Annotated in this window: 58 protein-coding genes (2 of these 58 cut by a window edge); 26 read left to right on the plus strand and 32 right to left on the minus strand. The window is 68.0% G+C overall.

What is annotated here, in order from left to right; translation table 11 throughout:
- A protein-coding gene (locus EV647_RS16640) for a glycoside hydrolase (protein ID WP_134003662.1) crosses the window boundary here: on the minus strand, positions 1-643 show its 5' end (the start). It extends 1,076 nt beyond the left edge of the window; only the first 643 of its 1,719 coding nucleotides appear in the window; it begins with the start codon at positions 641-643; its stop codon lies off the left edge, out of view.
- 157 nt (positions 644-800) lie between these two features.
- On the opposite strand from EV647_RS16640, the gene EV647_RS16645 reads away from it, so the two are divergent.
- The 5 genes from EV647_RS16645 (at position 801) to EV647_RS16665 (ending at position 4,192) form a co-directional block, all read left to right on the plus strand.
- Positions 801-1,481, plus strand: coding sequence for a GntR family transcriptional regulator (locus EV647_RS16645; RefSeq protein ID WP_202871085.1), 681 nt, complete (start codon positions 801-803; stop codon positions 1,479-1,481).
- Positions 1,482-1,515: 34 nt separating this feature from the next.
- The gene (locus EV647_RS16650) at positions 1,516-2,133 is read left to right on the plus strand and encodes a TetR/AcrR family transcriptional regulator (protein WP_202876187.1); all 618 of its coding nucleotides are present in this window, start codon (positions 1,516-1,518) and stop codon (positions 2,131-2,133) included.
- Positions 2,134-2,208: 75 nt separating this feature from the next.
- Positions 2,209-3,078 carry an alpha/beta fold hydrolase gene (locus EV647_RS16655; protein WP_134003663.1) on the plus strand — a complete coding sequence of 290 codons (870 nt, stop codon included), beginning with the start codon at positions 2,209-2,211 and terminating at the stop codon, positions 3,076-3,078.
- Entirely contained in the window at positions 3,066-3,812 is a 747-nt protein-coding gene (locus EV647_RS16660; RefSeq protein WP_134003665.1) for an HD domain-containing protein, read from the plus strand. Before EV647_RS16655 ends, EV647_RS16660 begins: the two co-directional genes overlap by 13 nt.
- Before the next feature lie 50 nt (positions 3,813-3,862).
- Complete coding sequence (locus EV647_RS16665) at positions 3,863-4,192, plus strand: cupin domain-containing protein (protein ID WP_166679986.1); 330 nt, start codon at positions 3,863-3,865, stop codon at positions 4,190-4,192.
- Positions 4,193-4,208: 16 nt separating this feature from the next.
- Here EV647_RS16665 and EV647_RS16670 read toward each other — a convergent pair whose 3' ends face one another.
- Complete coding sequence (locus tag EV647_RS16670; RefSeq protein ID WP_134003669.1) at positions 4,209-4,661, minus strand: hypothetical protein; 453 nt, start codon at positions 4,659-4,661, stop codon at positions 4,209-4,211.
- 182 nt (positions 4,662-4,843) lie between these two features.
- On the opposite strand from EV647_RS16670, the gene EV647_RS16675 reads away from it, so the two are divergent.
- The gene (locus tag EV647_RS16675; protein ID WP_134003671.1) at positions 4,844-7,042 is read left to right on the plus strand and encodes a carbohydrate-binding protein; all 2,199 of its coding nucleotides are present in this window, start codon (positions 4,844-4,846) and stop codon (positions 7,040-7,042) included.
- 104 nt (positions 7,043-7,146) lie between these two features.
- Positions 7,147-7,785, plus strand: a complete 639-nt coding sequence (locus tag EV647_RS16680) for an aspartate/glutamate racemase family protein (RefSeq protein ID WP_134003672.1) — start codon at positions 7,147-7,149, stop codon at positions 7,783-7,785.
- A gap of 36 nt (positions 7,786-7,821) precedes the next feature.
- Here the strand turns inward: EV647_RS16680 and EV647_RS42070 are convergent, their stop codons facing one another.
- On the minus strand, positions 7,822-8,031 hold the full coding sequence (locus tag EV647_RS42070; RefSeq protein WP_166679987.1) for a hypothetical protein: 210 nt from the start codon (positions 8,029-8,031) through the stop codon (positions 7,822-7,824).
- A gap of 82 nt (positions 8,032-8,113) precedes the next feature.
- Here EV647_RS42070 and EV647_RS16685 point away from each other — a divergent pair, with 82 nt between their 5' ends.
- From EV647_RS16685 to EV647_RS16725, 9 genes are all read left to right on the plus strand, one after another.
- Complete coding sequence (locus tag EV647_RS16685) at positions 8,114-10,636, plus strand: adenylate/guanylate cyclase domain-containing protein (RefSeq protein WP_166680352.1); 2,523 nt, start codon at positions 8,114-8,116, stop codon at positions 10,634-10,636.
- A gap of 136 nt (positions 10,637-10,772) precedes the next feature.
- Positions 10,773-11,615: a DUF11 domain-containing protein gene (locus tag EV647_RS16690; protein WP_202871089.1), complete on the plus strand. Its 843-nt coding sequence runs from the start codon at positions 10,773-10,775 to the stop codon at positions 11,613-11,615.
- A 164-nt stretch (positions 11,616-11,779) separates the two neighbouring features.
- Entirely contained in the window at positions 11,780-13,402 is a 1,623-nt protein-coding gene (locus EV647_RS16695; RefSeq protein WP_134003678.1) for an extracellular solute-binding protein, read from the plus strand.
- A 3-nt stretch (positions 13,403-13,405) separates the two neighbouring features.
- Positions 13,406-14,359: a sugar ABC transporter permease gene (locus tag EV647_RS16700; protein WP_238177245.1), complete on the plus strand. Its 954-nt coding sequence runs from the start codon at positions 13,406-13,408 to the stop codon at positions 14,357-14,359.
- On the plus strand, positions 14,356-15,231 hold the full coding sequence (locus EV647_RS16705) for a carbohydrate ABC transporter permease (protein ID WP_134003680.1): 876 nt from the start codon (positions 14,356-14,358) through the stop codon (positions 15,229-15,231). Before EV647_RS16700 ends, EV647_RS16705 begins: the two co-directional genes overlap by 4 nt.
- A gap of 17 nt (positions 15,232-15,248) precedes the next feature.
- Positions 15,249-16,241 (plus strand): LacI family DNA-binding transcriptional regulator, encoded by a 993-nt coding sequence (locus EV647_RS16710; protein WP_202870279.1) that lies wholly within the window; start codon positions 15,249-15,251, stop codon positions 16,239-16,241.
- 45 nt (positions 16,242-16,286) lie between these two features.
- Positions 16,287-17,069 (plus strand): aminoglycoside 3'-phosphotransferase, encoded by a 783-nt coding sequence (locus tag EV647_RS16715; protein ID WP_134003682.1) that lies wholly within the window; start codon positions 16,287-16,289, stop codon positions 17,067-17,069.
- A gap of 2 nt (positions 17,070-17,071) precedes the next feature.
- The gene (locus tag EV647_RS16720) at positions 17,072-17,596 is read left to right on the plus strand and encodes an MOSC domain-containing protein (RefSeq protein ID WP_134003684.1); all 525 of its coding nucleotides are present in this window, start codon (positions 17,072-17,074) and stop codon (positions 17,594-17,596) included.
- Between the two features lie 242 nt (positions 17,597-17,838).
- Positions 17,839-18,327: a class E sortase gene (locus EV647_RS16725; RefSeq protein ID WP_134004418.1), complete on the plus strand. Its 489-nt coding sequence runs from the start codon at positions 17,839-17,841 to the stop codon at positions 18,325-18,327.
- A 4-nt stretch (positions 18,328-18,331) separates the two neighbouring features.
- Here the strand turns inward: EV647_RS16725 and EV647_RS16730 are convergent, their stop codons facing one another.
- From EV647_RS16730 to EV647_RS16740, 3 genes are all read right to left on the minus strand, one after another.
- Complete coding sequence (locus EV647_RS16730) at positions 18,332-19,504, minus strand: FAD-dependent monooxygenase (RefSeq protein ID WP_134003685.1); 1,173 nt, start codon at positions 19,502-19,504, stop codon at positions 18,332-18,334.
- A 1-nt stretch (position 19,505) separates the two neighbouring features.
- On the minus strand, positions 19,506-20,057 hold the full coding sequence (locus EV647_RS16735; protein ID WP_134003687.1) for a TetR/AcrR family transcriptional regulator: 552 nt from the start codon (positions 20,055-20,057) through the stop codon (positions 19,506-19,508).
- 81 nt (positions 20,058-20,138) lie between these two features.
- Positions 20,139-20,561, minus strand: coding sequence for a hypothetical protein (locus EV647_RS16740; RefSeq protein WP_133784832.1), 423 nt, complete (start codon positions 20,559-20,561; stop codon positions 20,139-20,141).
- Positions 20,562-20,664: 103 nt separating this feature from the next.
- Here EV647_RS16740 and EV647_RS16745 point away from each other — a divergent pair, with 103 nt between their 5' ends.
- From EV647_RS16745 to EV647_RS16765, 5 genes are all read left to right on the plus strand, one after another.
- A complete protein-coding gene (locus EV647_RS16745) occupies positions 20,665-21,456 on the plus strand; it encodes a bifunctional 2-polyprenyl-6-hydroxyphenol methylase/3-demethylubiquinol 3-O-methyltransferase UbiG (protein ID WP_134003689.1) in 792 nt (263 codons plus the stop codon).
- A gap of 184 nt (positions 21,457-21,640) precedes the next feature.
- Positions 21,641-22,870: a neutral zinc metallopeptidase gene (locus EV647_RS16750; protein WP_134003691.1), complete on the plus strand. Its 1,230-nt coding sequence runs from the start codon at positions 21,641-21,643 to the stop codon at positions 22,868-22,870.
- An 18-nt stretch (positions 22,871-22,888) separates the two neighbouring features.
- A complete protein-coding gene (locus tag EV647_RS16755; RefSeq protein WP_134003693.1) occupies positions 22,889-24,160 on the plus strand; it encodes a neutral zinc metallopeptidase in 1,272 nt (423 codons plus the stop codon).
- A 272-nt stretch (positions 24,161-24,432) separates the two neighbouring features.
- Positions 24,433-25,128, plus strand: coding sequence for a neutral zinc metallopeptidase (locus tag EV647_RS16760; protein ID WP_166680353.1), 696 nt, complete (start codon positions 24,433-24,435; stop codon positions 25,126-25,128).
- Between the two features lies 1 nt (position 25,129).
- Complete coding sequence (locus EV647_RS16765) at positions 25,130-25,993, plus strand: neutral zinc metallopeptidase (RefSeq protein ID WP_134003696.1); 864 nt, start codon at positions 25,130-25,132, stop codon at positions 25,991-25,993.
- Here EV647_RS16765 and EV647_RS16770 read toward each other — a convergent pair.
- On the minus strand, positions 25,980-26,435 hold the full coding sequence (locus EV647_RS16770) for a GNAT family N-acetyltransferase (RefSeq protein ID WP_134003698.1): 456 nt from the start codon (positions 26,433-26,435) through the stop codon (positions 25,980-25,982). The two genes, EV647_RS16765 and EV647_RS16770, sit on opposite strands and share 14 nt — an antisense overlap.
- A gap of 233 nt (positions 26,436-26,668) precedes the next feature.
- Here EV647_RS16770 and EV647_RS16775 point away from each other — a divergent pair, with 233 nt between their 5' ends.
- Positions 26,669-27,559, plus strand: a complete 891-nt coding sequence (locus tag EV647_RS16775; protein ID WP_134003700.1) for a hypothetical protein — start codon at positions 26,669-26,671, stop codon at positions 27,557-27,559.
- Between the two features lie 284 nt (positions 27,560-27,843).
- On the opposite strand, the gene EV647_RS16780 is transcribed toward EV647_RS16775, so the two are convergent.
- The 13 genes from EV647_RS16780 to EV647_RS43725 all read right to left on the minus strand — a co-directional run bounded on the left by EV647_RS16780 (position 27,844) and on the right by EV647_RS43725 (position 39,003).
- Positions 27,844-28,368 (minus strand): hypothetical protein, encoded by a 525-nt coding sequence (locus tag EV647_RS16780; protein WP_134003702.1) that lies wholly within the window; start codon positions 28,366-28,368, stop codon positions 27,844-27,846.
- Between the two features lie 39 nt (positions 28,369-28,407).
- Entirely contained in the window at positions 28,408-29,121 is a 714-nt protein-coding gene (locus EV647_RS16785) for a hypothetical protein (RefSeq protein ID WP_134003704.1), read from the minus strand.
- Between the two features lie 90 nt (positions 29,122-29,211).
- Complete coding sequence (locus EV647_RS16790; RefSeq protein WP_134003706.1) at positions 29,212-30,216, minus strand: N-acetylglucosamine kinase; 1,005 nt, start codon at positions 30,214-30,216, stop codon at positions 29,212-29,214.
- Positions 30,204-31,460: a 6-phospho-beta-glucosidase gene (locus tag EV647_RS16795; RefSeq protein ID WP_134003708.1), complete on the minus strand. Its 1,257-nt coding sequence runs from the start codon at positions 31,458-31,460 to the stop codon at positions 30,204-30,206. Before EV647_RS16795 ends, EV647_RS16790 begins: the two co-directional genes overlap by 13 nt.
- 10 nt (positions 31,461-31,470) lie before the next feature.
- Entirely contained in the window at positions 31,471-32,658 is a 1,188-nt protein-coding gene (locus EV647_RS16800; protein ID WP_134003710.1) for an ROK family transcriptional regulator, read from the minus strand.
- Between the two features lie 138 nt (positions 32,659-32,796).
- Positions 32,797-33,762, minus strand: a complete 966-nt coding sequence (locus EV647_RS16805) for a DUF2891 domain-containing protein (protein ID WP_134003712.1) — start codon at positions 33,760-33,762, stop codon at positions 32,797-32,799.
- A gap of 8 nt (positions 33,763-33,770) precedes the next feature.
- Positions 33,771-34,742 carry a DUF979 domain-containing protein gene (locus EV647_RS16810; protein ID WP_134003714.1) on the minus strand — a complete coding sequence of 324 codons (972 nt, stop codon included), beginning with the start codon at positions 34,740-34,742 and terminating at the stop codon, positions 33,771-33,773.
- Positions 34,739-35,440: a DUF969 domain-containing protein gene (locus EV647_RS16815; RefSeq protein ID WP_134003716.1), complete on the minus strand. Its 702-nt coding sequence runs from the start codon at positions 35,438-35,440 to the stop codon at positions 34,739-34,741. The genes EV647_RS16810 and EV647_RS16815 overlap by 4 nt, the downstream gene beginning before the upstream one ends.
- Positions 35,441-35,592: 152 nt before the next feature.
- Entirely contained in the window at positions 35,593-36,270 is a 678-nt protein-coding gene (locus EV647_RS16820; RefSeq protein ID WP_134003718.1) for a uracil-DNA glycosylase, read from the minus strand.
- Between the two features lie 146 nt (positions 36,271-36,416).
- The gene (locus EV647_RS16825; protein WP_202876189.1) at positions 36,417-36,968 is read right to left on the minus strand and encodes a DUF1990 family protein; all 552 of its coding nucleotides are present in this window, start codon (positions 36,966-36,968) and stop codon (positions 36,417-36,419) included.
- Entirely contained in the window at positions 36,965-37,744 is a 780-nt protein-coding gene (locus EV647_RS16830; protein ID WP_134003720.1) for a YndJ family protein, read from the minus strand. Before EV647_RS16830 ends, EV647_RS16825 begins: the two co-directional genes overlap by 4 nt.
- Positions 37,741-38,757, minus strand: coding sequence for an LCP family protein (locus EV647_RS16835; RefSeq protein ID WP_134003722.1), 1,017 nt, complete (start codon positions 38,755-38,757; stop codon positions 37,741-37,743). The genes EV647_RS16830 and EV647_RS16835 overlap by 4 nt, the downstream gene beginning before the upstream one ends.
- Positions 38,758-38,841: 84 nt before the next feature.
- On the minus strand, positions 38,842-39,003 hold the full coding sequence (locus EV647_RS43725) for an AraC family transcriptional regulator (protein ID WP_370343252.1): 162 nt from the start codon (positions 39,001-39,003) through the stop codon (positions 38,842-38,844).
- A gap of 63 nt (positions 39,004-39,066) precedes the next feature.
- Here EV647_RS43725 and EV647_RS16845 point away from each other — a divergent pair, with 63 nt between their 5' ends.
- A complete protein-coding gene (locus EV647_RS16845; RefSeq protein WP_134003724.1) occupies positions 39,067-39,852 on the plus strand; it encodes a phytanoyl-CoA dioxygenase family protein in 786 nt (261 codons plus the stop codon).
- A gap of 78 nt (positions 39,853-39,930) precedes the next feature.
- Entirely contained in the window at positions 39,931-40,224 is a 294-nt protein-coding gene (locus EV647_RS16850) for an HU family DNA-binding protein (protein ID WP_134003726.1), read from the plus strand.
- Between the two features lie 3 nt (positions 40,225-40,227).
- Here the strand turns inward: EV647_RS16850 and EV647_RS16855 are convergent, their stop codons facing one another.
- Together EV647_RS16855 and EV647_RS16860 are read right to left on the minus strand one after the other, a co-directional pair.
- Positions 40,228-41,247 (minus strand): SMP-30/gluconolactonase/LRE family protein, encoded by a 1,020-nt coding sequence (locus EV647_RS16855; RefSeq protein WP_134003728.1) that lies wholly within the window; start codon positions 41,245-41,247, stop codon positions 40,228-40,230.
- Positions 41,248-41,299: 52 nt separating this feature from the next.
- A complete protein-coding gene (locus EV647_RS16860; RefSeq protein WP_134003730.1) occupies positions 41,300-42,208 on the minus strand; it encodes an SMP-30/gluconolactonase/LRE family protein in 909 nt (302 codons plus the stop codon).
- 130 nt (positions 42,209-42,338) lie between these two features.
- Here EV647_RS16860 and EV647_RS16865 point away from each other — a divergent pair, with 130 nt between their 5' ends.
- Positions 42,339-44,282, plus strand: coding sequence for a M13 family metallopeptidase (locus EV647_RS16865; RefSeq protein WP_134003732.1), 1,944 nt, complete (start codon positions 42,339-42,341; stop codon positions 44,280-44,282).
- Between the two features lie 43 nt (positions 44,283-44,325).
- Here the strand turns inward: EV647_RS16865 and EV647_RS16870 are convergent, their stop codons facing one another.
- Together EV647_RS16870 and EV647_RS16875 are read right to left on the minus strand one after the other, a co-directional pair.
- Complete coding sequence (locus EV647_RS16870; protein WP_134003734.1) at positions 44,326-45,135, minus strand: class I SAM-dependent methyltransferase; 810 nt, start codon at positions 45,133-45,135, stop codon at positions 44,326-44,328.
- Positions 45,132-46,178: an alpha/beta fold hydrolase gene (locus EV647_RS16875; protein ID WP_134003736.1), complete on the minus strand. Its 1,047-nt coding sequence runs from the start codon at positions 46,176-46,178 to the stop codon at positions 45,132-45,134. The genes EV647_RS16870 and EV647_RS16875 overlap by 4 nt, the downstream gene beginning before the upstream one ends.
- An 87-nt stretch (positions 46,179-46,265) precedes the next feature.
- On the opposite strand from EV647_RS16875, the gene EV647_RS16880 reads away from it, so the two are divergent.
- Positions 46,266-46,907 (plus strand): TetR/AcrR family transcriptional regulator, encoded by a 642-nt coding sequence (locus EV647_RS16880; protein WP_134003738.1) that lies wholly within the window; start codon positions 46,266-46,268, stop codon positions 46,905-46,907.
- A gap of 9 nt (positions 46,908-46,916) precedes the next feature.
- Here the strand turns inward: EV647_RS16880 and EV647_RS16885 are convergent, their stop codons facing one another.
- From EV647_RS16885 to EV647_RS16920, 8 genes are all read right to left on the minus strand, one after another.
- Positions 46,917-48,362: an aminopeptidase P family protein gene (locus EV647_RS16885; protein ID WP_134003740.1), complete on the minus strand. Its 1,446-nt coding sequence runs from the start codon at positions 48,360-48,362 to the stop codon at positions 46,917-46,919.
- A 48-nt stretch (positions 48,363-48,410) separates the two neighbouring features.
- Positions 48,411-48,815, minus strand: coding sequence for an aspartate 1-decarboxylase (gene panD / locus EV647_RS16890; protein WP_370343373.1), 405 nt, complete (start codon positions 48,813-48,815; stop codon positions 48,411-48,413).
- Between the two features lie 77 nt (positions 48,816-48,892).
- The gene (locus EV647_RS16895; RefSeq protein ID WP_134003744.1) at positions 48,893-51,067 is read right to left on the minus strand and encodes an MMPL family transporter; all 2,175 of its coding nucleotides are present in this window, start codon (positions 51,065-51,067) and stop codon (positions 48,893-48,895) included.
- Positions 51,068-51,148: 81 nt separating this feature from the next.
- Positions 51,149-51,829 carry a response regulator transcription factor gene (locus EV647_RS16900; RefSeq protein ID WP_134003746.1) on the minus strand — a complete coding sequence of 227 codons (681 nt, stop codon included), beginning with the start codon at positions 51,827-51,829 and terminating at the stop codon, positions 51,149-51,151.
- A complete protein-coding gene (locus tag EV647_RS43030; RefSeq protein WP_134003748.1) occupies positions 51,732-53,000 on the minus strand; it encodes a sensor histidine kinase in 1,269 nt (422 codons plus the stop codon). Before EV647_RS43030 ends, EV647_RS16900 begins: the two co-directional genes overlap by 98 nt.
- A 75-nt stretch (positions 53,001-53,075) precedes the next feature.
- On the minus strand, positions 53,076-54,497 hold the full coding sequence (locus EV647_RS16910) for an FGGY family carbohydrate kinase (protein ID WP_134003750.1): 1,422 nt from the start codon (positions 54,495-54,497) through the stop codon (positions 53,076-53,078).
- A complete protein-coding gene (locus EV647_RS16915) occupies positions 54,484-55,881 on the minus strand; it encodes a trehalose-6-phosphate synthase (protein ID WP_134003752.1) in 1,398 nt (465 codons plus the stop codon). The genes EV647_RS16910 and EV647_RS16915 overlap by 14 nt, the downstream gene beginning before the upstream one ends.
- A gap of 7 nt (positions 55,882-55,888) precedes the next feature.
- Positions 55,889-56,185, minus strand: the 3' portion of a protein-coding gene (locus EV647_RS16920; protein ID WP_134003754.1) for a Gfo/Idh/MocA family protein. The gene runs 705 nt beyond the window's last position; the window shows 297 of its 1,002 coding nt (coding positions 706-1,002); its start codon lies off the right edge, out of view; its stop codon occupies positions 55,889-55,891.

Genomic DNA, 56,185 nt, shown 5'->3' on the forward strand with positions numbered 1-56,185 from the left:
CGATGTCCGGCTCGTTCCACAGCTCCCAGAGCCAGGTCTTCACCTCGGCCTCGCCGTAGCGATCGATGCAGTGCCGAACCGTGGCGCTGATCAGGCCCGCCCACTTCTCGTAGTCCTTGGGCGGATATCCCCAGGCGCCCGCCTCGTAGTTCGTGTAGGCCGTCGGGCTCGGTACGACGGTCAGCTCGGCGGCCTCGGGTGGCAACAGGTCGCGCGGGGTGAAGCCGAGCTCCACCAGCAGGTGGTGTCCGGCGCCGACAATCGCGTCGTACGCCTGATCCAGCAGGGTGAAGTCGTAGTACGGGTTGCCGTCGGCGTCCTCGTGGTAGACGTTGCCGGAGCTCCAGTGCGGGATGCCGAATCCGCTGCCGGAGCAGTACATGTAGTGCGGCCGGACGAAGTAGCCGGCGCCGGAGAAGTCGGCGAAGGTCTGCAGCAGGCGCTTTCCGGTGGGCATGTACGTCCAGTTGAACTCGTCGTACCCGAAGCTCTCCCAGATGCGCGCCAGCGGGCCCTCGATCTCCGCGGCGTCGACCTCGATCGTCGCCGCGGTGACGTGCGGAGCGTCGGGGTTCCGGGGAGCGGCGGGCGGGAAGGGGCCGAGTGCCCTGCGTCCGGTGTGAACCGCTGTGTCTGTGGTCATCGGCGTCGTGACCTCTCTCTGCCTGAGCGGGAGCTTCAGAGTCTGCTCGGCACTTCGTTTACTGTCAATGGGTAACTGTTTACAATCTACAGTGACGCTCGGGAGGGGTTAGAGTGCATCGGATACTGGCGGTAACTGGCTTGAGGAGGTGGTCGGCTTGATCCCCGACGATGTCGTGTCCCCGCTGCCGTCGCAGCGCGCTCTCGGTGATCTGGTGACCGACGTGCTCCGGGAAATGATCACGGGCGGCCGGTTCCAGCCGGGCCAGCATCTCAAGGAGACCGAGCTGGCCGAGGCGCTCAAGGTCAGCCGCGGGCCGATCCGGCAGGCGCTGGCCCGGCTCGAGGAAGAGGGGCACGTCGAGCTCCGGCGGCACCGCGGGGCGTTCGTCAGCACCTTGACCAGGACCGATGTCGAGGAGGTGCACACCCTTCGCGGCGCGATCGAACGACTGGCCGCCGGCCGTGCGTGCACACGGATGCAGGGCGCGGGCTTCGCCGAGATGGACGAGGTCCTGGAGCAGATGAAGAGCGTCGACACCAAGATCGATCCGGAGGACGCCGTACGGCTGGACCTCCAGTTCCACGACATCATCTACGCGTATTGCGACCACTCGCGCGTGCAGCGCGTCTGGGAATCCATCCGCGGGCAGGTGACCGTTTTCCTGCGCGCCCGGAACGCGAGTTTCCCGGATTTCCTGGAGGTCGGCTACAGCGAGCACAAGGAGCTGCGCGACGCGCTCGCTCTGGGGGATCCGCAAGCTGCGCAGGACGGAATCGACAAGCACATCCTCGGCGCGTACGAGCGACTGAAGCGACTCAACCTGCCTGACCGCTGACCTGCTCGAGTGTGGTTTGTGGAATGGTTGCAGGATGGTGGATCCACGGGCGCAGCGGACGATCGATGCGTTGCTGAGCGCTGCGGAAGAGCTCTTCGCGGCTCGGTCCGTCGCTGACGTCACGGTCGAAGAGATAGCGTCCACTGCTGGTGTCGCGGTCGGGTCGGTTTACAACCATTTCGGATCGAAGGCCGGGCTGTACGCCGCCCTGGTCGAGCGGGCCGTTGTCGTGGATCGGCAGTTCATGGATCTCGCGTACGTCGAGGGCCGCGGGCCGGTCGAGGAGTTGTACGCCGCGGCCGATGAGTATCTCGCGTTCTATCTGGCGAATCCGGAGTACTTCCGGATGCTGGCGTTTCCGGCGGAGCCGGGGAGTTACGCCGCGGGACAGGAACTCGCGGACCGGTTGGCGGACTCGGTGGACGAGCAGAACCGGCGGATGGTCGACGCGATCAAGCGCGGTATCAAGGCCGGCACGATCCGTAAGGTCAACGCGGCGGACATGGCAACGGTGCTGTGGTCCTCGTGGAACGGGATCATCAGCCTGGGCTGGCGGCAGGATCGCCTGCAACGTAACCCGAGACAGCTGAAGCGCCTGCTCCGCGCGGCGACGGACGCCTTCGCCCGCGGTCTGCTGGTCGAACGCGACTGAGATTGCGGCCGGCAACGGCCGGTGCTAGGGTCCGGACACTTCTTGCAATGATTACAAGAAGGAGGTCGCGGCGTGATGACGGACTCGCGCGATGCGCGGTTGGGTACGGCGTACGAGGTCGAGCTGCCGGCCGGGACGTTGCGGTACCACGCAGCCGGGGACGGTCCGCCGATCGTCTTTGTGCATGGGTATCTGGTGAACGCGAACCTGTGGCGGAAGGTCGTGCCGCTGTTGTCGGGGCAGTTCCGGTGCATCACGCCGGACTGGCCGTTGGGGTCTCATCTGGTGCCGATGCACCGCGACGCCGATCTGTCGCCGCCCGGAATCGCGACGTTGATCGCGGATTTCCTGGTCGCACTCGATCTGCGGGATGTGATCCTGTTCGGCAACGACTCGGGCGGCGCCTACAGTCAGCTCGCTGCGGCGACGTACCCGGAGCGCATCGGAAGGCTGGTGCTGGCCTCGTGCGAGACGCCGGACTGCACGTGGCCGCCGACGCCGGGCGGCTTTCCGCTGCTCAAGCGGACGGCGGTGCATCCGTTGACGTACCGCGCGCTGTATCAGGTGCTGCGATGGCCGCGGAGTTGGCGATGGCGGAACACATACGGCTGGCTGGCCAAGTATCCGATCGACGAGGTCACGATGCGCAGCTACATCGATCCGGTGCTGAACGATTCGGCGATTCGGTACGACGGGCGGAAGGCGATCGGGTCGGTCGACGAGCGGTACAGCCGGGCTGCCGCCGCTACGCTCGTCGAGGAGTTCGGTAAGCCGGTCGACTTCCTCTGGGCTGGGGAGGATCACGTGTTCCCGACGGCGCACGCGACGGCGTACGCCGAGCGGCTCGGGACCCGGGTGCAACTGATCCCGGACTCCTTCACGTACGTCGCCGAGGATCAGCCTGAGCTTGTCGCGCGGGAAGGGTTGGCGCGATGGCAGCGATAGGTTCGCCGGACTGGGTGGCTGAGACCAACGGTGCGCTGGGGTTGCGAGATCAGGTGCGGTTCGTCGCTCAGGCGATCGTTCGGGAGCTTGCGCCGCGGCGTGGGGGTGGAGCAGTGCTCGCGGCCGATCGAACTCCGCCGAGCACTGCTATCGCGCAGCACGTCACCGACTTCGCTCGAACCGTCCTGCCTGCGCCCTTGCTGCACCACAGCATGCGCTCGTGGCTGTGGGCGTGCATGCTGGCCGACCTCGATCGGATCGAGTACGACGATGAGCGCCTGTACGTCGCTGCGCTGTTGCATGATGTCGCGCTTTCCGACTCGCATCGTCCCGGTCCGGTGGCTGCTTGCTTCGCCGTACATGGGGCGACGGTCGCGCGTGATGTCGTGATCGGGGCGGGTGGAGGTGCTGCGTTCGCTGACGATGTGGCTGATGCGATCGCGGCGCACTTCAATGTCGCCGTACCGCTGTCGTGGGGTGCCGAGGCGCACCTGCTGCACGCGGGCACGCATCTTGATGTGGTCGGGTTGCGGCGGTTGGAGATCGCCCGGAGCAGCGTCGACGAGGTTCACGCGCGAGAGCCTCGGGCTGGGTTCGCCGGCCATTTCCTCGCTGCGATGCGTGAGGAGGGGCGGCTTCGGAAGTCGTCCCGAGCCGGGTTGCTGTGGCGCCTCGGGATGGAGCGCTCGGTCCGCCGGGCCGAGCGGGCAGTTGCATGCGAGGACCAGCCGTAACCGGGAGGAGGGGTGGAGTCTTCGTCGGCTCGGTGTGCGACCATCGGCTGATGGAGGTCTTGCGTGTCGAGGAGTTGGCGGCCGTTCACCTGGAGTTGGCTGGGGAGAGTGACAGCGGACGTAGTGCGACGACGTTGTACACCCGGCCAGGGGCCCGGTTGCGGCAGACGTTGATCGCGCTGGATGCCGGTCAGACTCTTGGCGAACATCAGAGCCCCGGTGACGCATCGCTGATGTGCCTGCAAGGGGACGTCGTCCTGCGGGCAGGTGACGCCGAGGTCGAACTGCGGGCGGGAGATCTCGTGGCGGTACCTCCACAGCGCCACGACGTACACGCTCGTACTGCGTCTGTTCTGCTGTTGTCAGTTGCGCTGCACTGAGGGCTTCGCGGACCGGTCAGGACACCGAATCGATGCGGTGTTCGGTGGCGGCGAAGGTGAAGGTGTCGCCGGGGTGGAGGTCCTTGAGGGCAGCGTAGAGGGGTGCGTCGGTCGTCATGCCTTCGTACGTGACGCCGTCGCACTCGAACGGTGAGCTGACCACGCCGACGACATAGTGGTTGTCGTCGAGTACGACGATCGCACCCGGCCGGATCTCGCTGGTCGGGGCGAAGTCGATGCTCTCGGCCTGCGCCACGGTGCTGTGCTGACGTTCCGCGACGTCCTCGTAGAGTCCGCCCAGGTCGCCGGCTTCGTCGGACTGCGACTGGTCGTCGACGGAGAACGAGGAGTCGGGGTCGAGTCTGGCCGCCGAGTCCTCGCGGCCCACGGCGGCGTCGGTCGCGCGGAGGTGTGCCTCGAGATGCGCGACCAGAGCCTCCTTGACCCGCAGTTTCGCCTTGCCGTCCATCGCGCACCCTCTCCTTGCCGTCGCGAGCTCGTACCGCACCAAGTGTCTCGCACGACATCACGTCTGCTGGGTGACGGAAAGTTCCGGAACCAGTTCCGGAACCGGCAGGGGGTGTTGGCGGGCGGATTCCGACCTTAGAGTCAGCGTTCCTGTAAGGGCTTTCCCAGGTGGTTGGAGGGTTTGTGAGGCGGACTCTTGGGCTGGCGGTCGTGGTCGGCGTAGTGGCGGCCGGGCTGGCGGCGGGTGGCGGACCTGCGGTGGCGCAGCACGGGGCGGTGGTCAGTGGGTCGTACTCGAGCGGCGCGGCACACGTCTGGCAGCCGTTGCCGACGACGTACGTCGGGAATGACGCCGGTCCTGCGGACGCGACGGTCGTGATCGATCCGAGTGTGAGCAGGCAGAAGTACACCGGCGTGGGTTTCTCCCTGGACGAGACGAGCGTGTCGAACCTGTGGAAGCTGACGCCGCAGGAGCGGGAGCGCGCGGTCCGGCTGCTCGTGGATCCGAAGACCGGCGCCGGGTTCGACCGGTTCCGGTTGACGATCGGGAGCCCGGACCTGATCGAGCATCTGCCGTTCTGGTCGTACGACGAGCTGCCGGCCGTTGTCACCGAGGATCGGAACCTGAAGTATTTCTCGATCAAGCGGGACGTGGACGCACACATCGTCGACACGGTGAAACTGATCCAGAAGTACAACCCGCGGGCCACGTTCTTCGCGTCGGCGTGGAGTGCGCCGGCGTGGATGAAGACCAACAACCGGTTCACCGGAGAGGTCGCGCTGAAGCCGGGCAGTACGACGTCGTACTACCAGGTCGGCAAGCTGCGCGACGACTGCATCGACGTGTTCGCGCAGTACTACGTGAAGTACCTGCAGGCGTACGCGCAGCGCGGCATCAAGGTCGACGCGCTGACGCTGCTCAACGAGCCGGGGATCGACGTGGTGTACCCGGCGATGGACATCAGTGTCGAGCAGCAGCAGAAGCTCGCCGTCGCGATCAAACGCGAGGTGCGGCGCGCCGGGCTCCGCACGCAGCTCTACGTGCACGATTTCAACTTCTGGGACTGGCGCGACCCGAACAGCACGGAAACCAAGAACTACTACCGGATCTTCAACGATCCGGAAACCCGGAAAGCGTCGGACGCGATCGCCTTCCACCCGTACTGGGGCGACCCGACGGTGATGCGCGACGCGTACGAGGAGTTCGGAAAACCCGTGCACATGACGGAAACGAGCGACCTGAATCCGGAAACGATTCTGAACTATTTCCGCCTCGACGCGTCGTCGTACGTCCTGTGGGCGCAGACCACCGACCAGGACGGCGGCACGCTGCACTGGACGCCGGCGCGCGACAACAACATCGACTGGGAAGAGGTCGGCCGGACGACGAAGTGGCCGAACCGGCTCGTGAAGGTCGACACGAAGACGAAAACGTTCTCCGTGCGGGACGAGCTGTACGCGATGGGGCAGTTCGCGAGGTACCTCGGGCCGGAGCACACCCGGGTCGAATCGAGCGCCACCGCGAACGGCATCAGCAACGTGGTGTTCAAGGACCGCGGGGACAACTTCGTCGCGATCGTGGGGAACGCCAACGCTGCGCCGAGCACGGTCCGCGTCACGCTGGCGGGCAAGTCGTTCACCGTGACGGTGCCGGCCAACGCGTACGCGACGTACCGGTGGCACGGCGATGTCCCGTCGTCGCACCACAACCGGGCGCCGCAGTTCACCGACGTTCCGAACGTCACCGCCGACCAGTACCAGACCACGCAGCTCCAGTTGCAGGCGACCGATCGCGACCAGGATCGGCTCGCCTACTACGCGACGGATCTGCCGACCGGGGTCAGCCTCGACGCGAGCACCGGTCTGGTGCGCATCCACCCGACCGTCGCCGGCGAGCAGGATCTGAAGTTCCGCGTGACGGACGGCGTGGCGCATGACGAGGTCACGGTGCACCTCACCGTGAACCCACGCGGCGCGCCGGTGGGTGAGAAGGTCGAAGCGGAGTCGTACGTCGCTCAGCACGGCTGGACCGATGGCGGCGCCAACTTCGTCGAGAGCAACCCGGCCGTGAGCGGCGGCAAGAACGTCGGCTGGACTGCGGCCGGCAAGTGGTTGCAGTACCGGGTCGACATCGCGCAGGCGGGCATGTACGACCTCGAGTTCCGGGTCGCGAACGGGACGGGCGCTGTTGCTGCGGACGCGATATCCGTGCGCGACGCGGCCGGGACTGTGCTGGCGAAGGTCTCGGTCCCGGACACCGGGGGATGGGCCAGTTATCAGTCCGTTCAGACGCAGGTGACCCTGCCGGCTGGGGATCAGGTGATCACCGTGTACTGCGAGACGGGCGGCTTCAACCTGGACTACCTGCGTCTGGCAGGCTGACAGCGCGACACCTCGCCGTCGCGCAAACGATTGCACAACCCGCCGGAAACGTGTCACCCTTGGTGCCCAGAATCGCTGCACATTGCATCGTGAGGAGCGCCAGGGTGACACGTATCGCCTTTCTGCATACCGGGGCCGTGGTCATTCCGACGTTCGCGGCGCTTGCTGCCGAGCATCTGCCTGGCGTGGAGGTGCAGAACCTGCTCGACGACAAGATCGTCGCCGATCTGGGTCGGGGTGCTGCGGCTGAGCAGGTCGCCCAGCGGCTCGCTGACCTTGGTGATGCCGCGGTTGCGGCCGGCGCGGAGGCGGTGATGTTCACCTGTTCGTCGATCTCGCAGTACGCCGGTCCGCTTGCCGATCGTCTTGGCGTTCCGGTGTATCGCGTCGACGAGGCAATGGCGGACGAGGCCGTTCGTGCTGGTGACCGCGTGAGTGTGATCGCGACGCTTCCCACGACCGTGCAGCCGACGGCAACACTTCTGCGTGAGCGGGCCGAGTTCCAAGGACGCGACGTCGAGATCGACGAGGTCGTCGTACCGGGTGCGTTCGAGGCGGCCGTCGCGGGAGATCGCGGTCGTCACGACTCGCTGGTGGCGGAGGCGATCAAGGCGGCGTCCGGAGACGTGGTCGTCCTCGCGCAGGCGTCGATGGCCTCGGCGGCCGAAGGGCTCGACCTCGCCGTCCCGGTCCTCACCAGCCCCGAACGCGGCATCCGCCGCCTGGCCGAACAGCTCAAGTAAGCCGCCGTCCGGCCGTGGGGCTCAACTAGCCGCAGCTCAGTCGGCGGGGCGGGATCGCTTGCGGCCGCCGATTGTGCGGTCGAGGACGCCGTAGCCGGCCAGGCCCAGCACCGAGACGGCCACCAGGAACAGCACGACCGCGACCGTGATGTTCGCCGGCCGCGCGATCAGCCCGGCGACGGCCAGGACCACGCCGATCACTGCGAACGAAACAACCAGTCGTCGGCTCATCGGCTCGTACATCACGACGCCGATGCTATCCGGCGCACAGCTCCGCGAGTCACCCCATGCACTGGCGCATGGCCGGCGCGCAACCCAGACTGGCGGCATGGGTGGGGGAATGGTGGCGATGCTGTTCTCGGACATCGAAGGGTCGACGCTGCTGCTGCACCGGTTGGGAGACCGGTATCTGGAGGCGCTGGAAGATCATCGGCGGATCCTGCGCGCGGTCTGGACGGCGTACGGCGGGACCGAGATGGGGACCGAGGGCGACAGCTTCTTCGTCGTGTTCGGGACGGCCGACGCGGCGGTCCGGGCAGCCGTCGACGGGCAGCGGCGACTGGAAGAGCATCGGTGGCCCGACGACGAGCAGTTGCGGGTGCGGATGGGGATTCATACCGGTACGCCGGGTGTGTACGACGGCGACTACTGGGGCATGGACGTCCATCTCGCTGCACGGATCGGGGCCGCCGCACACGGCGGGCAGATCGTGGTCTCCGCCATCACCGGTGAGCTGACGCAACTGCCCGACGGGGTCACCCTGCGCGATCTCGGCACGCACCACCTCAAGGACATCCCGGAGCCCGAGCACCTGCTCCAAGTCACCGTCGACGGGCTAAAGGCCGAGTTCCCGCCACCACGCACTCTCGGTACGTCGAGCAGCCTGCCGGCACCTGCGACACCGCTACTAGGGCGCGAACAGGATCTCGACCGCGTCACCGGTCTGCTCGACCGCCCCGACGTACGCCTCGTCACCCTGACCGGACCGGGCGGGTCGGGCAAGACCCGCCTGGCGATCGGCGTCGCCGCGGAGTCGACCACGAAGTTCCCGGGCGGGGTGTACTTCGTTCCGCTCGCGGCGGTCACGTCCGCGCGGGTGCTGTGGACGACGATCGCCGAAGTCCTCGACATCCCGCCGCGGGAGCGCGGCCGGATCGTCGCCTACCTCGCGCAGCGGACCCTGCTGCTCGTCCTCGACAACCTCGAGCAGCTCCCCGACGCCGGCAAGGTTGTCGCCGAGATCATCGAAGGCGCGCCGCACGTCAAGCTGGTCGCCACCTCCAGACGAGCGCTCGGCCTCACCGGCGAGCACCTGCACCCGGTGCTACCACTCACAGATGCCGCCGTAGAACTTTTCGTGCAGCGCGCCCAGGCCGTCCGGCCGACGTTCACGCTGACCGACGAGAACTCGGCCGACGTGGTCGCGATCTGCCGCCGGCTCGACGGGCTCCCGCTCGCGATCGAGCTGTGCGCGCCGCGGGTGCGGCTGCTCAGCGTCAAGGAGTTGCTCTCCCGGATCGATCAGGCCCTCGACATCGCGTCCACGAGTACGGTGACCCCGGAACGTCAGCGGACGCTGCGGGACACGATCGCCTGGTCGTACGAACTGCTCGGCCCCGAACACCGCCGTACCTTCCGTTGCCTCGCCGTCTTCGCCGGCGGCGCCGACCTGGCCGCGGTCGAGAAGGTTGCTACCGGCATCGATCCGGTCGACGCCCTTGCCGAGCTGCACGACGCCAACCTGATCACGCTGTCCGACGGACCGAACGGCACCCGCGTCCGGATGCTGGAGACCATCCGCCGGTACGCCGCCGACGAGCTGCAGCCGACCGCCGAAGCCGAGGCGGTCCACCGCGAACACGCGACGTACTACGCCGACCTCGCCGACCACCTCGAGGCGATCAAGAAGACGATGTCCGATCCGCCTGTCGAGCGGGCCGAGGCTGACCTCGACAACTTCCGCGCCGCGCTGACCTGGGCGACCGAAAACGACGTCAGGACAGGTCTGCGCCTGTGCTCGGCGCTCGGCTGGGTCTGGCTGTTCGGCGGCTACATCGCCGAGAGCCGTGCCTGGCACGAGCAGGTGATCGCGGCCGCCGGTACGACGTCGTCGCCGGAACTGGCCGCCTGCCTGCGCGGGTTGAGCAACCTCCTGCTCATGCAGGGCGAGACGGACCGCGCCGACCACCTGACAACCCGCAGCCTGGAGATCGCCCGGGAGCTGGACGACCCGGCCGGTATCGCGTTCGGAATGACCGTGCTCGGGTCGGTGCAACGTCAGCAGGGCGATCTCGACGCTGCGCGGGCGACGCTCACCGAGGCGGTCGAACGACTCCGCACCCTCGACGACGACTGGCGCCTGGCGCGGGCGCTCAGCCACCTCGGCGGCATCGAGGAGGATCTCGGGAACCTGGAGCATGCCGAGGACCTGCTTCGCGAGTCCCTCACGATCACCGAGTCGATCGGGGACGCCCACGAGATCGCAGCACAGGGACAGAACCTCGCGTATCTGCTGATCCTCGCGGGCCGGCTCGACGAGGCCGCCGAGCTCGCCCGCGGGCTGCTGCCGACCGTGCTGGCGCTCGGCAGCCCGAGTCTCACGATGGCGTTCTCGAACACCGTCATGAACCTGCTGATCCGGCGCGGCGACCCGGTCGGCGCCGCACGCCTGTTCGGCGCGGAGGAGGCGATGGGCGAACGGCTCGAGATCCCCAACCCGTACCTGGAGGAAGAACTCGCGGAAGCCCTCGAACTCGTCGGCGACACGCTGTCCCGCGAGGCCTGGGAACGTCACCGTCACACGGGCCGCACCGAACGCGTCGAGGAGCTCCTCGACCGATTGTCACTCTGAACGTATCCAATGGGTGTTTCAAGTGGTTGACCATGGACGGGGCCAACTACATACTGCTTGCACCGCCGTCGGCGGGCTGTGGGGGCAGCTGGGGTGTTCATGGGGACATGGGGGGCAAGTTATGCAGGTTTTGAGGTTGATTCGTGCTGCGCTGATCACGGGGATCGTCGGGGGGACGCTCGCCGTCCCGGTGGCGGCCTCGGCCGAGGATCTGCCGAGCACCAGTGTTGCGGTCAGTTCGGTCATGCCCAGTCCTGGGGAGACGATCACGGCGACCCAGACGGTCACCAACATCGGGGGCTTCACGCTCGTCAACGCCCAGGCGGCGATGTACGCCTTGGACCAGTCGCTGACAGACTGGTTCCAGCTGGTCAGCTGTAGTGGGGCGACGACGAACTGCTTCGTCGCCGACGGGCAGAACTTCCGGGCCGCGCTCGGCGATCTTCCGGCGGGCGAGAGCCGGACCGTGGTCTGGACGCTGCGGGTGCGGGACGACACGAGGACCGATCCGTTCAGAATGCGCATCCAGCTCCGGGCCGACAACTATGCGTTCGACATCCTGGACGGCCCGAGAGTCGACATCGTGCCCGGCGCGGCCGACATCGCGGTGACGCTGAACGCCTCGGTGCGGTCCGGGCTGGTGCCCCGGATCACGTACACGGTCACGATCAAGAACAACGGGCCGGGCGCCGCGACCGGTGTGCGTGTGCTCGGCACCGTCCCGAGCAACCTCACGTACGCCGCCGGCGGGACCTGCACACGGGTGGGGACGACCCGGACCGCGAACTGCGATGTCGCGTCGCTGGACAGTGGCGCGAGCACGACCCGGACGTTCGCGGGTGATGCCGGTGTGCTGACGATCGGCACGCTGCAGGCGACGGCCGCGCGTACGGCGAGTTCGCCGGACGATCCGGTGGCGACGAACGACAAGGCGACGCGGACCTGCACAGCGCTCACCGGGCTGATCGTGCGCTGCTGACAAGTCACTGAAGTACCTACGACGGCCGGCGGCCGCGGGCTCAAGTCCCGCGGCCGCCGGTTTTTGTGTGTCGGCGCCTTGCATCGAGGGGCTGGTCAGGTTTACGGTCCGGGTTAACGTTTAAGTGAGTGTTAGTGAGCACTTCTTCGAAACTTGGAGCAACTATGATCAGTCGGCGACGGTTCCTGCAGGTGACCGGTGCGGCGATTGCCACCTCCACGCTGGCGGCCTGCGGCGACGGCGGGGCGGCAGGAGGAGGCGCCAAGGCGTCGGGCGACCTCAAGCTGCCGACGTACAAACCGTTCGAGGGTCTGCACCCGGACTTCCCGGGGGCCGAGTCCGGCCTCGAGCCCGGGTTCCTGAGGTTCCCGGCGGACGCGGTGGCGAGCGTGAAGGCGCCGCCGCTGAAGAGTGCGGTGACCGCGCTGACCGAGACGTTCGCGACGCCTCCGCCGCCGATGGGCAGCAACCCGATGTGGCAGGCGCTGAACTCCGCGCTCGGCGGTGAGCTCCGGCTGACCATCGGCACCGATCCGGGCTACCCGGAGAAGTTCGCGACGCTGCTGGCCAGCGACTCGCTGCCGGACCTGATGTGGCTGCCGCCGAACCAGGGCATCCCGAACATCGGCCCGATGCTCGAGGCGAAGTTCCAGGACCTCACCAAGTACCTGTCCGGCGACGCCGTCCTGGAGTACCCGAACCTGGCCGCGCTGAAGCCGGCCTCCTGGCGGACCGCCGTGGTGAACGGGAAGATCTGGGGCGCCCCGATCCCGTCGACGCCGTTCGGCCAGGTGATGATGGGCAACCCGAAGACCTGGGCGAAGGTCGGCGGCCTGCAGTGCACCACCGCGGACGAGTTCTTCGCCAAGTGCAAGGAGCTGACCAACGGCACGAACTACGCGCTCGAGCCGGCGATCATCAACATGCTGCACATGTTCGGCGAGTGGTTCGGCGCCCCGAACGCCTGGCGCGTGAACCAGGACCGGTCGCTGACGCACCTGTACGAGACCGACAACTACAAGGCCGCTGTCGAGTACGCCGCCAAGCTCTGGGCGGCCAAGGTGTTCTACCCGGACCTCAACCTGGCCGACGCGACGCCGAAGACCGTGAACGGCCAGATCGCCGCGCAGGTCGTGGTCGGTCCGCGGGCGACCGCCGATTTCCGGAACCTGGACCCGACGCTGTTCGTGGACACGATGATCCCGTTCGGCCACGACGGCAAGGCGAAGCCGGTCTACGACATGGGCTACGGCACGGTCGGGTTCACGCCGTTCAAGAAGACCGACGAGGGCCGGATCCGCGAGCTGCTCGCGCTGATGGACTATCTGTCGGCGCCGTTCGGCACCAAGGAGTACCTGGTCAAGAACTTCGGCGTGGAGGGGCAGCAGTACCAGCTGGACGCGAACAAGAACCCCGTGCTGACGAAGGCCGGTCAGCAGCAGGCGCCCGGTCTGGTCAGTGCGCTGCAGATCATGAACTCCCCGGAGAGCGTGATCTTCAACCCGGCGTACCCGGACGACACCAAGAAGATCTACGCGACCGAGCAGCAGCTGCTGAAGTTCGCGATGCGGAACCCGACGGCCGGCACGTACTCCGACACGTCGAGCAAGGTCGGCCCGAAGCTGACCGCGGCGTTCCGGGACACGATCGTCGACATCGTCACCGGCCGGCAGAAGCTCGACGCGTACGACGAGGCGCTCAAGCGCTGGAAGTCCGGCGGCGGTGACAAGATGCGTGACGAGTTCGCGGCCGTGCTCCCGGCGAGCGTTCCGGTCACCGGGTCCTGATCGATGCTGAAGGCGAACTCGGACAAGCGGCGGGCCAAGAACGGCCTGCCGCTGAAGGCGAAGTGGCGCCGGGACTGGCAGATGGTCCTGCTGATGATTCCCGGCGTCGTCTTCCTGCTGGTGTTCTTCTACCTGCCGGTGATCGGCAACGTGGTCGCGTTCCAGGACTTCCAGCCGTACCTCGGCATCATGCACAGCGAGTGGAACGGTCTGCAGAACTTCGTCAACCTGTACGCCAACCCCGACTTCTGGGACGCGTTGCGGAACACGTTGCTGCTGGCCGCAGTCCAGTTGCTGCTGTTCTTCCCGGTGCCGATCGGGCTGGCACTGATCGTCGACTCGCTGGTCAGCAACCGCTTCCGGCGCTGGTTCCAGACGATCGCGTACCTGCCGCACTTCCTGTCCTGGGTGCTGGTCGTGACGCTGTTCCAGCAGTCGCTCGGCGGAGCGGGGTTCGTCAACAACCTGCTCCGGCAGGCGGGACTGGACCCGATCCCGTTCATGACGAATCCGGACACCTTCCCGCTGCTCGTCGTCGCGCAGCTGATCTGGAAGGACGCCGGCTGGGCGATGATCATCTTCCTCGCGGCGCTGACCACCGTGGACGTCTCGCTCTACGAGGCGGCCGCGGCGGACGGCGCCGGGCGCTGGCGGCGGCTGTGGCACATCACGCTGCCGGCGCTGCGGACGGTCATCGTGCTGCTGCTGATCCTGCGGATCGGCGACATCCTCAGCGTCGGGTTCGAGCAGTTCATCCTGCAACGCGACTCGGTCGGTCCAGGTGCTGCCGAAGTACTGGACACGTTCACGTACTACGCCGGCGTGGTCGGCGGGGACTGGAGCAGCGGGGCCGCAGCCGGCCTCGCCAAGGGCGTGTTCGGTGCGTTGCTGCTGTGGGGTGCCAACTCACTCGCTCACCGGCTCGGCGAGCCGGGAATCTTCCAGAGGCGCACATGAGACCTGTGTGGAAAGAGAATCCGTCACCGGGCTACCAGGCGATCAAGGCGGTGATCCTGGGTGGGTTCGCGCTGGTGATCGTCGTACCGATCCTGGTCGTGATCTCGACGTCGCTGGCCAGTGACAAGGACATCATCGACGCGGGCGGGTATGTGCTGTGGCCGTCGCATCCGACGGTGAAGGCGTACCAGACGCTGTTCGGCGGCGGCCTGATGGGCCGGGCGATCCTGGTCAGCGTGTTCGTGACGATCGTCGGTACGGCGATTGCGCTGGCGGTCACCATCGCGCTCGCGTACGCGACGTCGCGACCGGTGCTGTTCGGGCGGCCGGTGCTGTTGATGGTGTTGTTCACGTTGCTGTTCGCGCCGGGCATCATCCCGATGTTCCTGGTGGTGAAGCAGCTCGGGCTGCTCGACAGCCTGTGGTCGCTGATCCTGCCCGGCGCGTTGGGGGCCTTCAACTTCGTCGTACTGCGCACGTTCTTCATGAACGTGCCGGGCGAGTTGCTGGAGAGCGCCCGGATCGACGGCGCGAGCGACTTCACCATCCTGCGGCGGATCATCATGCCGCTGTCGAAGGCGGTGATCGCGGTCGTCGGGCTGTTCTACGCGGTCGGCTTCTGGAACGCGTTCTTCAACGCGCTGCTGTACCTGAACGACACGTCGAAGTGGCCGGTCCAGGTGATCCTGCGGACCTACGTCCTGCAGGGCAAGTCGCTGTCCGCCGACCAGCTCGGCGTCCACCCGCCGCCGCAACCCCAGTCCCTGCAGATGGCGGTCGTGGTGGTCGCCCTGGTGCCGATCGCCATGGTGTACCCGTTCCTCCAACGGCACTTCACCAAAGGCGTTATTACCGGTGCGGTCAAAGGCTGATCTGCAAGAATCGATATATGTCCTCACCTTTGGCTGAGCGGCCGACGCTGCGGATGGTGGCGAAGGAGGCCGGTGTCTCGGTCGCGACCGTGTCCTACGTGCTGTCCGGACGGCACCGCAGTCACACGATCAAGGACTCGACCGCGGACCGGGTCCGCGAGGCCGCGTCGCGCCTGGGGTACCGGCGCAACGACGCGGCCCGCGCGATCCGGACCGGCAAGTCCGATCTCGTCCTGCTGTCGCTGAACGTCCTCGCGGACCCGTGGTCGCAGGCCGTTGCGGCCACGGTCAGTACGGCGGTGTCGCCGCTCGGGAAGACCGCGCTGATCGTCGCGGACGGCGACTGGCGGACCGTGCTGTCCAACCGGACACCGGACGTGATCTTCATCGACAGCATCAAGCCGGACCCGGAGCAGATCGCCGAGCTCGAGGCGTTCGCGGCGCAGGGCGTGCAGATCGTGGCGTTCAGCGAAACCCTGGAACCGCAGGGGTTCGACGTGATCCGGTCCGGCGCCGAGCCGCGTTGCCACCTCGCGGTGGAGCACCTGCTGGAGCACCACGACCGGGTCGGCGCGCTCACCTCGCGGACCACCGGGTTCGCGCGCTTCGATGCGTACGTCAACACGCTGCGCGCGGCCGGCAAGCCGATCAGCAGCGACGACATCGAGGTCTTCGAGCAGCATCCGGAGGGTGCGTACCGGGCCGCGATGGCGCTGCTGTCCAAGCCCGATCGGCCGACCGGGCTCTACTGCACCACCGATTTCGCCGCGATCGCCGCCGTCCGGGCGGCGCACCGGCTGCGCATCGACGTACCGGGGGATCTGGCGATCGTGGGTGTCGGGAACACGCCCGAGGGCGAGCACCTGGACCCGTCGCTGTCGACCGTCGGACCGGTCGGGTTCAACGAGGCGCTCGCCCGGATCATCGTGAGCAGACTGACCGACCGGGAGGGCGCACCCGGCGAAGTGTTCGATTTCCCCTGGCAACTCATCGTCCGGGAGTCTTCTTGAGTCAACGCCCGGTGACCGCGATCCTCAACCGCACCGGGGAACGCGTTGCACGCGCCGCCGTCTGACGACTGGGAGCCGGTCGACATCGGCGAGTCCGACACGTCCGTCTATCGCCGAGGTAACACCTTCGCCAAGTGCTGTGGCCCGTCCGGCATCGCCGAGCTGACAGCCGAACGCGACCGCATCACCTGGCTCGCTTCAACGGGCTTCCCCGGCGCGACGGTGGTGGACTGGCTCGAGCCGACCTCGCCCCAGCCTGACGGTCTCGGGTCGTCCTCGGGTGGGGCATGTCTGGTGACCTCTGCGGTGCCGGGGGTTCCCGGCGACACCCTTCCGCCGGCGTCGCACGATCGTGCCATGCGGCGGCTCGGGGCGACTCTTCGTGAGCTGCATTCGCTGACCGACTGCCCGTTCGAGCGGCCGCTGGCGGAGGTGATCGCGAGGGCGACCGACGTCGTACGGCGTGATGCCGTGAACCCGGCGTACCTCACCGACGAATGGCGGCGCCTGCGGCCGTCGGAGCTGCTCGCCCAAGTGGTTGCTGAGCGCCCCTATATCGAGAGCGTCCTGGAGCCGGTCGTCTGTCACGGCGACGCCTGCCTGCCGAACATCTTCTTCGACCCCGAGACCCTCGAAGTCACCGGCCTCATCGACCTCGGACGGCTCGGAGTCGCCGACCGGTACTCCGACCTCGCCCTCACCACGATCCAGCTCCACGACGAGTGGTCCGCCGACCCGGCGCCGTTCCTCGAGGCGTACGGCGTACCGGACCCGGACGCGCGCCGCCTGTACTTCTTCCGTCTCCTCGACCCGCTCACCTGGGGATGAACATGAGAGTCGAACTCGTTGCCTTCGTCGTGTCCCGCGAGCACGCCTTCGAAGGACGCCCGCAGGACGGCCCGCGCCCCGACCCCGAACGGGTCGCGCGCACCGAGATCGAGGTCCGCGCCGATCTCGGCATCGTCGGCGACCGCTACTACGCCCAGGCAATCCACAAGAACGCGGCCGTGACGCTCATCGACGCCGCCTCCCTCGACGAGGTCGAGTGCGTCCTCAACCTGGACGCACCCCTCGACCCGCACCTCACCCGGCGCAACATCACCCTGCGTGGCTTCCCGATCGACGAACTCGCCGCCCACCGCACCGCGGACGGCACCCGCGTACCCGGCCGTCGCTTCACGCTGGGCTCGATCACCTTCCAGGCGAACCGCCCGGCCAACCCGTGCGCGTGGATGGACGAGGTCCTCGCACCCGGCGCGATGAAGGCGCTGCGCGGCCACGGCGGCATCCGCGCAACCCCACTCACCTCCGGCACCCTCCGCCTCGGCCCAACAGACCTCACCGTCCTGGACTGAGAGGCTTTCGCTCGACTTTTGGTCACGCGGCTTACCGTCGGAGTGTGAGGCTGGTGGGTGTGCTCGTCGCGCTGGCGGCGCTGGCCGGATGCAGCGACACGGCTCCGGCCAATGACTCGGTCCTGCCAACCAACCGAACCACCCCGACCACCAGCCCAAACCCACCCACAGAACCCGCCACGACACCCTCGCCCACGCGCACCACGCCCCGCCCGACCCCCACTGTGTCCGGCCCGGTGAGCATGTCGATCCCCGCGATCGGCGTACGGAACCTGCGGGTCGTCGGGTACACCGGCACCGCGGACGACCGGCCAGGCACCCGGATCCAGAACCGCGGTGTCGCCGCCAGCCCACGCGGCCGCGCCGGCGGCGTCGGACCTGGCGAGATCGGGAACTTCATCGTGACCGGCCACCGCGTCAGCCACGGACGACCGCTGGAGCGGGCGCCGGAGCTACAGAACGGCGACCACGTCGTCATCACTGCAGGCGGAACGGTGTACGACTACGTCATCACCCGGACGATGACGATCTCGTTCCGCCGGCCCGTCGAGAAGGCTCAACAGAATGCCGCCGTACCGGGCAACCCCGGCGCGGAACCGACGAAAGCGATGCTCACGATCTCCACCTGCGCCACTCCCGAGGACCACGCAGCAGGCAACTACTGGCACGACGAACTGGGCAACCCCGAACACCGCATCAACAAAATAGGCACCCTGGTCGCCACCCGCTGATCGTTCAGTGGGTCGGCTGCAGGTCGCGGATCAGCGTCGTGGGCTTGCCGGCGAGCGCGGCCGGGAGGAGCTTGCGGAGAACCGGCAGGCGGAGGAACCGAAGCAGCACGCGACGCGCGACCAACTCGAACCGGGACTGCGGCAGGAACCACCGCGCGGTGGATCGCGCGACCTTCTGCTTCTCCTCGACGACAGGTCGCCAGACGCGTTCGTACTCAGCCAATCCGTCCTCGATCGACGACGAGCTCACCAGCTTCTCCGCGAGCAAGAACGCCCCGGCGACCCCGAGCGACGCGCCCTGCCCGGCCAGCAGCGACACCGCCCCACAAGCGTCACCGACCAATGCGACCCGCCCCGAACTCCACCGGGGCATCACGATCTGCGCGACCTGGTCGTAGTAGATCTGGTCGTCGTCCGGGCACAACTCCAGCGCCCGCGGCACCACCCAGCCGAGATCGCCGTACGCCGACCTGATCGCCTCCCGGGTGTCGGCCGGCGTCACAGGATCCGCGGTACGGTGCACCGCGAACGACGCCACTCGCCCGTCCCGCAGCGCGTAGAACCCGAACTGGCTGCCCATCGTGTCCGTCAGACAGAACCGCCCGCCCACCTCGGCGTGGATCTCCGGCGCGTCGAAGCTGTAGGCCGCGGTGTGAAAACCGAGGAACCGCAGGTACGTCGACTCCGGCCCGAACACGAGCCGGCGTACGGCGGAATGGATGCCGTCGGCACCGATCAACAGCTCGCCGTCGAGCGTCGACCCGTCGGCGAGCTCGACCCGTAGGCCGTCTGAACGCGGCGTGACGCCCGTGAGCGTGGCGCCGTACCGCAGGTTCACGTCGCCCGGCAGGTGTTCGCGCAGGACCTGTTCGAGATCCGGTCGCATCATGCTGAGCACGTCGCCTTCGGCGAACTGCAGGATGTTGATGCCCGCCTGCCGGCGGCCGTCCTCGTCGACCAGGACCGCTTCTTCGACGTGGTACGCGACCTCTTGCATCGCGGGCAACAGTCCCATCGCGCACATCGCGTCGTATCCCGGGCCGAAGAAGTCGATCATGTAGCCCTGCGGGCGGGGACCGGGACTGCGTTCAAGGACGGTGACGTCCTGGCCGAGCGCCGACAAGCGGTTCGCCAGCGCAAGTCCGGCGATCCCGGCTCCACAGATGATCGCGTGCATGTCAACTCACCAGCCTTCGCAGAACGGTAGTCAGGGCTGGGGATTCCGGCCCGAGGGTCCGATGCAGGAGCAGGCCGTCGATGGTCGCCGCGAGGACGGCGGCGGTCGCGGCCGGCTCGACGACCTGGTGGATCGTGAGCCAGTCGGCCAGGCGGGTCCGGAAGTCCGTCACCAGGCCGGCGATCTGCGTGTGCAGACGCTCGTCGCGGGTCGCGGCCAGGTAGGTCTCGGTGAAGAGCAGCGACATCGGGTCGGTCCCGTCGTACTGCTCGATCGAGGCCAGCAGCGCGTCGATCGCGACGGCCGGTGTGGTCGCGGACGTGAAGAGTTCGTCGGTCGTAGTGAGCACCTGCCGCATGGCGCTGATCGCGGCCTCGGTCAGCACGTCCTGCACGGACGAGAAGTGGTAGTGCACGACGCTCGGGGTGACACCGGCGCGCTCGGCCAGGATCCGCGTGCTCACCGCCGACCAGCCGCGCTCGGGGATCAGCTCAGCCGCAGCAGCCAACAGCCGCTGCCGCACCTCCTGACCTTGTTTCGCCGTCGGCGCCATCGCATTCCTCCAGGGCGATCGTCCTGTACGATCGTCCTGATCGTAGAACATGCCGCAGTGGGAGGGCAAGCAGGCCCGGAGCTACTTGCGGCCGAACTTCCACCATTTCGGCTTGTTCATCTTGATCTCGTCGGCGGTCATCGGGGGCGGGACCGGGGGACGGGACTCCTCGGTGAGGAAGTTGCCGGATTCGGTGTCGTACGGCGTGACGCCGAGGCGGCGGCTGATCTCCATCACGATCGGGATCGACCGCGGGCCGTCGTTCAGGTAGAAGGTGATGTCGCGGACCTCGACGCCCTTGCCGATCGTCATCTCGACGTCGTACTCCGGACTTCGCAGCGCCAGCCAGGACGGTTTGCTCGTGTCGACGTCCGGCACCACTTCCCGGACCTTGGCCACCACGTCGGTCGCCAGACCGACCGCCGGCGGCTCGTAGTCGACCGGAATGTCGTCGAGGCGCCGTACGCCTCCTGGCCCGCGCATCGCATACACAGCCCAACTCATGCCCCCAGCATGCCAGGCGGCTCAGCGCTTGCGGGCGGCGAGCCACAGGGTAGTGGGAGTAAAACGGGATGTGCCTGGAATTTTCGTTCAGCACAGTGGGGGAATGACTCAACTTGATCCGGTGATTCGCTCTTTCTATCGGGACCGGTACGTCGAGGACGATCGGCTGGTCGTCCGCGGGCACGGCCGGCTCGAGTTCCTGCGTACCCAGGAGTTGCTGCGGCGGTGGCTCCCGCCCGCGTCCGTCGTACTGGATGTCGGTGGCGCGACCGGCGTCCACGCGCGATGGCTTGCGGCGGACGGGCATCAGGTCACCCTGGTCGACCCGGTTCCGGAGCATGTGAAGCAGGCGGCGACGATCGGGACCTTCGCGGCAGAGGAGGGCGATGCGCGGGCACTCCGGCAGGGGGATGCGAGCGTGGACGTGACGCTCCTCCTCGGTCCGCTCTACCATCTGGTCGACGCGGCGGATCGTGCGCGGGCGTTGGCGGAAGCGGTACGGGTGACGCGTCCCGGTGGGGTAGTCGTCGCCGCGGGCATCAATCGGTACGGCGGCCTGCTCGAGGCCGGCAGCAACGGCACCCTCACCGAGGAGCGACTGTCCCTGTTCCTCGACGCCTTCGCGTCCGGCAGCATCGACGGCACCAACGGCTTCACCGTCGCCTACTTCCACCACGCCGAAGAACTCGCCACCGAGCTCACCACAGCCGGCCTCACCGACGTAGAAGTCCTCGGCATAGAAGGCCCCGCCAGCAACATCCTCGAGAACGCTGCCCCGGACGCCATCGAAACCCTGCTCCCCGCCGCCGTCCTCCTCGCCCGCCAGGTCGAATCCGACCCCAAACTCCAAGCCGCCAGCCCCCACTTCCTCGCCCACGGCCGCGTATCCGACTGAATGCGGTCCGTAGTCGTCAAGCGGTGCGTGGTCGCGGAATGGTGTCAATAGGTGCAATGCGGTTCTCGGGATGGCGGTCCAGGCCGTAATATCGTGCGGCGGCCGGCACTGGGGGTGTTCCGGCCCTTCTGATGCATCGGGTGGGACCGGCGGACGGCCGGTAACTGGGGAGAAGCGGGAAGTTATGGCGGACAAGCCGGCACCCAAGCCTGGGCACTTCCTGCCAGGCGGCGACGGGGACCAGATCGCGGGCGACGACCGGAAACCGGGGGTTTCCGCACCGTCGACGGCCTCGTCGAACGCACCCTCGGGGGCGCCGTTGGCGGCACCCACGCCGCGGCTCGGCGGGGAAGCGCCGCCGACGCCGCCGCAGTTGAGCGGGTCCCGGATCGACTCCCGTCGTACGACGCTTTCCGGCAGCCGGCTCGGTCCGCCGCCGGCCGACGACCGCGCCGCCGCGGCGTCCCGGGAGGTGTTCCACCCGCAGCCGGTGCCGTTCGTCCCGAAGCAGCGGTCCAAGGGGCTGATCGCGCTGATGGTCGTCGCGGTGCTGGTGTTCCTCGGCGGCGGCGCGACGTTCGCGGTCAAGGTGCTCTCCTCGCCCAGCTTCAACCTCCCGAACCCGAACGGCACGCCGTCCGCGAAGTCGAGCGGCGCGCCGACGACCAAGGGCCCGATCGGCAAGGGGACGCCGGACACCGACATCGTCGGCAAGAACCCGATCTACGCCGCCGGGGCGCTGGCCGTGGCGAAGTGCCCGGAACCCGCGTTCCGGCCGACGTCCATGGAAAACGTCCGCTCGTACTACCAGGCGCTGACCGCGTGTATGGACAAGGCCTGGGAGCCGATCGTCACCAAGGCCGGGTTCGAGTTCCGGTCGCCGAACCTGGTCATCTTCTCCGACGGTGACGAGACCGCCTGCGGCGTCCAGCACGACCTCGCCCTGTACTGCCAGGACGAGCACGGTGGCAGCGCGACCATGCCGTGGCAGGAGCTCGTCGAGGAGTATCCGAAGAACAAGGCCGAGGTACGCGCCGAGATGGCCCAGTCCTTCGGCTTCGTGTACGGCGTACACCTGCAGAACCTGACCGGGATGGCCGAGGCCTCCGACAACCTCGCCGACACCGCGGCGAGCAAGGCCGCGCAACTGGAGATGAACCGGCGTGCCGCGCTCCAGGCGTACTGCTTCGGCGCGGTGTTCTTCGGCGCGGCCAGAACGAGCTTCCCGTTGCGCGGCGAACTGCTGAGGCAATGGAACGGACTCATCCAGCGGCGCGGCGACGAGAACACCAAGGACAAAGTCCGCGACCACGGTTCCAGCAAGAGCCTTGCGCTGTGGATGAACCAGGGCCTGGCGACAACCAACCCCGGGTCCTGCAACACTTTCGTCGCAGCATCCGCCAAGGTCAGCTGAGCGAGATAGGAACGATCGATGCCTGACTCCGAGGAAGGTGTGCCGGGGCCCGGGCACTTCGCGTCCGGTGAACCGGCAGCCGGCACACGCCCGCTGACCCTGAAGAGCACGCAGCCGGGTGGCCTCGGTCGAGCCCGCTCGGTGTCGCTCGACGACACCCCGGTACGTCGTAAGGCACGTCCGCTGCCGACAGAACCGGGTACGACGAGTGAGTACAGCGGCCCGCCCGCCGCGCCGCGGACCGGCGTACCGCTCACGCCGCTGACCGGCACCCGCCGCGTCGGCGGCCCCCGCCCGACCGGCTGGCACTCGAACCCGTCCCGCTCCGGCGCCCAGTTCACCACCGAACCACCACCGGCCGCCCCGCCGCGACAGTACTCTCGGCCGGTCATCGTCGGCTTGTCGATCCTGGTCATCCTGATGCTCACCGGCGCCACCATCGCCGGCTTCCGCCTCGTCGACTCCTACGGCAACGTGGAAAATCCCCTCGCCCAACCCTCGGTGCGAAAGTCCCAGGCCCCACTCCCCATCCCACCGAACCCGACGGTCACCGTCACCAAACAGGGCGTTCCGGACGTGGTCCGGCTGCAGCAGAACAAGATCTACACCGCCGGCAAGGTCGGCGCCGTGAGCTGCAAGGAGCCGGCGCTCAAGCCGGACTCCCAGTCGGCGATCCTGCGGTACTACAGGGCTCTCGCACCCTGCCTGGACAAGGCTTGGGCGCCGGTGCTGCAAAAGTCCGGCTACCCGTTCCGTCCGCCGAAGGTGGTGCTGCAGACCAGCCAGAACACCTCGGCGAGCTGCACCGGCGAGGAGGACGTCGCGTTCTACTGCCCGGCTGACGAGACCATCTACGTCAGCTGGAAGGAAGACGCCAAGTTCTACAAGACGGATCCGCTCGCGGCGCGAGTGTGGATGATGGACACGATGGCGCACGAGTACGGCCACCACGTGCAGAAACTCACCGAGATGCTCACCGCCGCCGGATCCCGCGAGGGTTGGGCGAAGACGAAGGCGGAGGAACTCGAGTGGAGCCGGCGTACCGAGCTGCAGGCGAGCTGCTTCGGCGCGGCCTTCCTCGGCGCGAACAAGAAGGCTCTCGGCCTCTCCGGCCGCAAGCTGAAGCTCTGGGAATGGGAGACCCAGCACAGCGGCGACGAGTACAACCCGAAGAAGATCCGCGACCACGGCTCCCGCAAGAACTACTGGCTCTGGTCCGAACCCGCCTTCAAATCCGCCGACCCCAAGGTCTGCAACACCTTCACCGCCCCCGCCGCCAAGGTGAGCTGAGCGTGCGCCGAGCGGCTTTGGTTGGGGTCGTCGGGCTGCTTGTGGCGATTGCCGGTGGATGCGAGCGGACGGATGGCGCGCTCCCGGACCCGGTGACACCCGGCACCAGTACGACGCCGAGTCCGACACCGAGCCCGAGTGCGACACCGACGACTAGTCCGACACCGAGGACGAGTCCGACTCCGAGTCCGAAAGCGAGTCCTAAGCCCAAGGCTGTGCCGGGCAAGCCGGCGGCTACTCCGACGTACAGCCCACGGGGGCAGAAGTACCTGGTGCGCAACAGGATCTACTCGGCGGGACAGGTTCCGGCGGTGGCGTGCGTAGTGCCAGACGTCGTGCTGCGATCGCAGAAGGCCGTGCAGCGGTACTTGAACGCGTTCCAGGACTGTCTGCAGCGAGCGTGGAAGCCAGTGGTAGTGCGTGCGGGCGTCAGGTTCCGGCCGTCGGCCGTGTACGCCGTCCGCCAGGGATCGAAGACGGCTTGCGGCACCTTCGCCGAGAAGGACCACGCCTACTACTGCCCCGCGGATTCAGGGATCTACTTCGACTGGGAGGAGCTCGGCCAGTGGGAGGACTACGGCCACGTGGCGGCGCAGGTGTACACCCTGGTCACGATGGCGCACGAGTTCGGGCACCACGTGCAGGAACTCGTCGGGATCTCGACGTATTACGACGATCGATGGGGCGAGGTCGCCGGATCGGCTCACCTCGAGCCGATGCGTCGCCACGAACTGCAGGCGTCCTGCTTCGGCTCCGCCTTCCTCGGCGCTAATCAGACCCCCCTCGACCTGTACGGCGCCAGGTACGAGGCGTACCTGTCGGAGGCGTCGTACGGTGACCACCCGCCGGCGACCGCGCGGGATCACGGATCGCCCCAAAGCAATACCGAGTGGGCGGCGGCCGCTTTCACCGCCATGTCGCCGGCCGCCTGCAACACGTGGGTCGCCCCCGCGGGCTGGGTGAGCTGAGATGCGTCGTACGGCACGTGTGGTGGCAGTGTTCGTCGCCGTGGTGTTGGCCGGTGGCTGCACTCGAGAGGTTGCCGCGCCGGAGGTGACTCCGACCGCGACTCCGACTGCGACCACGGCTCCGGTACAAGCGCCGGTGGGGAAGGCGGTGCAGGCACCGGAGCCGATCAAGGACGAGTTCCTGCTGTACAACCCGCTGTACAGGGCAGGTCAGATCGCAGCTGTCAGTTGCTCGCTGCCGACAGCGAAGCTGGCGAACAAGCAGGCGATGATCCGCTACGCGAACGCCTTTGTGGCCTGCCTGGACAGGGCTTGGGCGCCGGTGATCACCCGCGCGGGATTCGACTTCGTCCGGCCGTCCGCCGTGTACTCGTCGCCGGCGGGAACGAAGACGGACTGCGCAGTGATGGACAAGGAGTACTACGGTCTCTACTGCTCCTCCAACCACGGCATCTACTTCAACTGGCCGGAGTACATCGTCGAGGGAGCGTCCCAGGAAGACACCCGAGCGTCGGTGCAGTGGCTGATCGCACACGAGTACGGCCACCATGTGCAGGAAGTGACGGGCATCCTCGACCAGTACCACGAGCGCTACTCCTCGGCTCGGGATGCAGCGCAGGAGCAGGTAGAGGAGCACCGCAGCGAGATGCAGGCGCACTGCTTCGCGGCGGCGTTCTTCGGGGCCAACCGGGAGACGTTCCGGATCCACGGGGAACGTCTCGATCACTACGGGCATCCCGGGTACGACCGTCGTGCCGCCGACTCGATCAACTTCGACAGGTGGTTACGGCAGGCGTTCAAGGCGAAGGGCCCGAGCGGTTGCAAAACCTGGGCGGCGCCGGCGGGCAGTGTTACCGGAGTTTGAGTTTGAAGCCTTCGTGGGTGTTGGCGAAGCCCAGGTTTGTGTAGAAGCGGTGGGCGTTGGTGCGGGATTTGTCCGACGTGAGCTGGACGAGGCTGCAGCCGCGGGTGCGGGATTCTTCGACGGCCCATTGGACGAGCATGGTGCCGAGGCCGGAGCCGCGGGCGGGAGCGGCGACGCGCACGGCCTCGATCAGGCCGCGGGTGGAGCCGCGGCGCGACAGGCCGGGGATGATCGTCAGCTGGAGCGTGCCGATCACCTCGCCGTTGCGGTCAGCAACCATCAGCAGTTGGTTGGAGTCGGCATCGATCTGCTCGAACGCCGCCAGGTACGGCGTCAGGTCGTCGAGCGACTCGCGGGTGGCGCCGAGCTGGTCGTCGGCGATCATCGCGACGATCGCGGCGACGTCGGAAGCGGTGGCGCGGCGGATGACGACATCGTTCATAGGTACAGGATCGCAAACGCCTGAAGCGGTTCAGTCGGCAGGGTAAGCACCGAAGTACCGCCATGGTGATTGCCTTACGCAAACACTTTTCCTTGCCCGGCGCGCCTGGAACGTTGTTTGCCCAAGGCATCGAAGGGTACGAGTGATACTGGACACCACTGCATCCGCCCGTGCCGGGGTTGGGGCAGTTGTGCGCCGACAGCGGATGCGGGCCAGTCCGGAAGGAACATCCGATGTCAGCGTTAGCAATCGACTTCACCCAGCCGTTCGAGGATGCGTTCAGCAAACTGCTGTCGTTCATCCCGAACCTGCTGGGCGGCCTGGTCATCCTGGTCGTCGGCTACTTCGTGGCCAAGATCCTCGGCAATCTCGTCGGCAAGCTGCTCGGCCGCGTCGGCTTCGACGGCTGGATGGAACGGGCCGGCGTCTCCGGTGTGCTGCAACGGTCGGGCACGGGGCTGACCGCTTCGGCGATGCTGGGCAAGGTCGTGTTCTGGTTCGTCTTCCTGATCAGCTTCACGATGTTCGCCTCCGCACTCGGCGTGCCGGAGATCTCGAACTTCATGAGCGACATGCTCGGCTACATCCCGCGGATCTTCGCGGCGATCGTGATCGTCTGCCTGGCGGCGTTGTTCGCCAACTTCCTGGCCGCGGTCATCCGCGGTGCGACCGGTAACGAGACCCTGGCCAAGGTGGCCCGGTACGCCGTCCTCGTGTACGCCGCGTTCGCCGCGCTGACCCAGCTCGGTGTCGCGGTCCAGCTCACCGGCAACACGCTGCTGATCGTCCTCGCGGGCGCCGCGCTTGCTCTCGGTCTCGCTTTCGGTCTCGGGGGCCGCGAGATGGCCGGCCGCGCACTGAACAACCTGTTCGACAAGGACAAGATGGTCAAGCCGGCCGCGCAGAACGGGATGGACGGTACGACGGCGTACCCGCAGCAGGGCGACTACCAGGGCCAGGGGAACTACCAGGGCCAGGGCAACTACGAGGGCGGCTACCAGCAGCCCGCCCAGCCCGCCCAGCCCGCCCAGCCCGCCCAGCCCGAGCAGCATCCGGCCGCCCACAGCTCCGGCAACTGGTCCAACGGCACCCCGTCGAACGGCACCTGGCAGCAGGGCCAGTAATCAAGGAGTTCACACCGAGGCAGTTCTCCTCACGCGGGCGGCAATCCAACCGGGTTGCCGCCCGTCCCTGTGAGCGAAGGTGGTCGCTGCGTGTGATTCGCAGCTCGACAGGATGTGTCAGGTGGCCGGGTAGTGCACCTGAGCGTGAATACGTCCGCGTGTACAGCGTCTCGCCGGTGCTCTACCTGTCGAGCTGCCGATCGCCGAGCCGAACCCTCGGTGGGACGACGCGTCACCAGTTGCGGGGCACTTGCTCCCCGCGAACCCCTCGTAGGTCGCACCTGTCAGCTGTTGTCGGGGCCGGCTTTGCGGACCTCTTCTACCTTTGTCATGGCTTCGCGGAGGTCGGCCAGCCAGGTTTCGCTGTGCTGGGCGACGAGTTTGACGCACCAGCCGAGGGCGTCGCTGCGGGAGCGGGCCACGCCGGCGTCGACGAGGGTGTCGAGGACCTGGCGTTCGGGCTGGCGGAGGCGGGTCATCACCGGCGCGGACAGCGAGGTGAAGACGGTGCGGGTCTCGCCGCAGCGCAGACCCCACGCGACCTTCCGCCGGGTGGCGTGCTCGAGTTCGCGGGCGATCTCGATCCGGCGCTCGCGGGTGTCCTCGCGGAACTGCTTGATCCGGCCTTCCTCGGCGGCGGAGCGCTCGGCCGCGCTCACGTCCTTGTTCTGCTCGGGTGCGGGGATCCGGCCGACGATCAGGATCTCGTCCCGGTCGATCTCGAGTTCGATCTCACCCTCGAACCAGTCGCCCGGCAACCGTCCGGTCAGCCAGCCCCGCACCTTCTCCTGCTCGGTCTGTGTACTCATGTAATCATGATTACACCCAAGCAGATCGAGCTCAAGTCATCACCAGTAGGTCACTGTGTACGCCGCGTGCGCGTCCCCGTCCGACAGTGCGACATGCGAGATGCCGATCCGCAGCATCCGCCCGGTGGCGTCGTTCTTGTACGTCGCGTACGTCGTACCCGCCGCACCCTCGGCCGAGATCCGTCGCCAGTGCGATCCGCCCGTCGCGGAGATGTTGTGCAGTTGCCCGACGACCTTCGGCGTCGCGTAGTAGGCGGTCCACTTCGCGTCGCCGCGCCCCCAGGCCCGGATGAGGTTGTCCGACCATTGGACTGCGTTCCAGGCCTTCGGCTCGCCGGCGAACTTGGCGGTGTACGCGGCATGCCAGCCGTCCGCGGCGCGCAGACCGACGTTCTGTACGCCGATCGTGAGGTCCCCGCCGCGGGCGTCGTCGTGGTACGTCACGTAGATCGTGCCCGCGGCGCCTTCGGTGGAGACGCGCCGCCAGTGGATCCCGCCGCGCGTCGTCTGTGCGTAAAGGGTGCGTGCTGCCGCTGTGGAGGCGTAGCAGTTGGTCGCCGCGGTGTCGCCGCGACCCCAGGCGCGAACGAGCCGGTCGGCGTACGACACCGCCGAGATGCTCTTGACGGACTGCAGTTGGCTGCAGTTGGTGGTGGTGCCGGCGTTCGCCGGCGCGGCGCCGGTGAGAAGCAGCGGTGCGGTGACCGCGAGTGCTGTCGTGCTACCTAGACCAATGATCCTGCGAATCATCATCGACCTCCCGAGTGGATGTGGTCCTACTGGTGGGACGCCACACCGCACTCGGGAGTTTGCATCGGATTCGAATGAAACAGGCCTGCAACATCAAGCAGCCGGCGGTGGCGCGAACGCCGCACGTAACCGTTCCTGAGCGCTCGTTCCGGCGGCCGTGTGGTCAAGACCGAGCAGGGCTGCACCGACCACCGGCGGTACGTCGACCACGCGCGGAATCGCCTTCGGGGCAACGTCGGCGAGCAGCTTCGTGACCCGGTCGAGAAGAATCGAGTGGCCTGCCGTCAGCACGCCGCCGCCGAGGACCACGGTGACCCGCTCGCCGAGCAGGTCGAGCCGCCGCAACGCGCTCGACGCCATCGCGACGATCTCCTCGGCCTGCTGTTGAATGATGCCTAGGGCAACAACATCGCCATCGGCCGCGACCTGGAACAGCACCGGCGCGGCCTCCAACTGCCGCTCGGCCGGCAGCTCACCGAAGTGGAACGCCTCGATCACCGCGGTCAGGGACTCCATCCCGTAGTGCATCGGCAATGCGGTGAGCAGTGCGGTGGCGGGTCCGCGACCGTCGTCGGCCCGGGACGCCGACCAGAACGCCTCCTCGGCCAGCTGTGCTCCGCCACCCCAGTCGCCGGTCAGCTTGCCCAGGGCTGGGAACCGCGCGGTCCGCCCGTCCGGCAGCATTCCGGAGCAGTTGATGCCCGCGCCGCAGACAACCGCGACACCACGCGGCTCGTCCACCCCGGAGCGCAGCAGCGCGAAGGTGTCGTTGGTGACGTACACCGACTCGGCCCAGCCGCGGTCCTCGAAGACAGCGGTCAGTCGCTCGACCTCTATCGGCAGGTCGGCGTTGGCCAGGCACGCCGAGATCTGTTGCACCAACGGTACGTCGCCGACGCGCAGGCCGGCCGCGGCCGCCGCAGCCCGGACCAGTGGCTGCAGTCCGTCCACAGCGGCCGCGGCGCCGATCCGCTGCGGTTCGAACCCGCCGCCACGCGCCGTACCGAGTACTGCCCCGTCAGCTGCGACGAGAGCGACGTCGGTCTTGCTGTTGCCGGCGTCGAAGGCGAGAACACCGCCTGGGACTAGCGCGCCCACGGGAGGTAGTCCTTGTTGTGCGCCAGCAGTTTGTCCGTGAGCTCCTGTGCGATGGAGATCTGCCCGACCAGTGGATGCGCCAGCAGAGCTTGGAACACTCGCTCCGATCCGCCCTTCACGGCAGCCTCCAGCGCCAGGTCCTCGTACGCCGTCACGTGGGCGACCAGTCCGGCGTACAAGGGCTCCAGTGGGGAGACCGGCTCCGGTGTCGTGCCCTGTGCGTTGACCGTGGCCGGTACTTCGATCACAGCGTCATCTGGCAAGAACGAGAACGTGCCGTTGTTGAGAGTGTTGACGACCTGCACGTCGCCGGTGTCGTTCAGCAGGGACGAGGCGAGGGCGACGGCCGCCTCGGAGTAGTACGCGCCGCCGCGCTTCTCGAGCAGTGCGGGCTTCTCGTCGAGCTGCGGGTCGGCGTACATGTCGAGCAGCTCCTTCTCGAGTGCAGCGACCTCAGCGGCTCGGGACGGTTTTGTCAGCAGCTCCTGCACCACGGCGTCGTGTGCGTAGTAGTAGCGCAGGTAGTACGACGGCACGACGCCGAGCTGTCGCACCAGGTCCGGTGGGAGGTGCAGGTCATCCGAGATCTCGGGCAGGTGTTCTTCTAGAAGTTGCGGCAGCACATTCGAACCGTTGACGCGGACCGCGCGCTCCCAGGTGAGGTGGTTGAGCCCGACGTGGTCGAGCGACACCTCCTCCGGTGTCACTCCCAGCATCGCGGCGAACCGGCGCTGGAACCCGATGGCCACGTTGCACAGCCCGACTGCCTTGTGCCCGTGGGACAGCAGGGCCCGCGTCACGATCCCGACCGGGTTGGTGAAGTCGATGATCCACGCGTCCGGATTGGTACGCCGTACTCGCTCGGCAATGTCCAGCACGACAGGTACTGTCCGCAGCGCCTTCGCGAGACCGCCGGCACCTGTGGTCTCCTGACCGACGCAACCGCATTCCAGCGGCCACGTCTCGTCCTCGTTGCGTGCAGCCTGCCCACCGACGCGCAGCTGCAGCAGTACGGCGTCCGCACCGTCGATCCCCGCGTCCAGGTCCGACGTGGTGATCACCCGGCCGGCATGTCCTTGTTTGGCGAAGATGCGCCGCGCCAGACCGCCAACCAGCTCGAGCCGGTCGGCCACCGGATCGACGAGCACCAGCTCCGACACCGGCAACGTGTCCCGCAGTCGGGCGAAGCCATCCACGAGCTCAGGCGTGTAAGTGGATCCGCCACCAACGACTGCGAGTTTCATCTGTTGACTCCTAGGTGATGGGTGGCCCCGCGGTATCGAAGACCTCGTCGCGGGTGGTGCTCAGGGCGGACTGCAGTGCTCCGGAGAGCACGGGGTCGGTGCTGATCGCGGTCATCAACAGCTGCGGCCGTGGTACGGCGAGCTCGGTGAGCTCGTCCTGGACCAGGCCCCGCAGGCGTTCGCCTCCCGCGGTGATGACGCCACCGGCCAGCACGATCAGCTCCGGGTCGACGACCGCGACGATCGCGGCCAGGCCGACCGCGAGCCGGTGCGCGAACTCGTTCAGTACGGCGTCGCCCGCGCCCTCGGTCTGTAGTGCGGCCGCGATCGCGGCTTCCGGCGTACGGGCTTTCAGGCCGTGCTCACGGGCGAGCTCCAGGACCGGTTCGCCGCCGGCGAGTTCCTGGAAACCGCCGGCGTTGTTTCGTCCGACGTTGCGGACCAACGGCGTACCCGGAAGCGGCAGGAACGCCACCTCGCCGGCGCCGCCGGTCGCGCCGCGGTGCAGGCGGCCGTTGATGACGATCGCGGCGCCGATGCCTTCCTCGCCCCAGAGCAGCACGAAGTTGTCGTGCTCCTGGGCGTGGCCGACGCGCTGCTCCGCGATCGCGGCCAGGTTGACGTCGTTCTCGACCTCCAGCGGTAGGGCGATCGCCGCGGCCAGCTCCTCGAGCAGGTGCGGGGCGTGCCACCCGGGCAGATGCGTCGCGTACCGCAGCCGGCCGGTCGTCGGGTCGAAACCGCCAGGTGTGCCGATCGAGACCCGGTGCAGGCGCTCACGGCTCAGGCCCGCCTCGCCGGCCGCGCCCTCGATCGCCTTGATGACCCGGTCGACCGTGCCCTTGGCGCTGCGGCCCGGGGTGGCCAACTCGTAGCGGCCGACCACCTTGCCGGTCAGGTCCGCGACGGCGGCACGGATGCGGGTCGGCGTGACGTCCAGACCGCCGACGTACGCGATGCTGCCGTTGATCTCGTACAGCTGCGCGTTCGGGCCGGGACGGCCGGCGGTGGTGCCGCTCGGGCGGACCAGCCGGGCCGCCTCCAGCCGCGCGAGCAGCTGGGACGCGGTCGGCTTGGACAGTCCGGTCAGGTTGCCCAGCGTGGTGCGGGAGAGCGGGCCCTGGCTGAGCAGCAGGTCCAGGGCGGCGCGGTCGTTCATCGCGCGGAGCAGGCGCGGCGTTCCGGGTGTTGTTGCCATGTGCCAACCCTGCCTCCCTTCGCCGCCCGCGGGTACTCGCCGCGCTGACCGTCCGGACTGTTAGGAAAGTTTCCTATTAGCCCGAGACCGTACGGCGGACTGCGTCCGGGTGTCAATCACCCGAAGGGGATCAGGGAGCTACGCCTGGTCAGCGAGGAGGGCGAACGACACCAGCCAGTGCGTCGACATGAAGTCCCCGTCGGTGACCGTCGGCAGCACCGCATCGACCTGACGGTCCGCAGCGGCTCGCAGTACCTCGGCGACATCCGGCAGCGCCGGCGCGATCGTCCGCAGCTGCCACGCCCGTGACAAGGCCAGCCCGGACAAATGCGCCAACTGCCCGTCACCGGAGTCATCCGTCACCGGCACCTCAAGCAGGCGCTGATGCGCGTCGCCACCCAGCCCCGGCAGGAATGCAGACAGCCAACTGACGAACTCGGCGTCCGGCAGCACGCGCCGCATCAGCTCCGCCTCGGACAGCGCCGGTGACAAGAAGTCAGTCCCCGACGGCTCGAACCGGGTGTCGTACGCCGTGTCGCTCCCGAACCACTGCCGTGCGCGAGCGCGGATCGCCTCGACCACGTCAGCGCGCCCCAGCTCGCCGTACGCCTCGTGCAGGAGTGCGAGAGCGAACGCGGAGTTGAGGTGTACGCCGTGCCGCACCGGGTAGGCCTGCTTCGGCAACCAGGCGAGGACGAGGTCCGCGATGACATCGCCGAGCGGAGTGAGCGCGTCTGCCCACTGGGTCTTGCGGGTGGCGGCGACCAGCATCGCCGCCCAGGCCCAGCCGTACGGGCGTTCGTACGACGGACGCTCCCGTAGGTACGCGGCCTCGGTAGCGATCGCGTCGGGCGTCAGGCGCCGGTCGAGGACCTCGATCGGGCGGCGGCCGACCTGGTCCGGCGCCAACGTGAGCAACCGGACCAGGGACCACTGCATGTGTGCGCTGGAGTGCCAGTCGTAGGACCCGTGGAACGCCGGGTGCAGACGATCCGGGGTCACGTCGACGTCGTCCGGGCCCTGCGACGCGTGGGCCGTGCCGTACGGGTACGGCGTCTCGAGCACCTCGCAGGCGATGTCGGCCCAGGCGGCGGCGTACTTCATGAAACTCCTTAGAATGCGAAGAAATACATGATCAGGATGTTGCAGCCCAGCAGCGGGATCGCGGTCGGGATCTGCGCCTTGATCGGCCCGTACTGGTCCTTCATTTCGAGCAAGGCCGCTGGGACCAGGTTGAAGTTGGCCGCCATCGGCGTACACAAGGTGCCGCAGAAGCCGGCCAGCATGCCGACCGCGAAGATGATCGCGGGCGTGCCATGGAACTGCTCGTGCAGCAGCGGCCAGCCGACCGCGGCCGTCATCACCGGGAACGCGGCGAACGCGTTGCCCATGATGATCGTGAAGACCGCCATGCCGATGCAGTACAGGGCGACCGCGGCGATCAACGAGCCCTTCGGGACCAGGTGGTCGGTGACCCGCCCGACCGCCTTGCCGACGCCGGACGTGTTGAACAGCAGGCCTAGCGTGGCCAGCATCTGTGGCAGGATCGCCGCCCAGCCGATGTGCTCGAGCAGACGACGCCCCTCGTGCACCGGCACGGCCGGGGACTTCGGCCGGAGCAGCACCATGCCGACGATCAGCGCCAGGATCGACGCGACCCCCAGACCGATGATGGTGGCGGAGCCGGTCTGCAGCAGCAGCTTGCCGTCGCCGAGCTTCACCTTCGCGAGCCAGGCCCCGAAGATCGCCGCGACGACCGGGATCACCAGCGCCGGCAGGAACAGCTTGTTGCCGAACCGGTCGGCGAAGTGCACGCGCTCGGCGGGGGTCGTCGTACGCTCCTCGCCCTTGCCCGGGAAGCCTGAGCCGGCCAGGACCGCGAGGCCGATCACCGCGATACCGAGCAGCCAGGACGGCGCCTGCTTGTTCACCACGAAGGTGCCGTAGCCGAACGAGAGGCCGAGGATGCCCCAGAACGCCGCGCTGCCGACCCGCTTCGGGTTGCTGCGGTCGTTGAGCACCTGCAGCGCGATCAGGACGAAGAAGATCCCGCACAGCCAGTAGAACCACTCGACCTTGATCATCGCGCGGCCTCCTTCGTCGCGGCCTTGTCCTCGGCTGCGAGCTTGTCCAGCCGGCGATCGAGGAGCAGCAGGCGGGTGCCGTGGATGAGCAGCGCGCAGATCCCGGTCGGGATCGCCCAGAGTGCGATGTCGATCGCTTCCAGGTGCAGGCCGTACGTCGTGTCGACGAAGCCGGTGATCAGCAGGATCGAACCGATCGCGACGAAGATGTCCTCACCGAAGAACAGCCCGACCGTGTCGGCGCTGGCGGCGAAGCCCTTGATCTTCTCCTGGAGTTTCTCCGGGAGCTTGCCGTAGCGGCGTTCCGCGGCGCCGGCGGCCATCGGGTGGATGAGCGGCCGGACCGCCTGCGCGGGACCGCCGATGCTGGTCAGACCGAGCGCTGCGGTGCCTTGCCGGATCAGCAGGTAGATGGCCAGCAAGCGGCCGGTCGTGACGACCTTGAGCTTGCCGATCAGCTTGCGGGCCTGGTGTTGCAGGCCGTAGCGCTCGATCAGCCCGATGACGGGCAGTGTGACGATGAAGACGGTGACGGACCGGCTGCCGGCGAAGCCGTCACCGAACGCGTTCAGGATCTTGACCGGAGACAGTCCGCCGATCAGGCCGGCCACGATGCCGGCCGCCGTGACGACCAGCATCGAGTTGATCCGGAGGGCGAACCCGACGACTACCACCGCGATGGCGAGCAGAACCCACATGGTTCCTCCCGGAGGGACAGGGCGATTCCGCTCACCATAGGAGATTGTTGAACGATCCTGCAATGCATCATTCGAACAAATCTTTCCGAAACACGACAACGCGCCGTGACCACGAGGTCCCGGCGCGTCGTCGTACCGCTGAAAAAGTGGGGTTAGGGGAGGCGCCAGTCGATTGGCTCGGCGCCCTGCTCGGCGAGGAGGGCGTTGACGCGGCTGAACGGGCGGGAGCCGAAGAAGCCGCGGTCGGCGGACATCGGGCTCGGGTGCGCGCTCTCGACGTACGGTGTGCTGCCCAGCATCGGCTTGAGCGTCTGGGCGTCGCGTCCCCAGAGGATCGCGACCAGCGGGCCGCCGCGGTCGACCAGCGCGTGGATCGCCTGCTCGGTGACGCTCTCCCAGCCCTTTCCGCGGTGTGCACCGGACTTGCCCGGCTGCACGGTCAGCACTCTGTTGAGCATCAGTACGCCCTGGTCGGCCCAGGGTGTGAGGTCACCGTTGGACGGCGCCGGTACGCCGACGTCCGCCATCAGCTCGCGGTAGATGTTCGCGAGACTGCGTGGGATCGGCCGTACGTCGGGGGCCACCGAGAAACTGAGCCCGACCGGGTGTCCCGGTGTCGGATACGGGTCCTGCCCGACAATGAGCACCTTCACCTGTTGCAGCGGCCGGTGGAACGCGCGCAGCACGTTCTCCCCGGCCGGCAGATAGGCCCGCCCCGCGGCGAGCTCCCCACGGAGGAACTCACCCATCCGCGCCACAGTCTCTTCGACCGGAGCCAACGCCTCAGCCCAGTCCGGCGCCACCAGATCCGACAACGTCTTAGGACTCACCCGCCACAGTCTCGCAGTACTGCGGCTCGCAGTGCACCTCGGGTTGTCGCCTGTTGTTCGCGTGTCGCTCGAACGCTGGTGTGGTTGCAGACGGTACAAAGGTCGCGGCCCCGCGGAGGTATGAGCTCGCGGGGCCTTTGCATGCCTCAGGTAGCCAAGCGGCGGAGGGCTGCGGCGTAGCGGGTGGCGGCGTAGTGCTGGGCCTTGCGGGTGATGGGACCAGCCAGATGGGTGTACCAGGTGGCAGGGCGGCTGTAGGCGCGGATAGCGGCGTACACGCCGTCCTGGTCGCGGGTGACGAGAAAGGACTCCTCGCCGGCCTCGGGGTGGCCTTCCAAGGTGCCGTACGCGAAGCCGATGCGGTCCGGTTCGTTGACGACCCGGACGACCCGGCACGGAACTGGCAGGCCTAGTTGAGTCTGTGTTCGGAGGCGACGGATCAGCATGCCGGGTCCTAGGCGGCCCAGCGAGTCGGTGCCGACCTGCGGTGGTGTGGCGGTCGCAGTCACCGGTATGCCGGCCGCGCGGTGCATGCGCCACGTCAGCAACGCGTCAGCAGCCCGCTGGAACACCTCGTCCCCGTCGCCGATCCGCTGCCGATACTCCAGTCGGTGGAAGCCCTCGGGCGTCTCGTCGTACTGCGTGCACCCCACCTCGTCGTACGTGAACCGCAACCCCGCCAGGTCTTCCAGCTTCATCGGGCTCCTTCCCGTCGCATCGCCAGTACGCCGCACAGCGCAAAGCCAACCGCATTCGCCACGCCGTGCGTGGCAACCATCCACTCCAACGGCAGGTACGGCGTGTCCACCACATGTCCCAGTGCCCAACTGACAGCGAGCAGCATCGTCAGCACGAGCACGGAGCCGGACACCGTCAACAGGATCGCTGTAGTCCGGTCCGCACGTTGCGACCGCTTCCACAGGTTCCAGCCGACCAGCCACATGCCTGCGGTAAGTACGACGGCTCCTACGAGCTCCACCGGGTCGCCGACGAAGAACCCGAGCAGGACGATCGCAGTACCCAGTGGAACACTCACTGCCGCTAGACCGTCCGCAGCGAGGTAGGCCATCAGCGCGGCCGCGAAGCCAGCGAAATGGAAGTGGGCGACCGTCAGCGACAGCACGGTCAGGTTGAAGCCGAACAGCTCGTACGACGAACGCTCGGCGACCAGTGCGAGCGCCGCGATCGACGGCGTGGCCAGTGCTGTGTAGAGCGCCACCTGTCGTGTGCTGACGGTCCTGTGCTGGAAGAAGTGCCGTGCAGCCAGTGCGATGAGCACGAGCGTCCCGGCGAAGTAGACCGACGCCAGCACGATCGACACCGCACCACGTGGCAGCCACAGAGCCACCGCACCAGGAACGGCGAACGCGAACCACCAACGAGTGCTGGTGGTTCGCGTCGGCAGGAGGGTGAGGCCGAGGGGTACGACGATGAGCATCCCCAGGCTCACCACCGCGTGGACGAGGACGATCAACTGCTCTTCAGGCCGCTGGTGTTGTCTTCCTTGAGCGCGTTGAAGAGCGCCTTCGCCTTGGCGGTGTCCCACTTCACCGCGTCGCCCCGGTTGCAGCACAGCCGGAAGTTGTCGTCGCTGGTCGGCACGCTCAGCGCGACGCCGCCGCTGCCGGAGATCGCCTGCATGCCGCGGGCGAACCGGACGAAGTCGAACAGGCTCATGTCCTTGTCGACGGTCAGTGCGTCGACGCCCTTGGTCGCGACGTTGTAGTACCGCACGGGGTTCAGGAACGTCGACGGCGAGGCGGCCTTCTTCGCGACCGCGCCGACCATCTGCCGCTGCCGTTCGGTCCGGCCGAAGTCGTTCTTGCCGTCGGCGTGCCGCGAGCGCACGTACCCGAGAGCGTTCACGCCGTCCAGTTGCTGGCAGCCGGCCGGCAGGTTGATGTGCGCCTTGTCGTCGTTCATTGCCTTAGGCAAACACATCGTGATGCCGCCGACGCTGTCGATCACCGACGCGAAACCGCCGAAGCCGACCTCGACGTAGTGGTCGATGCGCAGCCCGGTGTTGTTCTCGATCGTCTGGATCAGCGCCGCCGGACCCTTGTTGAAGGCGGCGTTGATCTTCTGCTTGCCCTCGACACCGGGGATGTTCACCGCGCTGTCGCGCGGGATGCTGATCAGCACCGTCGGGCCGGACTTCGGGACGTGCATCAGCATGATCGAGTCGGTCCGCGGCGGGCCGGCGTCGCCGCCGGTGTGCAGCCGGGCGCGCTCGGCCCGGCTGAGGTCCTCGCGGGCGTCCGATCCGACCATCAGGTACGTCGTGCCGGGGGTCTCGGCCGGCCGCTCGCCGGTGGGCATCGCGTCGAGCTTGTCGATCCGGCTCCAGGCGTAGAGCGGGACGGCGATCAGCATCGCAACGATCAGCAGGACGATCAGTCCGACGGTCCGGAGGAACCAGTTGCGGCGTTTCTTCGGGCGTCGCGCCGGGTTCGCCTGTCGCGGGTCGATGGGCTGCGTTTCACTCATAGCCATGACCGTATCGGTGACCGGCCCTCCGGCACGTCACCCCAGTGAATGGTTTTACACGTCGGAAAGTCGATGGCGCCTCCTTCAAAGGGAGGAAATCCGCCCGGAGATCGAACCGGACCGCCGGAACGCGACCGGCGACATCCCAACCCTGGCGGCGAACAGACGGCTGAAGTACGCCGGATCGTCGTAGCCGACCCGCCGCGCGACGACCGCAACGGACAGGCCAGTTCTGCACGGATGCAAGAGTCCAAGAAGCCGGGGCGGGTGTCCATTCCGCTGAGCGCCGTGCGCCGGTGGAATGGAGGTGTGCTGACGTCTAACGGATATGTGCTCGATGAGCGGCGGTTGGGTGAGCTGGTTGCGGTGCCTGAGGAGGAGCGGGGCGATCGGGCGCAGCTACGCGCACGATTGCAGCGGGACGGGTACCTGTTCCTGACCGGTCTGCTGGACCCTGCCGTGGTGCTGGCGTTCCGGGAGTACTACTTCGGGTTGACGGGGCCTGTCGCGGACAGAGCGTCGTACCGGAAGGTGCTGTTCGAGGAGATCGTGCCGGGGGCCGAGTACGCGGCCTTCTGTGCGCAGCCGGCGTTGAAGGGCTGGTTCGAGTGGTTCCTCGGTGGTGAGCCGTTCCTGCACCGGCGGAAGATCATCCGGCAGACAGCGCCGGGTGAGAACGGCATCGGTACGGCGACCCAGGCGCACTACGACCTCGTATACCTGCGCGGCGGCAGCGACCAGGTGCTGTCCGCGTGGATCCCACTGGGCGACTGCCCGGTCAGCCGCGGCGGACTGACCTACCTGGAGGGCAGTCATCACAGAGTGCTCGAGGAAGAGGCAGCCGGTCGGCTCAAGCGCCCGGCTGCGTCCATCACCGCGGACCTGCCCGCTCTAGCCACGCAGTACGACGCCAACTGGCTGGTCACGGACTACGCCGCCGGAGACGTCGTCGTACACACCGCACACACCGTCCACGCGGCACTCGACAACGTGTCGACGGAGCTCCGCCTGTCGACCGACATCCGCTACCAGCGCGCCGACGACGCGATCGACAACCGCTGGCAGAACCACTGGCACGACCAAGACGGTCTCTGATCACGGACACTTCTCGCTAATGACAATCATTTCGGTTAAGGTGCTTCTCGGAAGTGTGAACCGAGTCTGAGGAGAGCCGTGAACCGGAACGAACTGATCGCCGGCGTGGCGCAGAAGGCGGGTATCCCGCGAGGCCAGGCCGAGAACGTCATCGACGCGCTGGGCGACGTCGTCACCGAGGCCGTGCAGCGCGGCGACAAGGTGTCGCTGACCGGCCTGCTCAGCATCGAGCGGGTGCTGCGCGCCCCGCGCACCGGCCGCAATCCGCAGACCGGCGAGCCGCTGAACATCCAGGCCGGCTACTCCGTGCGCCTGTCGTGCGGAAGCCGCCTCAAGGCCGCTGCCCGAGGCGACCTCCGCACCGTCCGCTGACCCTCAGCGGCGGACCGCCGTGGCCCAGTAGGGCGTCGTCGCCGTCGGCGGAGTGCTGAACCGGGCGTTCACCAGGTACAGCCGGGACCCGAACGCGGCAGCGGTCGTCGGGATGTCGAACCCCGGATCGGTAATGGTCCGGATCTGCCGGCCCGTCGTCCCGGCGCGGTCGAGGCGCACCACCGCGACCTGGTTGGAAAAGTTCTGCACGACGTACAGCAACCGTCCGAGCAGCAGCATCCCGTCACCGTTCGTCATCAGCGTGCCGCCGAGGTCCACGCGCTTGGTGACGCCGGTCCGCGGATCGACCCGGAACAGGAATCCGGTCGACGACTGCACGATGATCAGCGCCCGGCGGTCCGGCGTCAGCGTGATGCCGTTGCCGTTGAAGCCGGTCGGATCGTGCACATAGTCGCCGCTCAGCGGAACGGTCCGCACCTGGTTCACGAGCTGGCCGTGCCGGCCGATCGGCACCTGGTAGACGACGGGGCGACTGGAGTCCGTGAACCAGGCGCTGGTCCGGCTCAGAACCACGTCGTTCACGAACGTCGCCGTCTCGGTGGTCAACGTGTAGCTCTTCAGGATCTTGCCGGTGCGGATGTCGACCACGCGGGCGTTCCCGGCCGACCCGCCGGCGATCCACAGCCGTCCGCGGTTGTCTGCTTTCAGTCCGACCGACGGCGTACCGGGTCCCTGGCTGATCAGCTTTCCGCGGCCCGTGCGCAGCGTGGCGGCGTAGATGTCGCCGTCGACGAGCGATCCGAAGTACGCCGTACCGCGGCTGATCGCGATGCCTTCCGGCTGGAATCCGTTCGGTAGGTCGATCCGCGTCGGGAACGCCTTGGACTGCCGGGACGTCTGCTGGTCCCCGAAGCGGATCCGGTCGCAAGGCGCGTCGTAGACCGAGTGCTTGACGACGGCCGGTCCGGGCGCGGGTGCAACGGTGGCGGCCGCCGACGTGGAGACGAGGCCCATCAGCAGGACGGGCAGGCCGAGAGCGGCCATCACGTGACGTTTGTGCATGATTCCTCCCCTCCGTCACACCGTAGGACGGCCGGTGCCGGTCGGGAACGGCTCAGCGGTTGACTGCTGTGACCCAGTACGGAGTGGTGGGAGTCGGTGACGTGGTGAAGCGGGCATTCGGCAGGTAGAGCCGGTTGCCGAACGGTGCGACGGTCGTCGGTACGTCGAAGTCCGGGCTGGTCAGTTCGCCGACCAACTCGCCCTTCGTGCCGGTGTCGTTCAGTTCGAGTACCGCGATCTTGTTCAGTCGGTTCTGGACGACGTACAGCGTCCGGTCGAACAGGAGCAGGCCGTCGCCGTTGGTCATCAAAGCGTCGCCGAGGTCGATCCGCCGGGCCACACCGGTCCGCGGGTCGACCCGGAGCAGGAAGCCGGTGGACGACTGCACCATGATCAGCGCGCGGCCGTCCGGGGTCAGCGAGATGCCGTTCGCGTTGTTGCCGGGCAGGTGCTGGTAGTCGCCGCTGAGCGGAATCGTCTCGGGCTTCGCACCGGCGACGCGGTAGAAGACGGGCTGCTGCGAGTCGGTGAAGTATGCGCCGTCATTGGCGAGTACGACGTCGTTCACGAAGGTCGGCGTCGCGGTGGTGAACGTGTAGCCGGCCAGGACCTTGCCGGTGCGGGTGTCGATCACCCGGCCGTTCCCGCCGGCGGCCCCGGCGACGAACAGGCGGCCGAACGGGTCGACCTTCATCCCGAGCGAGCCGGTGCCCGGGCCCTGACTGATCACCTTGCCGAGGCCGGTCCGCAGTGAGGCGGCGTAGATGTCCCCGTCGGCGCGGGAACCGAAGTACGCCGTACCGCGGGCGATCGCGATGCCTTCCGGCTGGAATCCGTCCGGCAACTCGAATCGCGTCGGGTAGGGGACTGGTGCGGCGCTCGCTGCCGAGGTGCTCGCCAGGCCCAGCAGTACGGCCGGCACACCGGCAAGGGCAGTGCGCCTGCGGACGGGGTGTGACATGGGCGGGTCCTCCCTGATCCGTGGTCTTTACCCGGGAGAACGTGGCGGTCCTGTGGATAGTTCAAACCGGCGGATTCGCGAACCGGGTATGTTCGCTGGCAGCAACTCGACTTGGGACAAGGGGTCAGGGATGACAGCAGAACTCGACGACTCGGTGGCGGTTCGCCCGCAGGACGATCTGTACCGCTACGTGAACGGGGCGTGGCTGGCGGAGCACGAGATTCCCGCGGACAAGGCGATCCACGGTGCGTTCCACGCGCTCCGGGACACCGCCGAGCAGGACGTCCGCGCGCTCGTCGAGAAGACCGTCGCGGCCGGGCACCCGGAAGGCAGCGAGCCGCGGAAGATCGCCGACCTCTACACCAGCTTCATGGACACCGAGACGATCGAGCGGCTCGGCGCCGAGCCGATCGCCGAGCAGCTCGCCCTGGTCGCGGGCGTGACCGACGTGACCGGGTTCGTGTCCGTCCTCGGGCAGCTCGAGCTGCAGGGCGTGCCGGGGGTCTTCCACTACTGGGTCGACGCCGACGCGAAGAAGTCCGACGAGAACATCGTCCACCTGACCCAGGGCGGCCTCAGCCTGCCCGACGAGTCGTACTACCGCGAGGACAGCTTCGCCGAGATCCGGACGGCGTACGTCGACCACGTGGCGACGATGCTGGAGCTCGCCGGGCTGTCGGACGCGACCGCCGCCGCCGAGCGGATCATGGAGCTGGAGACCCGGGTCGCCGGCGCGCACTGGGACCGGGTGAAGGAGCGCGACGTCCAGCTCACCTACAACAAGCTCGACCGGGCCGGGCTCGAGGAGCTGACGCCCGGGTTCGACTGGGCGACGTGGCTGGCCGGTGCCGGCGTACCGGAGAGCGCGTTCGCGGAGGTCGTGGTCCGCGAGCCGGACTTCCTGACCGCGGCCGCGGCCGCGCTGCAGGAGGTCGACGTCGATCGGTGGAAGGAGTGGCTGGCCTGGCGGGTCGTGCACAGCGCGGCGCCGCTGCTGAGCCAGGCGTTCGTCAACGAGAACTTCGCGTTCTACGGCAAGACCCTGACCGGTGCGCCCGAGCTGCGCGAGCGCTGGAAGCGCGCCGTCGGCGCAGTCGAGCAGGCGCTCGGAGAGGCGCTCGGCAAGCTGTACGTCGCGGAGCACTTCCCGCCGGACGCCAAGGCCCGCATGGTCGAGCTCGTGCAGAACCTGGTCGCCGCCTACCGGCAGCGGATCGAGGCGCTGGACTGGATGGGCCCGGACACCCGGCAGCGGGCGCTCGAGAAGCTCGGCACCTTCGTCCCGAAGATCGGGTACCCGGACGAGTGGAAGGACTACTCGGCGCTCGAGATCGACCCGGCCGACCTGTTCGGCAACATCCGCCGCTCGGTCGCGGTGGAGACTGCGCGGGACCTCGCCAAACTCGGCAAGCCGGTCGACCGGAACGAGTGGCGGATGACGCCGCAGACCGTCAACGCCTACTACAACCCGCGGATGAACGAGATCGTCTTCCCGGCCGGCATCCTGCAGCCGCCGTTCTTCGACCTGGTCGCCGACGACGCCACCAACTACGGCGCGATCGGCGCGGTGATCGGCCACGAGATCGGCCACGGCTTCGACGACCAGGGCTCGCGCTACGACGGCGACGGCAACCTGAACGACTGGTGGACCGACGCGGACCGCGCAGCCTTCGAGCAGCGCACCGACAAACTCGTCGCGCAGTACGACGCACTCGAGCCGGCCGAAACGCCCGGCCAGAAGGTCAACGGCAAACTCACCCTCGGCGAGAACATCGGCGACCTCGGCGGTCTGTCGATCGCGTACGTCGCCTACCAGTTGTCCCTGGACGGCACCGAGACCGAGGAGGAGCTGCAGGCCGGTGCCGAGCGCTTCTTCGCCGCCTGGGCGCACGCCTGGGCCACCAAGACCCGCCCCGAAGAAGCCGCCCGCCGCCTCACCATCGACCCCCACTCACCCCCCGAGTTCCGCTGCAACGCGGTGGTGAAGAACATCGACGAATTCCACAACACCTACAAAACCACGGAATCCGACGCGATGTGGCTCTCTCCGGAGGACCGCGTCCGCATCTGGTAGCCCCAGCCGCCGCCGGCCCACCCCGGGCCGGCGGCGGCTGACTTCAGCGGACCCGGGCCACTGCTTGGATGGCCTTCAGGCGGCCGTCCGAGAGCGCATCGACGAGGTTGTCGACGCGTTCGCGGAAGTCGGGGACGAACGCGTGCAGGCCGAGCGGGCCGGGTGGTTGCGACTGGATCGTTCGCATCAGGGCGCCGACGTGCTCGGTCAGGTCGGTCCACTGGTCGATGGCAAGTCCGGCCGATTCGATCACGGCACGCAGGGCCGGCGGTGTGACGAGATGGGTGTCATCGGGGACGTCCGCCCACGGCAACGGGTAGCTGAGCTCGTCCTGGTCGCCGGCGCAGATGTCCCACACCGCGAGTCGGCCGCCCATTTTCAGGACCCGCGTCGCTTCTTGGTAGAGACGGTCCTTGTCCGGCACGTTCATCTGGACGTGCTGGCTGAACACGACGTCGTACGACGAATCGGCCAGTGGTAGCGCGGTCACATCGCCCTGACGTACATCGATCCGATCGTCCAGGCCGACCAATTGGTTGAGCCAACGGGCTGTCTCGCAGTACTCGTCGGACAGGTCGACCGCCGTCACGCTGCAGCCGAATCGGGAGGCGAGGTACCTGGCCGTTCCTCCGATGCCGGTGCCGGCGTCGAGCACCTCGTCGTCCGGTGCGACGCCGACCAGGTCGACGAGTTGCATCGTCGCGATCCGTCCACCGGTGTGGTAGTCCTCGAGCATCGCGAGGTCCTCGGCCTGGAGTCCATCGAGCTTCTTGCCTGCGGCGGCAAGTGCCTGCTCGATGCCGGCCTTCGACCGGCCGGTCGTGTACTGCGAAGGAACTGGGCTGTCATTCATGCGATTTCCTCCGTGTGAGCGACCTCCGGGAGCGCCGTTACCCCATGGCGTGAGGCAATGTCGCGGACGGCCGCGGCGAGGAGGTCCGGGTGTTCGCTGGTGGTCAGGTGACCGCCCGGAAAGGTCAGGACCCCAGCCTCGGGGACCCGTTCGCGAGTCGCAGCGATCTGCCGATGCTCGTACGGATCCTCGTCGCTCCCACCGACGTACAACGGGATCGTCCCGTTGAGTTCCCGTGCGATCGCGGCGAAGTCCCAGCGCCTCGCGTTGCGCCGATGCTCCTTGACGAAACCGGCGCCCTCGTGGAGGAACCTCGCACCGTCGCGGCGGACCAAGGCGGACCACAACTCGAGGAGCTCCCGCCGGCTCGGGTGGTAGTTGCGGGAGTACATCTGGGCCTGCTGCCAGCCCCGGATGAACGACGCCGACGACCGCCCGACGGCACGCGCACCGAAAGCGCCGAGCGGGGAACGCAGGAGCGGTGTTCCTTGCCACGGGTGTGAATGCGCGTCGGCGAACAAACCGCCGTTCACCATGAAGACCGCGGTGATCCTCGGCGTCACCCGTTCAGGATCCAGTTGGCGCCGAAGGAGTTCCAGCAGAGCCAGCGAACTGTAGTCGAAGGTGACGACGACGGTACGACGTACGCCGTGGTGCCGCCACAAGGCCTGGACGAGCTCCGCCCGTCCTACCGTCGAATGTGGATAGCGCCTGGGCTTGTCCGAGTCGCCCTGGCCGACCGGCTCGACGTACAACCGTGGACCGAGGCCTGCTGGTAGCAGGCGATCCACCTGGGCCCAGCCGTACGATCCGTCAGGGAACCCTGGCAACATGGTCAACCAGACCGCGTTCGCCTCGACCGGCTCCGTCGGTGCGCGTTCGAAGACCTTGAGTACGCCGGGCCCGGCGGTGACTCGTTCGTCGGTCAGGACCCGTGCCCGCTTCGCGTCGTACCACAGGCGCTGCCCGTCGGCGAACCACTCGTCTGCGGTTACCCAGACCTTGTCTGCTTGCGGTACGGCGACTGATGTCTCCTTGCTCATCGTGGACTCCTCAGGAAGGTTGCTTAGTGGACGCTGTCCACATTAGGCACACTTAGTGGACGGTGTCCACATTGTTATCCTGAGCGGATGACGGCAGCGGAGGAAGCACCACGGTCGCGGCGACGCCCGCGTGGCGACGTACGGGCCGGCCTCGTGGCGGCCGGAGTCGAGTTGGCGCGCAGCGGCGGGCCGGACGCGGTGGTACTTCGGGAAGCGACCCGGGCCGTCGGCGTCGTACCCAACGCGGCCTATCGGCACTTCGCGGACCGCGACGAGTTGCTCGCCGAAGTCTGTAGCGCGGCGATGAACGAGCTGGCGGAGCGGATGGCCGCGGAGATCGGACGCGTCCGCGGCAAGCGTGGTAACCCAGCCGCCGCACAGCGTCGGCTGGGTGCGATCGGGGCGGCCTATCTCGAGTTCGCCCGTGACGAGCCCGGACTGTTCGCTACCGCGTTCGCCGTGCCACAGCAGCACGCGTACGCCGGCCGCGACACGGGTGACGCACCGGATCGAACACCTCTGGGCCTGCTACGTGCCGCCCTGGACGAACTGGTCGAAGCAGGCGTACTCGATCCGCAACGACGTGACGGGATCGAGTACCCGATCTGGTCCCTCGTCCATGGGACCGCGGTCCTCACCGGCCAGGGTCCGCTCCGCGACGCCTCCGGCGTCGAGCTCCGCCAGATCCAGGCGCGGACCCTGGCTTTTATCGGCAACAGCCTCGCGTGACGCCGCCGACTACGAAGCCATCCAGTTCTGGATGCCTTCGACCGTGCGGGGCATGGCTTCGGAGAGGTTTTCGGGCCCGTTGTCTGTGATGAGGATGTCGTCCTCGATGCGGATGCCGATGCCGCGGAGGTCCTCGGGGACGGTGAGGTCGTCGGACTGGAAGTAGAGGCCGGGCTCGACGGTGAGGACGTAGCCGGGCTGGACGGGACCCTTGCGGTAGTTCTCGTCGCGGGCCGACGCGCAGTCGTGGACGTCGAGGCCGAGCATGTGGCTGACACCGTGCAGGGTGTAGCGCTGGTACAGGCGGCTCTCGGGGTCGAGCGCCTCCTCGGCCGATACCGGCAGCAGCTCCATCGCGTCCAGGCCGCGGACGATGACCTCCATCGCCGCCTCGTGCCCTGCGCGGAACGTCGCACCCGGCGTGAGCGCGGCGATCCCGGCGTTCTGCGCGTCCAGCACCAGCTGGTACAGGTCTCGCTGGCGCGGCGTGAACTCACCGCTCACGGGCAGCGTCCGCGTGATGTCCGCGGTGTACAGCTGCCGGTTCTCGACGCCCATGTCGAGCAGCATCAGCGTGCCGTCGTTGACCGGGCCGTCGTTCTCGATCCAGTGCAGCGTGGTTGCGTGCGGACCGGCCGCGGCGATCGACGTGTATCCGACATCGTTGCCCTCGGCACGGGCCCGGCGCCAGAACGTGCCCTCGATCCAGCGTTCGCCGTACTGCCGGACCTTGTCCATCTCGGCGAGTACGTCGGAGAAACCGCGGTGCGTTATGGCGACGGCGTCCCGCAGCTGCTCGAGCTCGTACGCGTCCTTGACCAGCCGCAGCTCGGACAGCGTCGCCGCGAACTCCCCGTCCTTGAGCTGCTCCGTCCGGGCACCGCTCAGCAGCGAAGCGATCGACTCGTCCTCGCCCCGCCGTGCCCGCGTCGGTACGTCGCTCTTCAGCGCGTCGGCCAACTGGTCGACGTGCCGCGTCTCGATCCCGAACTCCTTGCCGGTCTCGGTCAGCGACGGGCGCCGGCCGGCCCACAGCTCGCCGTACATCCGGTCGCGCCAGAACTCCTCGCCCTGCGAGCGGTCGGCGCGCGGGCGGAAGTACAGCACCGAGTCGTGGCCGGTGGTGCCGTTCGGCTCCAGGACGAGCACCGCGTCGGAGGTCTGGTTGCCGGTCAGCCACACGTAGTCGGTGTGCGGCCGGAAGACGTAGTCGGTGTCGTTCGAGCGCACTTTGTAGGTGCCGGCCGGGATCACGAGCCGCTCGCCCGGGAACGCCTGCGACAGCGCGTCACGGCGCTTCGCCGCCCACACCCCGACGTCGCTCGGTGACAGATCGTGCCGCTCGGAGTCCGCCCAGCCGGAGTTCATGAAGGCGCGCAGCTTCGCGCTCGGCTCGTTGTCGTGCGAGGCCGTCTTCGGAGCGTCCTGCGCGGTGGTCTCGGTCGTGTCGGTCATCGTCGACCAGTCCTCATCTCGGCGCCGTGGTGGTGGCGCCGGTCGTGGCTACGGGTGCAGTTGGTCCCCGCGAAGCGTGCCGCTGTGGGGGAGCGCCTCGGCGGGGTCGGAACCGATGCGGGTGATCGCATTGTCCTCGTCCACGAAGACTACGCTCGGCTCGAAGACCTTCGCCTCGGCGGTGTCGAACATCCCGTACGCGATCAGGATCACCAGGTCACCCGGGTGGATCAGGTGCGCCGCGGCCCCGTTGATCCCGACGATCCCGGACCCGCGCGGCCCTTCGATCAGGTACGTCGACAGCCGCTCACCGTTGGTGATGTCGACGATGTCCACCTTCTCGCCGGGCAGCAGGTCGGCCGCCTCCATCAGAGCCGCGTCCAGCGTGCACGATCCGACATAGTCCAGATCGGCCTGCGTCACCTTCGCCCGGTGCACCTTCGCCCGCATCATTTCTCTCAACACAGAATCATCTCCCGCCACATGGCGGCCATGATCCGGGCGAATCCGGTTCCTGTCAGTGGCCGCCATCACCCAACCGGTTCAGCTTGCCGTTCGACTGAGGGCCGGCGGCGGAGCGAGTCGCCTTCGACGTCGACGTTCGGGAGGAGGCGGTTCAGCCAGGCAGGGAGGTACCAGGCGTGCCGCCCGAGAAGGGCCATCACCGCCGGTACGACGGTCATCCGTACGACGAACGCGTCGAGAGCGACCGCGAGGGCCAGCGCGAAGCCCATCTCGCGGATCAGCGTCTCGCCGGACAGGATGAACCCGGAGAAGACCGCGGTCATGATCACCGCAGCCGCGGTCACCACCCGCGCCCCGTGCGCGAACCCGTCGACCACCGCCACCCGGGGTGCGGCGCCGTGCACGTGCTCCTCGCGCATCCGCGTCACCAGGAAGATCTGGTAGTCCATCGCGAGCCCGAACACCACCCCGATCAGGAAGATCGGCAGCATGCTGATCACCGGCCCGGTCTGTCCCGAGATGCCGAACAGCCCGGCCAGCCAGCCCCACTGGAAGACCGCGACCAGGGCGCCGAACGTGGCCACGACGGTGAGCAGGAACCCGAGCGTGGCCTTCAGTGGCACCAGGATCGAGCGGAACACCAGCATCAGCAGCAGGAACGCGAGGCCGATGATGAGTGACAGGTACGGCAACAGCGCGCCGCCGAGCTTGTCCGAGATGTCGATGCTGACCGCGGTCGCGCCGGTGACCGCCACCTCGGCACGATCCTGGTCGGGCATCGAACGGATCGCCTCGACCAGGTCCTTGGTCTGCTGCGTACTCGGGCCGCTCGACGGGATCACGGTCAGCAACGCCGTGTTCCCGGCCGGGTTGAAGACCGGTGGCGTCACCATCGTCACGTCCGGCAGCCCGCGTACGGCGGCTGCGGTCGCGGTGGCCGCCGTCCGCGGATCGGCAGAAGCGCCTGCGTCCACGACCACCATCAGCGGCCCGTTGAACCCGGGCCCGAAGCCCTCGGAGAGCATCTCGTACGCCTTGCGCTGGGTCGAGTCGGGCGCCGCGGTGCTGTCGTCGGGCAGCCCGAGCTCGAGATCGGTCGCCGGGATCGCGAGCGTGCCGAGACCGATCACGGTCACCACGAGCACCGCCAACGGGCGCCGGGTGACGAAGCCAGCCCACCGGCGGCCGATCGTCGTCCGTCCGGCCGCTTCCGGATCGCCGCCGCGGAGACCGGGGATGCGACCGCCGAGCACCCGCCGTCCTGCGAACCCGAGCAGGGCCGGCAGCAGAGTGAGCGCGATCGCGACCGCGATGACCACGGTGAACGCGGCGGCCAGGCCCATCTGGGTGAGGAACGGGATGTCGACCACGAACAGCCCGGCCAGCGCGATCACCACGGTCAGGCCGGCGAAGACCACAGCAGAGCCGGCGGTGCCGACCGCTCGGCCCACCGCCTCCTCCGGCTCCAGTCCGCTGCTCAGCTCATGCCGGTAGCGGGACATGATGAAGAGCGCGTAGTCGATCGAGACCGCGAGGCCGATCATCAGCGCGAGGATCGGCGTACCGGACCCGATGTCGACGAAACCGCTGATGGTCGAGATCGCGGTCACCCCGAGCCCTACCCCGATGATTGCTGACAGCAACGGCAGTCCGGCGGCGATCAACGAGCCGAAGGTGATCAGCAGTACGACGGCAGCCACGCCGATACCGATCACCTCGGTGAGCTGCTGCTCGTTCTGTGGTTGCAGCGCGTCGCCGCCGTACTCGACCGTGAGTCCGGACGCGCGGGCCGGTTCGACCGCGACGGCGATGGCCTCCTGCGCTTCCGGCGTGATCTCCTGCGAGGGGACCTTGTAGGTCACCTGCGCGTAGCCGGTGCGGCCGTCGGAGGAGATCGCCTTGGCGCTGAAGGGGTCGACGACCCGGGCGACCTGCGGTGCGGTCGCGAGCCGATCCAGGGTCTGCTGGACCTGTGGCGTGTCGGTGAGCTTCTGGCCGGCGGGTGCCTGGAAGACGATCCGGGCGGTCGCGGCGTCGGCGCCGGCCTGCGGGAAGCGGTCGTTGAGCAGATCCGCGGCGCGCTGCGACTCGGTGCCGGGGATCGAGAAGCCGTTGGCGGTCGGGCCGGAGAGTGTGCCGGCGCCGACTGCTCCGGCAGCCAGCAGTCCCAGCCATACCAGGAGCACGAACCGGCGGCGGCGGAACGCGAATCGGCCGAGCCGGTAGAGGTACGTAGCCATGCGGTCGATGCTTCCGGCACGCGGCCGTCGTTCGCGTCTGCTCCCGGTGGGCTTCTCGCCGTACCGCGTTCGCCGTACCCGCTACTGCGTCTGCGGTACGCCGGGACGCACGAGGCCGGTCTGGTACGCCAGTACGACGAGCTGCGCGCGGTCGCGGCAGTCGAGTTTCACCATCGCCCGGTTCACGTGGGTCTTCGCCGTCGACGGGGAGAGCACGAGGCGCTCGGCGATCTCGTCGTTGGACAGGCCGAGGGCGACCAGGCCGACGATCTCGCGTTCGCGGTCGGTGAGGACGTCGAGGACCGTGGGTCCGACCTGGTGGCCGGAGGTGGGTTCGGCGAGGAAGCGGTTGATCAGGCCGCGGACGGCCTTCGGGGACAGCAGGGCGTCGCCGCGGGCGACCACGCGGATGGCGTCGATCAGCTCGGCCGGTTCGACGCTCTTGCCGAGGAAGCCGCTGGCGCCGGCGCGGATCGCGTCGAACACGTACTCGTCCACCTCGAACGTCGTCAGGATCAGCACCTTGACGCCCGCGAGCGCCTCGTCCGCGGTGATCATCCGGGTCGCCGCGAGGCCGTCGACCTCGGGCATCCGGATGTCCATCAGCACCACGTCGGCCCGCTCGGACCGCGCCAGCTCGACGGCTTCCCGCCCGTTCGACGCCTCAGCAACGACCTCCAGATCGGGTACTGAACTCACCAGCACCCGGAACCCGCTCCGGATCAACGTCTGATCGTCCGCCAGCAACACCCTGATCGTCACCCAGGTCTCCCGTCTCCAGAGGAAGCACAGCATGTACGGCGAACCCGCCACCAGCCGCAGGCCCCGCGTGCAGCTCTCCGCCGACGGCGCTCACACGCTCCCGCATCCCCACCAGCCCGTGCCCACCATGCGCAGCGCCCGTCACAGGAGGTAGAGCGGGTCCGTTGGTGACGGTGATCTCGAGCGCGCCGGACCGGTGGAGCAGCTGAACCTCCGCCGCCGCGCCGGGGGCGTGTTTGAGGACGTTGGTGAGGGACTCCTGGACGATGCGGTACGCCGTGAGTTCTATGACGTCCGGTAGCGCGCCCAGCGAGGCAGGTGGCGTCCAGTCGACCTCTACACCGGCTGCGGTGAAGGAGCGGATGAGGGCGTCCAGCTCGTGCAGGGACGGAGTAGGCGCCGTGGGAAGCGGTGAGCCGGAGCGACGCAGGACGCCGAGGAGCACGGTGAGTTCTTGGAGCACGGTGCGACCACCGGAGCGGACCAGCGACAGGGCGCGTTCCGCCTCGTCCGGTTGAGTGCGGAGGACATGCGCCGCGACACCGGACTGCACGTTCATCAGTGCGATGTGGTGTGCGATCACGTCGTGCAGCTCATGCGCGATCCGCAACCGTTCTTCGATCACCCGCCGCTGTGCCTCTTCGTCCCGCGACTGCTCGGCCCGCACGGCGCGCTCCTCCAGCTCCAGCAGGTATGCGCGCCGGTATCGGACCGCTTCCCCGATCGCGCCCGAGAACAGCACGAAGAAGGTCAGACCGAGGTTGTCGAGGACGTCCCCGCCGACGAACAACACTTCGGCGGTCAAGCTGAGCAGCGCCGTGGCGACGACCGCGATCGAGCGTGTCGGCCGGTCCTTCGCCAGGACGACGGTGTACGCCGCGACGCCCATGTAGATGACGATCGGGCTCTTGCCCTGCTCGGCGATCACGAACGTCGTGGTGATCACGGTGGTGATCGCCAGCACGAGCAGCGGCGCCCGGCGCCGGAACGTGATCACGACCGCACCGGCGATGGCGAGCAGCACCACCGTCTGGTTCAGCTGGATCCGCTCACCGACGTGCCGTCCACCCGGCACCACCAGGTTGATCAGCAGGATCGCGAGGGCGACAGCAAGGTCCAGCGCCAACGGGTGCCGCGCCAAGGCACGACAGAACCGGGTGAGCCGTTCCATCCCTTCACAGTACGTGACCGCCCGCCGAACCACCTCGTCCAGCAGCAGTATCCCCGCCGTACCGCAGGCGCGGTACTAGATGGTCGACGCCCGTACGGCGAGTTCTCGGAGGGTTTCGTAGCGGGGGCGGAGGGCGGCGACGCGGGACGCCTCGTCCGGGACCGGCGTCAGGTGTTCGCCTCCTGGGGCAGGGGAGAGGCCGAGGGCCACCGCGGCGGCGCCGCGGGCGCCGACCTCGGCTTCGGCGCAGACCGTGGTCGGGCGGGCGAAGGTGGCGGTCAGGCAGCGGCGCCACCACTCGGAGGCGTCGATCCCGCCGCCGCCGAGGACGACCTCCAGTTCCTGCGCGAACAACGAGTCGAGGATCCGCAGTCCGCGGTCGATCTCCAGTGACGCGCCTTGGAGTGCTGCCGCGAGCAGGTCGGCGGGGCTGTCGTCGAACGAGAGGCCGAAGTACACACCGGATCCGCCGGGCACCACCGCGGGTGGCCTCGTGCCGGCCATGAACGGGATCGCGATCGCACGCGTCGCCCCGATCTCGACCCCGGTCGGTTCGTCGGACTCCAGCCGCAGTACGCCGGTCAGCCACGCGTGCAGGTTGCCTGCGGCCGAGAACGCCATCCCGGTCACGGCCCGCTTGTCGTCGACCCGGTACCGCCACAGTTCCCACAGGAGCTCGGGCGCGTTCTCGATCGGGTGCACGACGCGTACGGCGGCCGACGTACCAACCGTCACCGCTGCGACGCCGGCGTCGTACCCACCCGTCCCGACGTTCGACGCGGCGCCGTCACCGGTCGGCGGATGCACGGGTACGCCGACCAGACCGGGCCAGCGGCGTTCGTACTCCTTGGACAACGTGCCCGTCCAGCCTGTCGGCACGATCGGCGGCAACCGGTCGGCCGTCACGCCCGCGATCTCCAGCGCCTCGTCGTCGTACGCACCGGTCGCGAGATCCAGCGTGCCGGTCCCGGACGCGATCGAGACGGACGTGACGCGTTCGCCGGTCAGTCGCTCGAGCACCAGGTCCGGCAGGCCGGCGAAGGCAGCCGGGGAGTCGTCGGCAAGGAGCCACGGAATCCGGCGGGTCCAGTACAGCCGGTGCAGCCACGCGCCGGTGCGCGCGTGGAACGCCCGCTCGTCGAACGACGTACCGAGACCGAGGTCGACCGAGCGCGTGTCGGCCCACGTGATCACCGGCGTGCGCGCGACACCTTTGTTGTTAAGAGCAACGATCGAGTGCCACTGTGAGGACAGCACGATCGCCCCGATCCCCTCGAGGTGGCCGTTCTGCTCGAGCTCGTCGAGGCACCCGAGCAGGCCCTCGACGTACTCGTGCAGGTCGAGCGTCGCCGAGCCGTCATGGCCGTACGTCGGGGAGATCTTGTGTCGCGCCAGCGCACCGGGGATCGGCGCGGCGTCTTCGGACGAGAGGACCAGTGCCCGTGCCGACGACGTCCCCAGGTCGAGGGCGAGCACCCGCTCCTCAGTCTTGGTCATGCAACGCCTTCAGGAAGGTCTGCGCCCAGAGGTTCACGTCGTGCGCTGCGAGGTGCTTGCGCATCGCCTTCATCCGCCGGCCGAGCTGCCGGTCGTCGGTGTTCATCGCGTCGACGATCGTGTCCTTCATCCCGTTGATGTCGTGCGGGTTCACCAGGAACGCCTGCCGGAACTCGTCCGCCGCCCCGGCGAACTCGCTCAGCACCAGCGCGCCGGTGTCGTCGTACCGCGTCGACACGTACTCCTTGGCGACCAGGTTCATCCCGTCCCGCAACGGCGTCACGACCGCAACGTCAGCGGCCCGCAGCAACGCGGCCATCTCGGTCCGCGAGTACGTCGTGTGCAGGTAGTTGATCGCCGGCGTACCGATCCGGCCGTGCTCGCCGTTGATCCGCCCGACCAGGAGCTCGATCTCGTCGCGCAGCACGCGGTACTGCTCGACACGCTCCCGGGACGGCGTCGCGACCTGGATGAACACCGCGTCGTCGACCGAGATCCGCTTCTCGTCCAGCAGTTCGCCGAACGCGCGCAGCCGTTGCCGGATGCCCTTGGTGTAGTCGAGCCGGTCGACGCCGAGCAGGATGTGCGTCGGGTTGCCGACCTCCTCGCGCATCTCGGCCGCGCGGGCCGTCGTCTCCGGCTGCCGGGCGAGGCTCTCCAGTTCGTTGACGTCGATCGAGATCGGGAAGGCCTTCGCCCGGACGATCCGGTCGTCGGGCAGGTGGATCCGGTCGCCGCGGGTCCGCAGGCCCATCCGGTTGCGGGCCAGCCGGGCGAAGTTGGACGCCGCGCCGGGGCGCTGGAAACCGACCAGGTCCGCGCCCATCAGCCCGTCCAGGATCTGCCGCCGCCACGGCATCTGCGCGAACAGCTCGGTCGGCGGGAACGGGATGTGCAGGAAGAACCCGATGCGTACGTCGGGACGCAGCCGGCGCAGCATCGCGGGGACGAGCTGCAGCTGGTAGTCGTGCACCCACACGTCGGCGTTGTCGTCGGCGGCCTCCGCGGCGGCCTCCGCGAACCGCCGGTTCACCGCGACGTACGACTCCCACCACTCGCGATGGAACTCCGGCGCCACGATCACGTCGTGGTACAGCGGCCAGAGCGTCGCGTTGGAGAAACCCTCGTAGTACAGCTGGACGTCCTCGGCCGAGAGCATCACCGGGACCAGGTGCATACCGTCGTTGTCGAACGGATCCACCTTCTCGTCCGGGCTCCCGGTCCAGCCGATCCAGGCACCGTGATGACCCTGCATCACCGGCGCCAGGGCCGTGACGAGCCCGCCCGGACTTCGGCGCCACGCCGTACTGCCGTCGGGCATCTCGATCCGGTCGACCGGCAGCCGGTTGGCCACCACTACGAAGGAACTCCTACCGTTCGGCATATTCAGTTCATCCACTCAAATCGTCGTCGTCACCGGGGTAGCGGACCCCGATCTGTCTCCTGGTTTCGTCGAGCAGGTCGAGAATCTCGAGGGTGGCGGCGTGGGGGAGGGCCGGCACTTCGATCAGCCCTTCGCGCAGCGCTTGCATGACTGCGGTTGCCTCATAGTGGTACCCACGACCATGCGTGGGTACCTCGATCCGCTCCGCTCCGGAAGCGGTCGTGCGCACGTAGTACTCGGGGTGGTGGAAACGGTGCGGGACCTGCAGGTTTCCGTCCGGTCCGCTGATCGACGCGACCCACGG

Source organism: Kribbella sp. VKM Ac-2566 (assembly GCF_004366005.1).
Lineage (GTDB): Bacteria > Actinomycetota > Actinomycetes > Propionibacteriales > Kribbellaceae > Kribbella > Kribbella pratensis.

Excerpts from the sequence above, each read along its gene's own strand:
- EV647_RS16650 (WP_202876187.1), top strand. The coding sequence starts at position 1,516 with ATGGTGGATCCACGGGCGCAGCGGACGATCGATGCGTTGCTGAGCGCT.
- EV647_RS16655 (WP_134003663.1), top strand. The coding sequence starts at position 2,209 with ATGACGGACTCGCGCGATGCGCGGTTGGGTACGGCGTACGAGGTCGAG.
- EV647_RS16660 (WP_134003665.1), top strand. The coding sequence starts at position 3,066 with ATGGCAGCGATAGGTTCGCCGGACTGGGTGGCTGAGACCAACGGTGCG.
- EV647_RS16665 (WP_166679986.1), top strand. The coding sequence starts at position 3,863 with ATGGAGGTCTTGCGTGTCGAGGAGTTGGCGGCCGTTCACCTGGAGTTG.
- EV647_RS16670 (WP_134003669.1), bottom strand. The coding sequence starts at position 4,661 with ATGGACGGCAAGGCGAAACTGCGGGTCAAGGAGGCTCTGGTCGCGCAT.
- EV647_RS16685 (WP_166680352.1), top strand. The coding sequence starts at position 8,114 with ATGGGTGGGGGAATGGTGGCGATGCTGTTCTCGGACATCGAAGGGTCG.
- EV647_RS16695 (WP_134003678.1), top strand. The coding sequence starts at position 11,780 with ATGATCAGTCGGCGACGGTTCCTGCAGGTGACCGGTGCGGCGATTGCC.
- EV647_RS16700 (WP_238177245.1), top strand. The coding sequence starts at position 13,406 with ATGCTGAAGGCGAACTCGGACAAGCGGCGGGCCAAGAACGGCCTGCCG.
- EV647_RS16705 (WP_134003680.1), top strand. The coding sequence starts at position 14,356 with ATGAGACCTGTGTGGAAAGAGAATCCGTCACCGGGCTACCAGGCGATC.
- EV647_RS16710 (WP_202870279.1), top strand. The coding sequence starts at position 15,249 with ATGTCCTCACCTTTGGCTGAGCGGCCGACGCTGCGGATGGTGGCGAAG.
- EV647_RS16720 (WP_134003684.1), top strand. The coding sequence starts at position 17,072 with ATGAGAGTCGAACTCGTTGCCTTCGTCGTGTCCCGCGAGCACGCCTTC.
- EV647_RS16725 (WP_134004418.1), top strand. The coding sequence starts at position 17,839 with ATGTCGATCCCCGCGATCGGCGTACGGAACCTGCGGGTCGTCGGGTAC.
- EV647_RS16730 (WP_134003685.1), bottom strand. The coding sequence starts at position 19,504 with ATGCACGCGATCATCTGTGGAGCCGGGATCGCCGGACTTGCGCTGGCG.
- EV647_RS16735 (WP_134003687.1), bottom strand. The coding sequence starts at position 20,057 with ATGGCGCCGACGGCGAAACAAGGTCAGGAGGTGCGGCAGCGGCTGTTG.
- EV647_RS16740 (WP_133784832.1), bottom strand. The coding sequence starts at position 20,561 with ATGAGTTGGGCTGTGTATGCGATGCGCGGGCCAGGAGGCGTACGGCGC.
- EV647_RS16745 (WP_134003689.1), top strand. The coding sequence starts at position 20,665 with ATGACTCAACTTGATCCGGTGATTCGCTCTTTCTATCGGGACCGGTAC.
- EV647_RS16750 (WP_134003691.1), top strand. The coding sequence starts at position 21,641 with ATGGCGGACAAGCCGGCACCCAAGCCTGGGCACTTCCTGCCAGGCGGC.
- EV647_RS16755 (WP_134003693.1), top strand. The coding sequence starts at position 22,889 with ATGCCTGACTCCGAGGAAGGTGTGCCGGGGCCCGGGCACTTCGCGTCC.
- EV647_RS16765 (WP_134003696.1), top strand. The coding sequence starts at position 25,130 with ATGCGTCGTACGGCACGTGTGGTGGCAGTGTTCGTCGCCGTGGTGTTG.
- EV647_RS16770 (WP_134003698.1), bottom strand. The coding sequence starts at position 26,435 with ATGAACGATGTCGTCATCCGCCGCGCCACCGCTTCCGACGTCGCCGCG.
- EV647_RS16775 (WP_134003700.1), top strand. The coding sequence starts at position 26,669 with ATGTCAGCGTTAGCAATCGACTTCACCCAGCCGTTCGAGGATGCGTTC.
- EV647_RS16780 (WP_134003702.1), bottom strand. The coding sequence starts at position 28,368 with ATGAGTACACAGACCGAGCAGGAGAAGGTGCGGGGCTGGCTGACCGGA.
- EV647_RS16785 (WP_134003704.1), bottom strand. The coding sequence starts at position 29,121 with ATGATGATTCGCAGGATCATTGGTCTAGGTAGCACGACAGCACTCGCG.
- EV647_RS16795 (WP_134003708.1), bottom strand. The coding sequence starts at position 31,460 with ATGAAACTCGCAGTCGTTGGTGGCGGATCCACTTACACGCCTGAGCTC.
- EV647_RS16800 (WP_134003710.1), bottom strand. The coding sequence starts at position 32,658 with ATGGCAACAACACCCGGAACGCCGCGCCTGCTCCGCGCGATGAACGAC.
- EV647_RS16805 (WP_134003712.1), bottom strand. The coding sequence starts at position 33,762 with ATGAAGTACGCCGCCGCCTGGGCCGACATCGCCTGCGAGGTGCTCGAG.
- EV647_RS16810 (WP_134003714.1), bottom strand. The coding sequence starts at position 34,742 with ATGATCAAGGTCGAGTGGTTCTACTGGCTGTGCGGGATCTTCTTCGTC.
- EV647_RS16815 (WP_134003716.1), bottom strand. The coding sequence starts at position 35,440 with ATGTGGGTTCTGCTCGCCATCGCGGTGGTAGTCGTCGGGTTCGCCCTC.
- EV647_RS16825 (WP_202876189.1), bottom strand. The coding sequence starts at position 36,968 with ATGAAGCTGGAAGACCTGGCGGGGTTGCGGTTCACGTACGACGAGGTG.
- EV647_RS16835 (WP_134003722.1), bottom strand. The coding sequence starts at position 38,757 with ATGAGTGAAACGCAGCCCATCGACCCGCGACAGGCGAACCCGGCGCGA.
- EV647_RS16855 (WP_134003728.1), bottom strand. The coding sequence starts at position 41,247 with ATGCACAAACGTCACGTGATGGCCGCTCTCGGCCTGCCCGTCCTGCTG.
- EV647_RS16860 (WP_134003730.1), bottom strand. The coding sequence starts at position 42,208 with ATGTCACACCCCGTCCGCAGGCGCACTGCCCTTGCCGGTGTGCCGGCC.
- EV647_RS16865 (WP_134003732.1), top strand. The coding sequence starts at position 42,339 with ATGACAGCAGAACTCGACGACTCGGTGGCGGTTCGCCCGCAGGACGAT.
- EV647_RS16870 (WP_134003734.1), bottom strand. The coding sequence starts at position 45,135 with ATGAATGACAGCCCAGTTCCTTCGCAGTACACGACCGGCCGGTCGAAG.
- EV647_RS16875 (WP_134003736.1), bottom strand. The coding sequence starts at position 46,178 with ATGAGCAAGGAGACATCAGTCGCCGTACCGCAAGCAGACAAGGTCTGG.
- EV647_RS16880 (WP_134003738.1), top strand. The coding sequence starts at position 46,266 with ATGACGGCAGCGGAGGAAGCACCACGGTCGCGGCGACGCCCGCGTGGC.
- EV647_RS16885 (WP_134003740.1), bottom strand. The coding sequence starts at position 48,362 with ATGACCGACACGACCGAGACCACCGCGCAGGACGCTCCGAAGACGGCC.
- panD (WP_370343373.1), bottom strand. The coding sequence starts at position 48,815 with ATGATGCGGGCGAAGGTGCACCGGGCGAAGGTGACGCAGGCCGATCTG.
- EV647_RS16895 (WP_134003744.1), bottom strand. The coding sequence starts at position 51,067 with ATGGCTACGTACCTCTACCGGCTCGGCCGATTCGCGTTCCGCCGCCGC.
- EV647_RS43030 (WP_134003748.1), bottom strand. The coding sequence starts at position 53,000 with ATGGAACGGCTCACCCGGTTCTGTCGTGCCTTGGCGCGGCACCCGTTG.
- EV647_RS16910 (WP_134003750.1), bottom strand. The coding sequence starts at position 54,497 with ATGACCAAGACTGAGGAGCGGGTGCTCGCCCTCGACCTGGGGACGTCG.
- EV647_RS16915 (WP_134003752.1), bottom strand. The coding sequence starts at position 55,881 with ATGCCGAACGGTAGGAGTTCCTTCGTAGTGGTGGCCAACCGGCTGCCG.